We start from the raw sequence: 54,869 nt of genomic DNA on the forward strand, positions 1-54,869 counted from the left end.
TCCGCAACATGGGATCCATGAAGAAGATGCTCATGATGATGCCCGGGGCGCAGAACATCCGGCAGCAGCTTGAGCAGTTCGACGAGCGTGAGATCGACCGCGTTGAGGCGATCGTGCGGTCCATGACGCCGCATGAACGCGTCGCCCCGAAAATCATCAACGGTTCCCGCCGGGCCCGGATTGCCCGCGGTTCCGGTGTTCATGTCTCTGAGGTCAACGGCCTGCTGGAACGTTTTGCCCAGGCCCAGAAGATGATGAAGAAGATGGCTGCCGGCGGCGGCATGCCCGGGATGCCGGGGATGCCCGGCATGGGCGGCGGCGGGGCCCGCAAGGGCGCCAAAAGCGCACCCAAGAAGAAGGCCCGCTCCGGCAACCCGGCCAAGGCCGCGCAGGAACTCAAGGAGGCCCAGGCCCGCCGGGCCGAAGGCGCCAAGGCCCTCCCGACCGGTGCCTCGTTCGGCCAGCAGGGCGGCGACTTCGATCCCTCCCAGCTGAACCTGCCCAAGGGCTTCGACAAGTTCCTTGGCGGCGGCAAATAGGGCCTGCCGGCCGAGATGTCGCCAGCCCGTTGCCAGGCCGGTGCCATAAGGTGGGACCATGTACAAGCCGCGCGTAGTCTTCGTCCACGGCGCGGGCAGCTTCGGTGCTGCCGCGTGGCCGAAACAGCACGGAATGGCGCTGGACTACGACGCGCTGTTCCTGCGCCGCCATGGGTATGACCCCACCGCCGAGCCGCTGGAAACGGACTTCGCCGCCGACGCCGCCATCGTCCTTCGTGCGCTGGCCGACGACGGCCGCGGCAGGGCCGGCGGCCACGTCGTCGCCCACTCGCAGGGAGCCATCGCCGCGATGATGGCCGCCGTCGAACGCCCGGACCTGGTGCAGTCGCTGACCCTGGTGGAGCCGGCCTGCCTTTCGCTCACCGCGGAGCTCCCGGCGACGGCGGCGCACCGCGCCCTGATGCAGCCACTCTTCGAGGTCCGCCACCACCTGGGCGATGAGGATTTCCACCGCGAATTTGTCCGCCGGGTGTTCGCAGCCCACACACCGGCCCAGGCGACCCTCGGCGCCCCCAGCCCGGAAGACCAGCGGGAGGCGCGCCGCGTGCGCCTGCAGGCTCCGCCCTGGGAAGCCCCGCTGCAGATCGTCCCCGGCGTCCCCACCCTGGTCCTGACCGGCGGCTGGGAACCGCTCTATGAAGAGATCGCGGGCTACCTGCGGGAGACCGGCGCCGTTCACCGCACCGCGCCGGGAGGGCACCGGCCCCAGGATTCGGCGGAAGGAAACCGGGTCATCCGCGCGTTCATCGCCGACGTCGGCCGGCAGCAGCACTCCGAGGCGTCCTAGCAGCCTCCCTTAGCACCGGGCCGTAGCGCCCGGCTGTCCGGCACCCGGCTGTCCGGCACCCGGTCCGCGGTTTAGGCTTGAAGCCATGACCAGCACCATCGAGTTCAGCGGCCCCATCCTCACCGGCCCCGACTCGGAACGGCGCGGGCTCTGGTCGGTTGACGGCCTGCTGAGCTTCGACCGCCCGGCCGCCGCCCCGGACCTCGTGCTGGACGGCTGGGTTATGCCCGGGCTGGTCGACGCGCACTGCCACATCGGCCTCGGCCCCGGCGGGGATGTCCCGGAGCAGCTGGCGGAACAGCAGGCAATGACCGACCGCGACGCCGGCACCCTCCTCGTCCGCGACGCCGGCGCCGTCCACGACACCCGCTGGCTCGCCCAGCGCGCCGACATGCCCCGCATCATCCGCGCGGGCCGGCACATCGCGAGGACGCGGCGGTACCTCCGGGGCTTCGCCGTCGAGGTGGAACCCGATGGCCTGGTCGAGGCCGTGCGCAAGCAGGCCCGGGCCGGGGACGGCTGGGTCAAGCTCGTCGGGGACTGGATCGACCGCGACGCCGGCGACCTCGCGGCCAGCTTCCCGGCCGGGACGCTGAAAGACGCCGTCGCCGCCGCCCACGACGAAGGCGCCCGCGTCACGGCACACTGCTTCGCGGAGGACACGCTGGATGACATGCTCGACGCCGGGATCGACTGCATCGAGCACGCCACCGGCCTGCTCCCGCGGCACCTGCCGCGTTTCGTTGAACAGGGCGTTCCGATCGTCCCCACACTCATCAACATCGCCACGTTCCCGGACATCGCGGCGCAGGCTGCGGCCAAGTTCCCCCGGTACGCGGCGCACATGCGGTCCCTCTGGGAGCGCCGGGCAGAACGTGTGCTGGCAGCCTTCGAGGCCGGCGTCTCGATCTACGCCGGGACGGACGCCGGCAGCGTGATCCAGCACGGGCGCATCGTCGATGAGCTCCAGGCGCTGCACGCCGCCGGACTCCCGGCCGCAGCGGCACTCGACTCCGGCGCCTGGGCCGCCCGGACCTGGCTCGGGGCGGACGGGATCACCGACGGCGCCAGCGCCGACGTACTGGTCTGCGCCGGGGACCCGCGCCGCCACCTGGCCACCCTGCAGGACCTCCGGCACATCGTCCTGCGCGGAGAACTGGTCCGCCAGAACCAGCCCGCCCATTAGGAATAAATTGAAGCTTCAAGTAATTTGACTCTATGAGGGTCATCGACGGTCGGTGGCCACCGAAGCACCGGAGCGATCACATGACTGCAGAAACCAGCACCCGGGATCTTCTTCCCGCCGAACTCACCATGGGCACCGTGATGCTCAAGGTCGGCGACATGAAGCTCATGACGGACTATTACCAGCGCGCCCTGGGCCTTGATGTCGTGGCCGAGCAGGACGGCGGACTCTACCTCGGCCGCCGGCAGAAGCCGCTGGTCCACCTCGCGCCGGCGCCCGGGCTGAGCGTCCCATCCCGCGGCGAGGCCGGACTCTTCCACACGGCCCTGCTGTTCGGGGACCAGACCTCCCTCGCCGCCACCGTCGCCAGCGCGGCGCAGTACGAGCCGCAGTCCTTCAGCGGCAGCGCGGACCACCTGGTCAGCGAAGCCTTCTACTTCACCGATCCGGAGGGCAACGGCGTCGAGCTCTACTGGGACCGTCCCCGCGACGCCTGGTCCTGGGACGGCAAGAATGTGGTGATGGACAGCCTGGCCCTGCCGCCGCAGCGCTACCTCGAGCAGCACCTCACCGAGGAATCCGTGACCGGCCAGCGCGAGGCCGAGGCCGGCGTCGGGCATGTCCACCTGCAGGTCGGCGACGTCCAGTCCGCGCAGGACTTCTACGTCGGAACGCTCGGGTTCGAAAAGACGGCGGGCTGGCACGGACAGGCGCTCTTCGTCTCGGCCGGCGGCTACCACCACCACATGGCCATGAACGTCTGGAACAGCCGCGGTGCCGGCCCCCGCCGCGACACCCTGGGCCTCGGTGAGGTGCTGATTGAAGTGCCGGCGGGAGACGACGTCGGAGCCCTCGCCGACCGGCTCAGGACCGCCGGGGTCCAGTCCCACCACACCGGCGCCGAACTGCGCTTCGAGGACCCGTGGCGCAACCGCATCCGCGTCGCCGTTCGCTGAGTTCCCGCCGTCCCCGTCACCCACTGCCGCAGCCACCAGCCCCGCGCGGACACGTCCCGCGCCGGCGGCAGCGAATGGACATAGTGCCCATATGCCCATTGGCGCAGGTCAGTGGAGGCCATGTCCACCCGGCAGGGACGAGCCAGGCAGGGCGCGACGGGGTTTGAAGAGTACATCTCCGCCGTTCGCCGACAGCACGGTGGGGCATGTCCACCCTTCGCCGAAAGCACGGTGGGGCATGCCCACCCTTCGCCGAAAACACGGTGGGGCATGCCCACCCTTCGCCGAAAACACGGTGGGGCATGTCCACCGGTCGAGGCCAGCCATGGACATAGCGGCTATATGTCCATTGGTGGCGGTCAGGGGAGGGCATGTCCGGTCGGGACGTGGCCGGGCGCAAGCGGCTAGGCTGAAGCGACGCCAAGAAACAGCGGCCCCGCGCCGCCGGACAGCTAAGGACGAGCTCCATGGGATTCACCGAAGTCTTTGTTTCCACCCACGATGAAGCCCTCAAACGTGCTGCCGCCCTCGGCAGCGGGGCCGCCGCGGCCTCCGGGGCCGTCCGGATGGCGGACATCACCGACTTCGAAGTCGAGCGCCTCGGCGACCTGGCCGGCACTGCCGTCCACGCCTCCGGCGCCGACTACGAGCTCGCCATGGTGGATGTCGCCAGCGACTCCCTGCTCGGCGTGCCCCCGGCGATGGTCCGTGCCCTGGCCGAGCTGCTCAGCTATGAGACCGAGGGCGAGGGCAACGTCCTGGACGACGTCGCCGAAAGCTGGGCCGCCGAAGAGGACATGCCCTTTGGTGCAGAGCAGGCCGCCAGCTACGTCCGGCAGCTCGCCGAACTGGCCGCCGGGGTCGACCCGGCCAGCAAATCCGGCCTCTACGTCTGGACTTCCTGACCCGCATCAGCCTCCAAATCGACCGGTTGAGGGTGTCAAGTCGAATTCCTGCCGCTGATCTGGCACAATAAACAGGTACTCGATCTGCGTGGCCCCTCTCTCCGCGTCCGGATCCTGTCCTTTTAGAACCCCCTAGTACGGCCCGCCCCACGGGTGCAGAACGCCGGGCTCGACCCCGTTTCAGAAACAGGAGTGACCACAAAAGTGGCCGTAAAGATTCGCCTTAAGCGCTTTGGCAAGATGCGCGCACCGTACTACCGCATCGTCGTCATGGACGCACGCTCCAAGCGTGACGGCCGTGCCATCGAAGAGATCGGCAAGTACCACCCGACCGAAGAGCCCTCGTACATCGAGGTCGACGCGGACCGTGCCCAGTACTGGCTCGGCGTCGGCGCCCAGCCGTCCGAGCAGGTTGCCGCGATCCTCAAGATCACCGGTGACTGGCAGAAGTTCAAGGGTCTCCCGGGCCAGGAGGGCACCTTGAAGACCAAGGCTCCCAAGGCTGCCTTTGTTACCCCGGAAAAGGGTTCCGTGATCATCCCGGAAGCCATCACCAAGAAGGCCAAGAAGGACGATGCAGCCGAGGCTCCCGCCGACGCCGCAGCAGAGACCACCGAGGCTGAGTAACTTGCTGGCAGAAGCGCTCGAACACCTCGTCCGCGGGATCGTTGACAGTCCTGACGATGTCAAGGTCAGTGCGAAGAACAACCGCCGCGGGGACACCCTCGAAGTGCGCGTTCATCAGGACGACCTCGGACGGGTGATCGGACGTCAGGGCCGCACCGCACGTGCTTTGCGCACTGTGGTGGCAGCGCTGGCGGACGGCGAGCCGGTCAGGGTCGACGTAGTCGACACCGACCGCCGCCGGTAACGCTTCCAGCAAAACTTGTTTTGAGTCCGGCCCCTTCACCAGATAATGGTGGAGGGGCCGGACTGCTTTCTCCCGCAGCCCCACCAAACACCAACCCCGAACAGAGGAACAGATGCAGCTTCAGGTGGCACGAATCGGCAAGCCCCACGGCATCCGCGGCGAAGTGACCGTCCAGGTGCTCACCGATGCGCCCGGCGACCGCTTTATCCCGGGAACCCAGTTCGTGGTGGAGCCTGCCTCGGCGGGCCCGCTCACCATCCTCAGCGCCCGCTGGAACAAGGACATCCTGCTGCTCGCCTTCGAGGAGATCGAGACCCGCAACGAGGCGGAGACCGTCCGCGGAGCCAAGCTGTTCATCGAAACCGAGGAACTCGACGCCGATGACGACGACGAGGGCTGGTACGAGCACGAGCTCGAGGGCCTGGAGGTCCGCGTCGGTGACCAGGTGGTCGGCAAGGTTTCCGGTCTCCGCACCCTCCCGGTCCAGGACCTGCTCGTCGTCACCGCCACGGACGGCAAGGAAGTCCTGATCCCCTTCGTCGAGCAGATCGTCCCCGAGGTCAACGTCGGGGAAGGCTACATCCTGGTCACCCCGCCGCCTGGACTCTTCGAGGTCAACGTCGAGGATGAGGCCACGTCCGAAGGCCGCGCCGACGCCGGGGACAAGGCCTAGATGAGGGTCGACGTCGTCAGTATCTTCCCCGGGTACCTGGCGCCGCTGGAACTGTCGCTGATTGGCAAGGCGCGCCAGGACGGGCTGCTGGAGCTCAACGTCCACGATCTCCGGGACTTCACCACGGACCGTCACCGGACCGTCGATGACACTCCTTATGGCGGCGGCGCCGGCATGGTCATGAAACCCGAGCCGTGGGCCCGGGCCCTGGCTGCCGTCGCGGCGGACCGCCCCAGCGGCGCGGCCAAGCCGGTCCTGATTGTGCCGTCACCGGCGGGTGAGCGGTTCACCCAGGCCGCCGCCCAGGAACTCGCCGGGGAAGAGCGGCTGGTGTTTGCCTGCGGCCGCTACGAGGGCATCGATGAGCGCGTGATGGAATGGGCGGCCGGGCACTTTACGGTGCGCCCCATGAGCCTGGGCGACTACGTCCTCAACGGCGGCGAAGTGGCGGTGCTGGCGATGGTCGAGGCCATCGGGCGCCTGCTGCCCGGCGTCGTCGGCAACCCCGAGTCGCTCGTGGAGGAGTCTCACTCGGACGGCCTGCTGGAGTACCCCGTCTACACCAAGCCCTCCAGCTGGCGGGACCGCGAGGTCCCCGCGGTACTGCTGAGCGGCAACCACGGCAAGATCGCCCAGTGGCGCCGGCACGAGCAGTACCGACGCACCGCTGACCGCCGCCCGGACCTGCTGGAGCAGTTCGACGCCGCCAGGCTTCCCCGCGCGGACCGCACCGCCTTCGCGGACCTCGGCTACGACATCGTCGACGGCCGTCTCACGCGCCGCGCGGACTCCGGCGGGGATTCCGCCTGACCGGATTGGCTGGACGGCCCCGGATGTGGCAAAATTAGTCCTTGTGCCTGCTGGGTGCGAACCTGCCACAGGGGGAGCGTCACCAACAGTGCGGCACCCCGGCGCCGCCAACTCCTGACGGAGCCGGATTGACAAAAATTTTCGGCGGGAATTTCCGGGCCGCAATTGCACCCGGGCTTGGCCGCCGTGACCCCACGTGAAGGACCTGTGGCGTTCACCAGGAGTGAATCAATGCATATCCTCGATTCTGTAGACGCAGCCTCGCTGCGCACCGATGTTCCCGTCTTCCGCGCGGGTGACACCCTCAAGGTGCACGTGAACATCATCGAAGGCAAGAACTCCCGCGTCCAGGTCTTCCAGGGCTTCGTCCTGGGCCGCCACGGCGATGGCCTGCGCGAAACCTTCACCATCCGCAAGGTCTCCTTCGGTGTTGGCGTGGAGCGTACCTTCCCGGTGCACTCCCCGATCATCGAGAAGATCGAGCTCGTCTCCAAGGGTGACGTGCGCCGCGCGAAGCTGTACTACATGCGCGATCTGCGCGGCAAGGCTGCGAAGATCAAGGAAAAGCGCGACTTCCAGACCAAGAAGTAGTCCTTTCCGACTTCAACCACAGCCTTCCCCGCAGGCTTCCACCGCGGGTCCACGGACCGTGTCCGGCCAGCGCCGGAGCATCCGCAACAGCGCTGTTCAGTTGAGAAAAGCGTTAGAGGATACGGATCATGGAACACACAAAACGCCAGCCCAGGAAACTCGGCTGGCGTTTTGTGTTCCTTGCCGTGGTGCTCGCTGTGCTCATCAGCGGCCTGGTCCGCTCAATGTGGCTTGACGTCTACTACATCCCCTCCGCCTCGATGGAGCCGATGTTCCGCGAGGGGGACAGGATCCTCGTCTCGCGCACGGACTTCCGCGCCGAGCCGGTGGACCGCGGCGACATTGTTGTCTTCGACGGCCGGGGCTCCTTCGCCCCGCTGGACAGCGGCAACGGTCCGGTCCTGGACTTCCTCGGCGGCATCGGGCGCTGGGTCGGACTCGCCGGCGGCGACACCACCTACATCAAGCGCGTCATCGGGCTCCCCGGTGACCACGTGGTCTGCTGCGACGGCGGCGGCAGGCTCACAGTCAACGGCCAGCAAGTTGCGGAACCCTATCTCTTTAAGGGTGACGCCCCGAGCGAGCTGAAATTCAGCGTGATCGTGCCCGCCGGGCGGCTCTGGCTGATGGGGGACCACCGCGCACTGTCGGCCGACTCCCGCAGTCTTCTCGGCGCCCCCGGCGGAGGCATGGTGCCGCTGGACCGGGTGATCGGACGACCCGTCCAGATCATCTGGCCGATTGATAGATTTACAGCAGTAGGACGGCCCGCGGAGGCCGCCATGACAACAGCGAAGAACGGACAGTAAATGCCCGAGACCGGACCCCGGACTCCAGATCCGCAGGGGCAGGACCAGCCCCGGGTCGCCTCCTCAGCGGTCCCCGCCGCGGAGCACCCGGCCGTGCCTGACGTCCGCGCGGATCGTGGGTTCACAGGCGGTCCGGCCCACGCGGGAACCGCGTCGAAGCGTGCGCGCCGGGCGCAGGCCCGGGAGCGGCACAGCCCGCTGTTCCTCTGGGCGAAGGAAGTGGCCACCGTGGTGCTGGTCGCCATCGTGCTGTCGTTCCTGATCAAAACCTTCCTGTTCCGCGCGTTCTACATCCCCTCGGAGTCCATGGTCAACACCCTGGACGTGAACGACCGCATCTTTGTGAACCTCCTGGTCCCCGAGCCGTTCGCCCTGGAGCACGGCGACGTCGTTGTGTTCCGGGACACCCAGGGCTGGCTGGTTCCCATGGCGGAGAAGGAAACGGGCCCCTTCACCTGGGTACAGGACGGGCTGACGTTCATCGGCCTGCTGCCGGATAACTCGCAGCAGCACCTCGTTAAGCGCGTCGTGGGCCTGCCGGGGGACCACGTGGCCTGCTGCGACACCGGCGGCAGGGTCATGGTCAACGGCACATCCGTGGACGAGCCCTACATCAACCCCGCCGAAGTACCCCAGATCCGCGACTTCGACGTCGTGGTCCCCGAGGGGAAAGTCTGGGTCATGGGTGACAACCGGAACCATTCCGCCGATTCGCGCGCCCACACGGACAGCAACGGCGGCTTCGTTGACATCGCCGACATCGAGGGCAAGGCCGCCGTCATTGCCTGGCCGCTGAACCGCATCACCGCCCTCGACAACTACCCGGACGTCTTCCGCGACGTGCCTGACCCGGCCGGAAAGTAGCTGCTGATCGCATGTCCGAAGCCCCCACACTCGACTACGAACGGCGCTTCCGCAGCTCCGGCGCCCGGCTGCTGGCCGGCGTCGACGAGGTGGGCCGCGGCGCCCTCGCCGGTCCCGTCAGCGTGGGTATCGCCGTTGTGGACCTCCAGCAGCAGAAGCTGCTCGCCGATGTGCGGGACAGCAAGCTGCTCAAAGTGGCGCACCGCGAACGCCTGGTGCCGCTGGTCCGGAGCTGGAGTGTGGCGTCCGCCGTCGGGCATGCCTCAGCAAACGAGATCGACGCCCTCGGCATCGTCGCCGCGCTCCGGCTCGCCGGAACCCGCGCCTGGCTTGCGGTCCTGGCTGCCGGGGTGATCCCGGACGTCGTGCTGCTGGACGGCAGCCACAACTGGCTGTCGCCCGAAACCCAGCCGTCCCTGTTCGACGGCGGCCCCGCGGAGCCCGGCTGCGACGCGCCGGTGCACACGCTGGTCAAGGCCGACATGCAGTGCCTGAGCGTCGCCGCGGCCTCCATCCTGGCCAAGGTGGAGCGCGATGGCATGATGCGCGTTTTGCACCACGAACACCCCGCCTTCGGCTGGGACGAGAACAAGGGCTACGGCACCGCCACGCACAAGCAGGCGCTCCGCGCCGCCGGGCCCACGCCGTATCACCGCGTGAGCTGGAGGCTGCTCGCGGACTGACGACCGCACGGTTCCCCCGGACGGCGACAGGGCCAGGGGTGGCGCGGGACGGACTGTGGCGCACGGGGCTCGCCGGATGGTGCAAGATGGAACCATGAGTGCCGAGGACCTTGAAAACTATGAGACCGACATGGAGCTGCAGCTCTACCGCGAATACCGTGACGTTGTCGGGCTGTTCAGCTATGTGGTCGAGACCGAACGGCGTTTCTATCTGGCCAACCACGTTGACCTGCAGGCCCGCAGCGCCGACGGCGAGGTCTACTTCGATCTGACGCTGCAGGACGCCTGGGTCTGGGATGTCTACCGCTCCGCCCGCTTCGTCAAGAGCGTCCGCGTGATCACCTTCAAGGACGTCAACGTCGAAGAGCTCCCGCGCAGCGAGGAACTCGCCCTGCCCAAGGCCGGGGACCTTGGGCACTGATAGAGACGGCAGATGCGTTGCGCTGAAGAGACCACCGCGGCGTGCTACGACTCGATAGCGCCATTCATTGTCGACTGAGTCAGCTGGATGTTTAGTGTCCCCATGTTGACGATGGAGGTTTCCGCCGGGGATTGTTCAACGGCCCAGTCCAGTGCGTTTTGGTCCAGCATCCAGGAATCAGTTTCCTTGAGGAACGAAGATATGTAGCTCGCAGCATTGTGGGCGAACGTGCGTCCATTATCGGAGCGAGAAATATACACGTTGCCAGCCATGTACCGGCGCCACGGAGCAAGTACGTTGATTCCGGAGGAGGCGACGAGGGCAACGTCGAACTCAACAAGAGTTTCGTACGCTTGGAATATTGGCGAAGTGGGGTAGAGATCGACGTCCTGAATCCACACATCAGATCCGAACCTGTCCATGACTTGTTCTGCTACTAGGTATCGTGCGCAAGCAAAGTACGTGATGGGATTGCCCACTCCTGCGGGAAGTCGGGAAGACGACCAAGAAATGGTGGACGGCTTCGACGCTCGATGGCTGAAGCCATGGATGCTCTGCGCGAGCTCGCTAGCTTCTGAGATGAAATCCGATGCCTCGGACTCGGATGCAACAAGGTGGAAGTGAAGGTGGAGATCCGGTTCAGCCGCAGCGTAGAACAGGATGCGAGTCATGTAGCGGCGGAGAAATTCTACGTTTGCCGAGTAAAGGATTGTCCCCGCAGCAGTCTTGGAGATGTCGGTGCCATGCCAAGTAACGTCAACGCCACTGAACCCGGCACTTATTTCCGGGGTACCGTATGTCAGGCTGCCCATATCAAGGTACATGGACTTCACGAGGCCGCGCCCGGATGACAGCGCTGCGCGAAACTCTCCTAGTGCCGACGCCCTTCCTTCCAAAACGCTCAGGACCTGACCACGATGTAGCCGCGATGAAGTGCCCGGAATATTGAAGGCAACGGAGGTGTCGATGAGGTTGAGCAAGGCATTCCGCAGAGCTTCGGGGATCGAAGTGGAGGAGTCCAACGAGACGTGAGTTACCGACTTCTGAGTGGCGGCTCCGTGTCGCTCAAGCACCGAGTGCAACTCCGCTATCGCGGTGAGACTTGCCATCACATTGCCCGGTACCGAGTCTGAATAGGTGTTTCTCTCAGCGAAATGTTCGCAAAGGAGAGCCAATCGGCTGTTCGCAGGTATGTGCCGTACTCGCCGAAGGGTCCGAAGAACGTCGTTGACAATGCGGGTGATCCTGCTTCGCCACTCGGAGTCGCCAAAATACTCCCAGGTCATGAGAGTCTCCAACATGGCTAAGGCTTCCGCCCGGGTCGCCGGCTGAGTGGGCTGCCGTATCCATCGCTCAACTTGAGCCACATGCTTAAGGGTGTCCAAGCGCACGCGGGGTGTGATGGTGTTGGCCGCTCCAGTGGCTCCAATCTCGTCAACCCAGGCGACAGTTTGCTGCATCGGACCGGGCAATTCGTTGTCGGAAACCTCGAATTGGCTGCCAGTCTTCGCCTTGACAATCCGACTTTCCGAAGTCACGCGGTTCTTAAGTCGCAGCACATGCCGTTTATTGGTGTCTGGGGTTATGTGGGTCAAGTCCACTATTAGCACGTTGCTGCTTTCTGTCGGTCATGCGGATTTGGGATCGTCCAATGTGACACCGGAGCGGCAAGCCGGCTCAGTAAGAATTCGGGATCGGGGTGCTGGGTATATTTTCGGCAGCCCTCGACTGATTACTCGTCCGTCGCAAGCTTAGAGATACGTTTGCGTAGCCACAAATTACCTCGGCACTCCTGATCGCATCTGCGGTCGCGCCTGGGCCCCCGCTTGGAGCGCCGCTTACGCCGGTCACATCATCCATACCGGCGGATTGGGAATCCTTCAGCGCGGTCTCAGCTGTGCATCGTTCTTCGGAGATTTCCACATAGAGGATTTGCCTAGTGTGTCGTCTCCTCGCGGGAGCGCACTCTGGGTTCATGAGAGCTAAAGACGTGCTTGGCAGGCGCGGGGAGGAACTCGCGGCCGTTTACCTTAAGGCCCAGGGCATGCGGATCGTGGACCGCAACTGGCGGTGTCCCGAGGGTGAAATCGACATCGTGGCGCTCGACGGCGACATCCTGGTCATCGCCGAAGTCAAGACACGCAGGTCCCTCGAGTACGGGCATCCGTTCGAAGCCGTCGGTGCGGACAAGCTGGCCCGGCTTCACCGGCTGGCCTCCGCGTGGTGCCGTGGCCATGGGCTACGCGTGCCGCTGCGCCGGGTCGACGTTATCGCCGTGCTCGACGACGGCATCGGCGACCCCGCCGTGGAACACCTCAAAGGAGTCGGGTAGGTGGCACTCGGCCGGACCTACGCGGTAGCCCTTGTGGGCCTGAACGGCTACATCGTCGAGGTGGAGGCCGATATCGGCCAGACGCTGCCGGCCTTCATTATTCTGGGGCTTCCTGATGCTTCGCTCAACGAGGCCAAGGAACGGATCCGCTCGGCCGCCCAGAATTCCGGGATTCCACTGAGCCGCCGGAAGATCACGGCCAACCTCATCCCGGCGTCGTTGCCCAAACGCGGCTCCGGCTTCGATCTGGCCATTGCCATGGCAGCACTGCTGGCCTCCAACGATGTGCGGTCCACCGGCCGGACTGTCTTCATTGCCGAACTGGGCCTGGACGGCAGGCTCCGGCCCGTCCGCGGAGTCCTCCCCGCCGTCATGGCTGCGGTACGGTCGGGCTACGCCGACGTCGTCGTGGCGCAGGCCAACGCCGCTGAAGCCGGACTCGTCCCCGGCGCCCGCGTGCAGGGATACACCACGCTGGCCCGCCTGGCCTTCGATTTCGGCGCAGATCCGCGGGACCTGGCGCTCGACTTCGACCCCGCCCCTGACCTGGGCGAACCGGGGGACGGCACTGAGACGTTGCCCCTTTCGCCGCCGGACATGCGCGACGTCTCCGGGCAGGGGGACGCCCGGCGGGCACTGGAAGTCGCCGCCGCCGGCGCCCACCACTTGTTGCTGACAGGTCCTCCGGGCGCGGGAAAAACGATGCTGGCCGAACGGCTGCCCGGGCTCCTGCCGGACCTCGGTGACGCCGAGGCCATGGAAGTGACGGCCATCCATTCACTCTGCTCGCTGACCTCAACCTCGCTGCGGCTTGTGCGCAGGCCCCCGTACGAGAACCCGCATCACACGGCCACTCCGGCGGCCATCATCGGAGGCGGTTCAGGGCTGCCGAGGCCCGGGGCCGCATCCCGGGCGCATCGCGGGGTGCTGTTCCTCGACGAGGCCCCGGAATATGAGCGCCGGGTCCTGGATGCGCTCCGGCAGCCGCTGGAGAGCGGGGAGCTCGTGCTGCACAGGGCCGCAGGAACAGCGGCGTACCCTGCCCGCTTCCAGCTCGTGCTCGCGGCCAACCCGTGCCCCTGCGGCAGGGCCACGGGCAAGGGCATCGACTGCGTCTGCACCCCGACCATGCGCCGCCGGTATCTGGCCCGCCTGTCCGGGCCGTTGCTGGACAGGGTCGACATCCAGCTGCAGGTGGAGCGGGTGTCGCTGGCCGACTTTGGAGTACCCGGGGCAGAGGAGGACACCGCCACCATCGCGGCGCGCGTCCACGCCGCACGGACACGCCAGCTCAACCGGCTGCTTCCCTTCGGCATGGAAACCAACGCCCAGGTCCCGGTGCGCGTCCTCCGGGGTGCCCTGCGGCTCGGCGCCCCCACCACCCGAATTCTGGACCACGCCATGGAACGCGGCGTGCTGACGGCCCGCGGCTACGACCGCGTACTGCGCCTTGCCTGGACCGTGGCGGACCTGGCCCTGCGGGACGTCCCGGAGCCGGACGATGTGGGACTGGCCCTCAACCTGCGGCAGGCAGCCGCCGCCGCGTAGCAGAACGTTCCGCCGGCGCCGCGCGCGAGAGTGCGGCGCAATCCCTGGCCACCAGCCTGCGAAAGGACAACACCATGACAGAGAGCGAACGGACAGCCCGGGCGGCGTTGTCCCGGCTGTTCGAACCGCAGGACGCTGCCGGACTCGCACTCGTCCAAATCGCCGGAGCGGAGGAAGCGCTGAAGATTGCCACCGGTCAGCTGGCCGCAGGAGCGGAGCTGGAGCGGGAGATCTTCCGGCTGCTGGACGAGAACAGCTCGGGCAGCGGCTGGACGGGCCTGGCGACAGCCCTGCAGCGCTGGGCACCGCGGGTCCCTGATCTGGCGCCGGCCCGGGACCTTGCCACCGTGCAGCGGCTCGGAGGCCGCATGATCATCCCTTCGGACGAACTATGGCCCCGGCAGCTGGCCGACCTCGGACTCCAGGAACCGATCTGCCTGTGGTGGCGCGGCATCGAGCAGGAGCTGCCTGCACCCGCCAGATCCATTGCGCTTGTCGGCTCCAGGGACAGCACCTCCTATGGCGCCTCCGTCACCGGGGACCTCGCCTATTCGCTGGCGCAGCGGGGTTTCACGATCATCTCGGGCGGCGCCTACGGGATCGATGCGCACGCGCACCGGGCAGCTCTAGCCGGCGGTTCGTCGGGCACCCTGCCCACCATCGCCGTGATGGCTGGGGGAGTGGACCGTTTCTACCCCTCCGGCAATGAGGAGCTGCTGAGGACCGTCGCGAACCAAGGCGCGGTCCTGGCCGAGGTCCCGCCGGGTTCCGCGCCGACGCGGTACCGGTTCCTGCAGCGCAACCGGCTCATCGCTGCGCTGGCGTCCGTCACGGTCGTTGTGGAGGCCCGGTGGAGATCGGGCGCGCTGAACACGGCGCACCATGCGGAAACGCTGGGCCGGGCCGTCGGCGCTGTGCCTGGGTCGGTGCACAGCGCCAACTCCGCGGGTTGCCACCGGTTGCTCCGGGAAGGCGGGGCGGTGTGCGTCACCGATGCCGGGGAAGTCGCGGAGCTCGCCTCGCCCAGCGGCGAATCACTGCCCGAGGTCAAGACCGGCAGGGCGGCAGTCCAGGATGGGCTGGCCCTGGAGGACCTCATCTTGCTGGATGCCCTGCCGCTGCGGTCCACCACCTCGGTCGAAAAGCTCACCGCCGTCGCGGGCCTGTCCGCGAATTCGGTCCGCGCGGGCCTGGGCAGGCTCGGGCTGCTGGGTCTGGCCGAGTCGCACCGCGGCGGCTGGAAGCGGTCCGGCACGGCGGGCTGAACGGCAGCCGGCTTCCGTCGCCGTCGGGCGGCGGCAGGTCCCAGGCCGGCACCGGACCCGCGGCTCGCCGCCGGGCTCCTTGACCGCCGGGCGATTCCTGCGAGAGTAAGGGGGTGTCCACACCGCATATCCCCGCCGCACTGGCCACGGCCGCCCAGGGTTTCGGCCGCTACCTGGAGGCGGAACGCGGGCGTTCGGTCCACACGGTGCGAGCCTACCTCTCCGACGTCGGAAGCCTCCTTGAGTATGCGGACTCCGAAGGGGTGGAAGACCTCGCCGGGCTGGAACTCGGCACCCTGCGGCGCTGGCTCGGCGCGCAGAGCGAAGCCGGGATGTCCCGCGCCACGCTGGCCCGCCGCTCCGCCACGGCCAGGGCCTTCACCGCCTGGGCCATCCGCGAGGAACTGATCGAAACGGACCCCGCCCTGCGGCTGAAGGGGCCCAAGCGGGAGAAGTCCCTGCCCGGCGTGCTGCATCAGCAGCAGGTCCTCCGGCTCGTCGAAGGTGCGGAAACCGCGGCCGCCGAGGGCGGCCCCCTGCCGCTGCGGGACCGCGCGATGGTGGAGCTGCTGTACGCCACCGGGATCCGGGTCGGCGAGCTGGCCGGCCTCGACGTGGACGACCTCGATCCGGACCGCCGGACCCTGCGGGTGCTCGGCAAGGGCAACAAGGAACGCACGGTGCCCTATGGCCTGCCCGCGGCGCTCGCCGTGGACGACTGGCTGCGCCGGGGCCGGCCCGCCCTCGCCACAGACACCTCCGGCCCGGCACTTTTCCTCGGTGCCCGCGGCAGACGCGTGGACCAGCGGCAGGTCCGCAGTGTCGTCCACGATCTCTTGGAAGCCCTGGGGGACACCGCAGCCACCGGTCCGCACTCCCTGCGGCACTCCGCCGCCACGCACCTGCTCGACGGCGGGGCCGACCTCCGGGCTGTGCAGGAAATCCTGGGCCACAGCAGTCTGGCCACCACCCAGATCTACACCCATGTCTCCGTTGAGAGGCTCCGGCAGAGCTACCAGCAGGCCCATCCCCGGGCCTGAGCCCGGTGCTTCGCGCCGGGCCTGTCGCCGGAAACGGCCCCCGATGGCACGCGGCGCGGCGCGGCGGGAAAGACGCGCCGAATTACACTGGCGTAATGCGGAGGCGTACGGCAGAATGGGAGTCACGCCCGGCAACTTTCAAGTGTCGCTTGAAGCTCTTGAGCATCAAGTACCACCCAGGAACCGGGCAATAGCTTAATAGTCTGGCAAGGACCACCCGTCTCACGGCGGACCCGCGCAACAGACAGACATCCAGGCAGAGGTCGTTGGGGAAGACGTACCTACAGCTATGGAGGATGGAATGTCTGTTGCACTGACCCGCGGTGTGTTGTTCGTTCACTCGGCCCCAACTGCCCTGTGCCCCCACGTTGAGTGGGCCATAGGTTCTGTTGTGGACAAGCGGACGGACCTTGAGTGGACTGCTCAGCCGGCTGCGCCCGGAATGTTCCGGGCCGAGCTGTCGTGGACCGGAAACCCGGGCACGGGGGCTCAATTGGCGTCTGCCCTCCGGGGCTGGGCGCACCTGCGCTACGAGGTCACGGAAGAGCCCAGCCAGGGCGTGGACGGCGGCCGCTGGTCGCATACGCCGGAGCTGGGAATTTTCCACGCCGTCACGGACGTGCACGGCAACATCATGGTTTCCGAGGACCGCATCCGTTACGCCTACGAATCCGGCGCCGGCGACCCGTCGGCGGTCTACCATGAGCTCTCCCTGGCCCTCGGTGAGGCGTGGGACGAGGAACTCGAGCCCTTCCGGCACGCCGCCGAAGGCGCGCCGGTGCGGTGGCTCCACCAGGTCGGCTAGCCCGCCAGGCGGCTAGCCTGCCAGGTCGGCTAGCCCGCCAGGTCGGCAAGAACACTGGGTCTGCTGGACCGCAGGTCCCGCCGCAACCACCCTCCATAGCAGCGCCAAACGACGGATGGCGGCAATGTTCACAAGGAACATTGCCGCCATCGGTCATCCCGGCGTGCTGAGGGCAATTGGAGCTAGATGCTCCGCACCGCGATCACGGCGTTGTGGCCGCCAAAGCCGAAGGAGTTGCTCAGGGCCGCAATGCTGCCGGACGGCAGGTCACGGGCCGTCGTGACGACGTCGAGCGGGATCTCCGGATCCTGGTTTTCAAGGTTGATGGTCACCGGCACCTTGCGGTCGTAGATGGCCATGACGGTCAGTACGGCTTCCACCGCACCGGAGGCGCCCAGCAGGTGCCCCATCTGCGACTTCGTCGCCGAGACCGCGACGCTGTCCAGCTGCTTGCCCAGGGCGGCCTTCAGGGCCGCGTACTCGGGCTTGTCGCCGACCGGAGTGGAGGTGGCGTGCGCGTTGACATGCACCACGTCTTCCGGCTGGATCCGGCCGTCGAACATGGCAGCCTTCAGCGCCCGCGTGGCGCCGAGGCCCTGGGGGTCCGGGGCGGTGATGTGGTAGGCGTCGGCGGTGACCGAGGTGCCGGCCAGTTCGGCGTAGATCCGGGCGCCGCGGGCCAGGGCGTGCTCCTCGGCCTCCAGTACCAGGGCACCGGCGCCTTCGCCCATGACGAAGCCGTCGCGGCCAAGGTCGTAGGGGCGCGAGGCGTGCTCGGGATCGTCGTTGCGGCGCGAGAGTGCCTGCATGGAGGCGAACGCGGCGATCGGCATCGGGTGGATGGCGGCTTCGGCGCCGCCGCAGACGACGACGTCGGCCTTGCCGGAGCGGATCAGGTCCAGGCCCATGTGAACGGCCTCGGTGCCGGACGCGCAGGCGGACACGGGGGTGTGGGCACCGGCGCGGGCGCCCAGGTCAAGGCTGACCGCCGCAGCCGGGCCGTTGGGCATCAGCATGGGCACGGTCATGGGCAGGACGCGGCGGGGGCCCTTTTCGCGCAGCGTGTCCCAGGCGTCCAGGAGGGTCCAGACGCCGCCGATGCCGGTGGCGAAGGCCACGGCCAGACGGTCGTGGTCCACCTCGGTGATGCCGGCGTCGGCCCAGGCCTCGCGGGAGGCGACAACGGCGAACTGCGTGGACGGGTCCATGCGCTTGGCTTCGACCCGGCTCAGGACCTCGGTCGCGGGGGTGGAAGCGCGGGCGGCAAAGTGGACGGGCAGTTCGTACTTGGCCACCCAATCGTCCTCGAGCGTATGAGCTCCGGAGACGCCCTTCAGCGCGTTCTTCCACATTGTGGGGACATCGCCGCCGATGGGTGTGGTGGCACCCAGACCGGTAATGACTACTTTGCGTGCCATGGGATCACTCTCTGTCGGTGCGCCTGCCGTACCGGGACTTGGGAAAGGTTGCCGGGGCCTGCGTTAGAAAAATTTAGGTGGTGCGCTGGATGGTGCCGCAAATGGCGCGGTCCGGGGGTGCTGTTGCGCCCCCGGACCGGCCGGGACCGATATTAGGCCTGTGCGCTGGAGATGAAGCTGACGGCGTCGCCGACGGTCTTGAGGTTCTTGACCTCTTCGTCCGGGATGCGCACGCCGAACTTCTCTTCGGCGTTGACGACGATCGTCATCATCGAGATGGAGTCGATATCCAGGTCGTCGGTGAAGGACTTGTCCATTTCGACGGCCTCGGTGGCCAGGCCGGTCTCTTCGTTGACGATTTCAGCCAGGCCGGCCAGGATCTCTTCGTTGCTAGCCATGATGGCTCCTTTACTTGTTATTGCCGTGGGCAGCCGGTGTGCCGGCAGCTTCGGGCGGAAATGGCTCAAACCGAGGGTTCGGTTTGCTGTGGGATTTAAAGCTGGGGAAAGACGGAAAAGCCGCGAACGCCTACGGAAGCACGATCACCTGGGCACCGTAGACCAGTCCGGCACCGAAGCCGATCTGCAGTGCAAGCCCGCCGCTGAGCTGCGGGTTTTCCTGCAGCAGGCGGTGGGTGGCGAGGGGGATGGACGCTGCGGAGGTGTTGCCGGCGTCGGCGATGTCCCGCGCAACGATGACGGTCTCCGGCAGTTTCAGCTTCTTGGCCATGTCATCGATGATCCGCATGTTCGCCTGGTGCGGGATGAAGGCCGCGAGGTCATCGGCGCTGATGCCGGCGGCGTCCAGCGCCTGCTGGGCCACCTTGGCCATCTCCCAGACCGCCCAGCGGAACACCGTCTGGCCGTCCTGGCGCAGTGTCGGCCAGAGTGCGGCATCGGTGACGGCAGCTTCCTCCGCGCTCAGGGCACCGGGCTGCCTGCCCGCCGTGGCGAGCTCGCGGAGGTCCAGCATGGAGCCGGTCATGCCGATCGCGTTCCATTTGCTGCCGTCCGAGCCCCACACCGACGGGCCGATGCCCGGGGTGTCGGAGGGGCCGATCACGACGGCGCCCGCGCCGTCGCCAAGGAGGAAAGAGATGGTGCGCTCGGTGTTGTCGATGACGTCCGAGAGCTTTTCGGCTCCGACCACCAGGACGTAGTTGGCCGCGCCGGAGCGGACAAGCGCGTCGGCCTGGGCGATGCCGTAGCAGTACCCGGCGCACGCGGCGGAGATGTCAAAGGCCGGCGCCGGCGTCGCGCCGAGACGGTCGGCGAGGCTCGCGGCGGCGGATGGCGTCGCGTAGGGGTGCGTCACGGTGGAGACAATGACGGCGCCGAGCTGGGAGGCCTCGATGCCGGCCTTCTGCAGGGCCTCGCGGGCAGCGCCCTCGGCCATGTCGATCACGCTGATGTCGGCGGGGGCGCGGTGGCGGGTGATGATGCCGGTGCGCTGGCGGATCCACTCGTCGGAGGAGTCGATCCACTGGCAGACGTCATCGTTGGTGACGATCACGGTGGGCCGGTATGCGCCGACCCCCATGATTCGGGTGTTCTCGTGCAGGGGGGCCTGCTTCAACGTGGGCACGCTCATGCCTGTCCTTCCAGTTCTGCGAATAGGGCCAGGGCGGCGGACAGGTCATCCGGGGTCTTGACGGTCACGGTCTTTACCCCAGGCATGCCGCGCTTGGCGAGCCCGGCAAGCGTCCCGGCCGGAGCCAGTTCAATCACGCCGGTCACGCCGCGTTTCACGAGCGATTCCATGCAGAGGTCCCAGCGGACCGGGCGGGACACCTGGGCGATCAGGCTCTCGACGGCGGCGGCACCATCGGTGACTTCCGCGCCGTCGAAGTTGGAGAGCAGGGGGACCTGCGGGTTCCGCGGGTGCAGCGTGGGCAGGAGGGCCTGCAGCGCCGCGACGGCGGGGGACATGTGCCGGGTGTGGAACGCACCGGCCACCTTCAGCGGGATGACCCGCGCTTTGGCCGGAGGGTCCTCCGCAAGGGCCCGGAGCTGGTCCAGGGTCCCGGCCGCGACGGTCTGGCCGGCGCCGTTGACGTTGGCTGCCGTGGCACCGCAGGCCTCGATAGCGGCCAGGACCTCGGCCGGGTCGCCGCCGACCACGGCGCTCATGCCGGTCGGGGTGGCCGCGGCGGCAGCCGCCATGCTGTTGGCGCGTTCACGGACGAAGGCCATGGCTTCGTTTTCCGTCAGTACACCGGCCAGGGCGGAGGCCGTGATTTCGCCGACGGAGTGGCCGGCGAGGATGACCGGCAGGGTGCCGAGCTCGACGTCGAACAGGGACGACGCGGCCACCAGTCCGGCCGCCACGATCAGTGGCTGCGCAACCGCGGTGTCCTTGATGGTCTCCTCATTGGAGGTCGTTCCGTGGGCGGTGAGGTCGATGCCTGCAATTTCGCTGAGGGAGGCCAGGTGGCCTGCGACGGGAGGCAGTTCCAGCCAGGGGGCGAGAAAACCAGGGGTCTGGGAGCCCTGTCCAGGGCAGACGATTGCAAGCACGTATCCAGCTTTCCAAACTACGGCGAGATTATCGGTGCATTCATGCACCAAGCTCACAGGGTCACTTTGTAGGAAGTCTACAACTTCTCAGGGGCTATTCCGCGTCGGCTGCCGTTCTGTGGCGGGCTTCGGCGGTGCCGCAAGCCGGCCGACGACGAGGGCTGTCTGGAGCACAAAGGCCTCCCGCGGCAACAACGGATCCCAGCCCGTGACGTCACAGACGCGCTTGAGCCGGTAGCGCACGGTGTTGGCATGGACGAAGAGTTCGCGGGCCGTGGCCTCGAGCGAATGGCCCAGTTCGAGGTAGGTGCCGAGGGTCTCCACCAGGCCGTTCGAGGCCGCGAGCAGGGGCCGGTAGATGTTCTTGACGAGGGAGCGCCGGGCGGCGTCGTCACCGGAGATCACCCGCTCCGGAAGGAGGTCATCGGCCGCGACCGGGCGCGGCGCGGCGGGCCAGGCACGGGCGGCGGTCAGCCCGGCGAACGCGGACTGGGCGGAGCCGCTGGCCTCCAGCAGGGAACCCGCTTCGGCGCCGTAGACCACCGGGCCCGGGGCGAAGAGCTCGGCCAGCTTCAGGTAGGCGGTTTCACGGTCGTGGAGCCCGCCGAGGATAAGGATGAGCCGGTCGCCCTGGATCCCGACGAGGGCGTCTTCGGCGAACCGCCCGGCCGTGCGGCGCAGATCGCTGACGTAGCTGGCGTTCGGTTCCGACGGCGAATTGCCGACCATGACGGTGAAGCGCTCCTGCGCCTTCCACCCCAGGGCGGCAATCCGGGACCGCAGGGCATCGGTGTTTTCGCCGCGCAGGATGGCGTCCACAATGAGCGCCTCCAGCCGGGTGTCCCATGAACCGCGGGTTTCGGCAGCGCGGGCGTAGACGTCGGCGGCGGCGAAGGCCACCTCCCGGGAGTAGCGCAACACGGCCTCGCGCAGTGCGCCCTGGTCCGCCTGCGGAGCGATCACGGGCACCTGGTCCTCCACCACTTCCACGACGATCCGGATCAGCTGGAGAGCCTTTTGCAGGCTGATGGAGCGGGTGAGCTCGGTCGGGGCGGTGCCGAAAACGTCGGACAGGATCCACGACGGCGAGCTGGGGCGCTCGTACCAGCTGACGAAGGCGGCGATGCCGTTCTGGGCCACCAGGCCCAGGGCCGAGCGCTCGTCAGAGTTCAGCCGGCCGTACCACGGCAGGGATTTCTCGAGCTGGCGCAGCGTCGTCGTGGAGAGCTGGCCGACGCTCGCCCGTAGTTTCTTGAGCGTCTCAACCTTTTCCGCAGGCATCGCCCTCGAGGTGGGCTTGCGTTTTGCGGGAGTGGTGATCGGCTCGGCCATGCATCGAGCATACGGGGCCTGCCGCCCCAGCTCCATTTGTGCAAAGGCTACAAGACGCTTTGTGCTGGATCACAATGCTGGATCACACTGCGGCCCTGGGGCCCTGGGGCCCTGCGGCCATGGTCCGTGCGGCGCCGCGGGCGGACCGGCGTCCGGCACCGGAACTGCCGCAGGGATTAATCGCCGACGGCGGCCCCCGCCACTCGGTGGGGACCGCCGTCGTATTCGCCGGGATGACTCTAGGAGTCGCCGCCCGCGTTGCCGGTGGTGCCGGCGTTGACGTTGTGCAGGCGGTACTTCTCGATCGCCTGGGCCGGGGCCTGGGCATCCACCTCGCCGCGGCGGGCCAGCATCTGCAGCGAACGGACAACCACGGAGTGGATGTCGTTCTTGAAGAAGCGGCGCGCTGCGGCGCGGGTGTCGGAGAAACCGAAGCCGTCAGCACCGAGCGAGGCGAACTCGTTCGGCAGGAACTGGCGGATCTGGTCCGGGACAGCCTTCATGTAGTCGGTGACGGCCACGATCGGACCGGTCGCGCCGGCGAGCTGCTCGGTGACGAACGGGACACGGGCAGGCTGTCCGGGGTTGAGGAACGCCTCTTCCTCAGCCGCCATGGCGTCGCGGCGCAGCTCGGTCCAGGACGTCACGGACCAGACGTCGGCGGAGACGCCCCAGTCCTCGGCGAGGACCCGCTGGGCTTCGAGGGCCCAGGGGACGGACACACCGGAGGCAAGGATCTGCGTGCGCGGGCCGTCAATCTTGGCCGGCGCCAGCAGGTAGATGCCCTTAATGATGCCCTCGACGTCCAGTTCCGCCGGTGCCGGCGGCTGGGAAATCGGCTCGTTGTAGACGGTGATGTAGTACATCACGTTCCGCGACGGGTCGTTATCCGCCAGGCCCGGACCATACATGCGGTTGAGGCCGTCACGCATGATGACGCCGATCTCATAGCCGTAGGCCGGGTCGTACGTGACGACCGCCGGGTTGGTTGCAGCCAGGATCGGGGAGTGCCCGTCGGCGTGCTGCAGGCCCTCGCCGGTCAGGGTGGTGCGGCCGGCGGTGGCGCCGATGATGAACCCGCGGGTCATCTGGTCCGCGGCGGCCCAGAAGGAATCTCCCGTGCGCTGGAAACCGAACATCGAGTAGAAGACATAGATCGGGATCAGCGGTTCGCCGTGCGTGGAGTAGGACGTGCCCGCGGCGGTGAACGCCGCCACCGAACCGGCCTCGTTGATGCCGGCGTGCACGATCTGGCCGGAGATGGACTCCTTGTAGGCCAGGACGAGCTCGCGGTCCACGGACAGGTAGTTCTGGCCGTTGGGATTGTAGATCTTCGCCGTCGGGAAGAACGCGTCCATGCCGAAGGTGCGGGCCTCGTCCGGGATGATCGGAACGATCCGCTGCCCGAATTCCTTGTCCCGCATGAGGTCCTTGAGCAGGCGCACGAAGGCCATGGTGGTGGCCGCCAACTGCTTGCCGGACCCGCGGTTCGCCACCTCGTAGACCTTGTCGCCCGGGAGGGTGACGTCGGTGTGCTTGGAGCGGCGTTCGGGGACGAAGCCGCCGAGGGCGCGGCGGCGTTCCATGAGGTACTGGATCTCGGGGGAGTCCATGCCGGGGTGGTAGTACGGGGGCCGGTAGAGGTCCGCTTCGAGCTGGTCGTCGGTGATGGGGATGCGCAGGTGGTCGCGGAAAGCTTTCAGGTCCGCGAGGGTGAGCTTCTTCATCTGGTGCGTGGCGTTGCGGCCCTCGAAGTGGGTGCCCAGGCCGTAGCCCTTGACCGTGTGGGCCAGGATGACGGTGGGTTTGCCCTTGAACTCGGTCGCGGCCTTGTACGCGGCGTAGACCTTGTTGTAGTCGTGGCCGCCGCGCTTGAGGTTCCAGATCTGGTCGTCCGTGAGGTCCTGGACCATTTCCTTGGTCTGCGGGGTCTGCCCGAAGAAGTGCTCGCGGACGAACGCGCCGGACTCTGCCTTGTAGGTCTGGTAGTCCCCGTCGACGGTTTCGTTCATGATCTTCACGAGCGAGCCGTCTTCGTCCTTGGCCAGCAGGTCATCCCATTCCCGGCCCCAGACGACCTTGATGACGTTCCAGCCCGCGCCGCGGAAGAACGCCTCGAGTTCCTGCATGATCTTGCCGTTGCCGCGCACGGGCCCGTCAAGGCGCTGGAGGTTGCAGTTGATCACGAAGTTGAGGTTGTCCAGCTTGTCGTTCGCGGCGAGCTGGAGCAGGCCGCGGGACTCGGGCTCGTCCATTTCCCCGTCGCCCAAAAACGCCCAGACCTGCTGGTCGGAGGTGTCCTTGATGCCGCGGTTCTGCAGGTACCGGTTGGACTGGGCCTGGTAGATCGCGTTCATCGGCCCGATGCCCATCGAGACCGTGGGGAACTCCCAGAACTGAGGCATCAGCCGCGGGTGCGGGTAGGAGGAGAGGGCATGGCCTTCCTTGGACTTCTCCTGCCGGAACCCGTCCAGATCCTCCTCGGTCAGCCGGCCCTCCATGAAGGCCCGGGCGTACATGCCAGGGGAGGCATGGCCCTGGAAAAAGACCTGGTCCCCGCCGCCGGCGTGGTCCTTGCCGCGGAAGAAGTGGTTGAACCCGACCTCATACAGGGTCGCGGCCCCGGCATAGGTCGAGATGTGCCCGCCGACGCCGATATCGGCCCGCTGCGCCCGGTGCACCATGACCGCCGCGTTCCACCGCAGCCACGCCCGGTACTTCCGCTCGATCTCCTCGTCCCCGGGGAACTCCGCTTCCTGGTCCACCGGGATCGTGTTCACGTAGTCCGTGGTCGTGACCATCGGAACGCCCACGGACTGTGCGCCGGCCCGCTGGAGCAGGCTGCGCATTATGTACTGGGCACGCTCGGTGCCCTGATCCTGAATCAGCGTATCCAGGGACTCCAGCCACTCGGCGGTCTCTTCCGGATCACGATCAGGCAGCTGGTTAGTCAACCCGCTGAGGATATGGGAGGTCTCTTCTCCTGCAGCCACGTCCAACCTCTCTTTGAGCGCATTCATCGGCGCCCTCAGCTCCGGCAGGGTGACTGCCTGGCGTGAACGCGACGTGTGCGACGTATCGGTTACAACTGCCCGGTCATGTGCGCCGGGCAAGGTCCAATCACAACTATGCCCGCCTGCGTCAGCGGGGTGTTCGCCCTCGCGGGCGTAGTCGTCATCAGCCACTCTAGCTGTGACCGCTCGGGGATGCGTAGCGCCCGCATGGGGGTCCGGTCGTATTTGACCGGCATACTGGTTGTGTGACGATGTGCCGCCCGGCGGTGCTCGGATCGCCGTGTGTGACGCAGAATATGGCGGATCGCGGGGCCAACAGCTTGAAGCGCAGGCGCAAAGGGTGTTGGCTTGGAGTAATGGAAATCACTAGAGCTATTGAAAACACCAAGCATAGGAGCAACACGTGAGCGAGGCCGACGCCGCCACTTCGGTAAATGTGGCGGAAAAACTGGGTTTCAAAACCGGAGACCTGATTCAGGAATTCGGTTATGACGATGACGTCGACTTCGATCTGCGCGACGACATCGAAGATCTCACCGGTTCGGAACTCTTCGATGAGGACGACCACGAGGTAGTCGATGCCGTGATTCTTTGGTGGCGGACCGGGGACGGTGACCTCGTGGATACCCTGGTCGACTCGCTGACCACGCTGGCTGAGGGCGGCGTCATCTGGGTGCTGACCCCCAAATCCGGCCGGGTGGGCTACGTCTCGCCCGCCGATATCCAGGATGCCGCACCCACCGCGGGCCTGCACTACACCACCTCTGCGGGCGTCTCCAAGGACTGGAGCGCCACCCGGGTCACGCGGAAGAACAAGTGACCCCAGCCGCAGCGGTTCGCATGATCGCGGACCAGGCAGTCGGCACGCACACCGTCCCCGTCGCCGGCGCGGCCGCCCCGGACTTCGAACTGCTGAACCAGTACGGCGAACCCGTCAGGCTCTCCGAACTCCGGGGACGCAACGTTGCCCTCGTGTTCTTCCCGTTCGCCTTCTCCGGCATCTGCACGGGGGAGCTGTGTGAAATCCGGGACAACCTGGCGCTGTTCGAGGATGCCGAGGCCGTCGTGCTGGGCATCTCAGTGGACAGCAAGTTCGCCCAGCGGGCCTACGCGGACAAGGAAGGCTACACCTTCGACCTGCTGGCCGACTTCTGGCCGCATGGGGCCGTCGCCGAACAATACGGGGTGTTCGATCCCGGAAGCGGGATGGCAAAGCGCGGAACCTTCATCATCGACGCGAGCGGCATCGTGCGTTACGTGGTGGTGAACCCCCGCGGTCAGGCCCGGGAGTTCGCCGGCTACCGCGCCGCCCTGGCGGGACTCGCAGGCTGACGCGGTGAGGACGCGGCGGCCCGGGATCGGCATGACTGGCTTTGCCAGCCTGCCCCCGGTCCCCGCCGCGGAGCCGGCCCGCGACGAACGTGAGGTCCTGCAGGAAATCCGCGGCATTCTGGCCGGGGAACGGTTCGCGCTGCTGACCGGCGCCGGCCTGAGCACCGACTCCGGCATCCCCGACTACCGCGGACCGGGCGCTGCGCCCCGGGCGCCCATGACCTACCAGGAATTCATCGGCGAGCCGGAGAACCGCCGCCGCTACTGGGCCCGCAACCACATCGGCTGGTCCCACCTGCGCCGGGCCGATCCCAACGACGGCCACACCGCCGTCGCCCGGCTGGAGCACCGCGGGCTGCTGACCGGGCTCATCACCCAGAACGTGGACCGGCTGCACCAGGATGCCGGCAGCGTCAACGTGGTGGACCTTCACGGCCGTTTCGACCAGGTGGTCTGCCTCGCCTGCCACCGGCGGTACAGCCGGACGCTGCTGGCGGGGGTGCTGACGGAGCTCAACCCCGGCTTCCTGGAACGGGCCCTGGCCGCCGGTGTGGTTGAGATGGCTCCGGACGCCGACGCCACGGTCGAGGACGAGGACCTGATTGGGAGTTTTATCGTCGCCCACTGCCCGGCCTGCGGCGGCACCCTCAAGCCCGATTTCGTCTACTTCGGTGAGAACGTGCCCAAAGACCGGGTGGAACGCTCCTACGCCATGGTGGATGAGGCCAGCGCCCTCCTGGTGGCTGGCTCCTCGCTGACGGTGATGAGCGGCCTGCGGTTTGCCCGTCACGCGGCCAAGCACGGAAAGCCCGTGGTGATCATCAACCGGGGCCAGACCCGCGGGGACGAGCTCGCCACGATCAAGCTCAACGCCGGCGTCAGTGCAGCCCTCACCTGGCTCGCCGACGAGCTCCCGCAGCTCTGAGCCGCTCGGGGCCGTTGCGGGACCGCTCGGGTCGATTGGCGCTCCGCCGGGTTCATCCGGTACAGTAACTGTTCGTTGGTTGAAGCGCGGAAGCGCGGAAACCGCGGTTTGGGTCTTTAGCTCAGCTGGTAGAGCGCCACGTTTACACCGTGGATGTCATCGGTTCGATCCCGGTAGGACCCACCAAGTTACGCAGCCCCGCCGTTCTGCAAATCCCCCGGAACAGCGGGGTTTTTGCGTGATCCCGGGCGTGTCGGGTTCCGCAGTTTTGTTGACCACTCATCCGTAAGGATCTGCAGAATTACAGTCACATCAAGGGGCCCGCGGGGGCTCACCCTCCCTAAAACCTCCCTAGGATCTAGGTAGGGAGGAAGCCCGGTAGCCTGTTGACCCACGGACACCCCGCAAGCCCTCAGGGCACCGCCAGTATTCTTCGATGTCCCATTCGGAGTCGGTGACGGGGCGGACGTTGCCCGCGGGGATCCAGGCCCAGTGTGCGTGGTGCTCGTCGTCTTGCCAGGACACCAGAATGTGGGAGGGATTCCACCGCTCGGCGACGGCGTAGACGTCCACTGTGCCGGCTACCAGGGGAAGTGTGGTCATGGCCTTCGGGTACTGGCCATACGTCCACGAGTGGGCATCCTCGGGGGTGTGGCCAGAGTCGGGGCGTAGGTACTCGTAGTTAGTCCCGTCAAGGGTGAAGGATGCCATGGCTAGTTGTGGACGCGTAGCGGCTGGGATATCGATGCCGCGTAGACACTCGATCCTCTCTTGTTCAGGTGGATGCTGTCGCTCGTGGCGTATGTGGGGTCAAGTCCCGTCCCTCCGCTGGCTGTCAGCGCCTTTGCCGGGTCGAACACCATGACCGCGTTGCCGAGTTGTTCGGTCATTAGGATTTCGTTCCAGGCTCGACGAGTTGCGCCGATTGCATCGGAATCGTCCACATTGGGGACGACGGTAGCCAGATAAATGTTTGAGCTTGTAGCCGCTGTGATGGTTGGGTAGACTGCCGCGAACTTGGCGCGGAGCTCGTCCGTCGTCGTGGTCTCGGAGATGTCGTTCTTGCCGAGGGCGAACAGCATCGCGTCAGGCTTGTCGAGCCCCGCCCATTTTGTGTACTTGACCGTCTTGGGCCAAAGCCACGAACTCATTGCCGACCCGGACTGGACGTACATCAACGGGATGTACCCGTTGGCGCGCCCATGTAGGGCTGGGGGCGACTGATATACGGGCAGCTCGTTGCCCACTCCCGCGCTGTGCGACTCCCCAACGTGGGCAATGATCGGCGCTGCGGTCGTGATTTCCAGCCACACGTCCAGGGGAGAGGACCCCACGATGTACTGTGTTGCGTTCTGCTCCGATACGTCCGCGGGGGTCTCGTTCGTCCATCCTCCGCCTGCGCCCGCGCAGTTGGTCTGGTCCGCGCAGGTGTAGGCGTAGGACAAGAGGTAATCCGCCCCGGCTTTGATCGGGATGTTGAGGCCGCTGATCTTGTATTCGGACCCGTCCGACGGGGTGGATGCCGCACCAGCCAGCAGTATCGGGGCGGCGGTGAAATTGCCCGTCAGGACTCCGGTGGCGTCTTGTGCATGGGCGCCCCAGCACACACCGACAAAGGCGAGTGAGCCGGTGAAGGCGACCCCTGTCCGGTCCCTGTAATTACGGAAGTGGATGTCGGTAATCGTTGCGTCCGCTCCCAGCTTCACAGGTAAGCGGACCTGGACGGCAGTCCGCGTGTCCGTGTCACTCCCGGCTGAAAGGGTGAGCGCGACGGCCGTCTTCCGGAATGTTTTGTTGACCTCCCTCATCCGCTATGCCTGTTTGTCCTGCCTGCTACACACGTGCCTAGACCTCGTCACGATAGGGCGCAGGGGCGGGCGGCTCTTCCTCAAACGCATCGTGCACAGCGAAGATTCTGGACGCCACTTGATAGCCGGCCGCGGGCCACTTCTCCATACTGTCGGTGAGCTGCTTCCGCAGGCCGGCCGGGATGAGTCGGCTGACGGTTTCGTCCATACTCTCTCGGCGTGCCCGTCTTGGATCGTGAAGGACGTGTAGAGGCCCACCTCTGGGTCCACTCCTTCCAGGACTTCCGGACCAACAGGTGCCCTTGGGATCAGAAGATCCGGTCCTACCTTGGCGATACCGGATATGCCCGAGACCCCGCCCGCCGAGCGGTGGAGTCGATCGACGTCGGGATAAACTACTGCGAACCACCCTGCGCTGGTCTCATAAGCATGCGACGCAAGGCCCATCTCAGCGAGAGACTCCAGTCCGTCCATTAGGACCTCTGAGAGGGTCCCTAGTTCGGCGCTTACGATGCAGAAGTCCAGATAGGGGGCGGGCAGCGTTTGGAACTTCAGCATCTCTGGTAACTCCTGGGTGTAGTTGTCACGGGACCTCCATGTTCTCATTCAAGGTTTGGCGCAGGAAATGCGCGCCCGAGGCGCGCCCCGCCGCTCGGAATACTCGTGCACAGGAAGGAATCCGGGCAGTCTTTCGGCCCGCCGGATTGACCGGAGATTCTCCGGGCGCAAGTATTCGTAGGTAGTCCCGTCCAGGCGCCGGCCGCGCCAAGGATGAGGTGGGTCGGGCGAGATCTGCACCCAGTCCGTTCCGGACGGTGCGTTGATGAACTCCGTCTGACCTGCCCGGGCTCAAGGGTTTCCGTGTTGCCCTGATACCAGAGGACGTTGTCCCAGCGTGATCGGCTGATCGCCGGAAGGTCGTAACTGGCCTCTACCGAGGATCGTGCGCCCAGCAAAGAATCAGCCCATGACAGGGACCTGATGTCGTCCAAAGTCGTGATGGTCTGCGCGCTGCCCTTTCCCCGGAGTCCGACGGAAGGCGCCCAATTGAACACACCCAACTCGTCGATCCACATTGCGGAGAGCGTGGCCTTGCTGATTTTGTCGAGAATGTCCCGGCAGGTTGTTGGTTGGATGGCTGGGCTGGCGTCCATCAGCCCCCGGTGGGAGAGGTTGTCCATCCGCTAGCGGGCACCGGGCACGTGCTGGGTGTAGAGGTTCTCCGTGGACGAGGCTGTGTGGGCGGCATGGAAACCAGCCACCCGGGAGGACGAGTCCGCCGTGATGATGATCCGATCCAGGACCGCACCCGTCGGGTTAGCAGCCGAACCGGTCGCGGGCGCCCCGGTGTTCGTGCGGAGCGTCCACACGCCGGCCTTCACCAGCAAGAAGACACTGACCGCCGCGCCCAACACGAGGGAGCAGACATCGACGCCGTTGAGCCGGGCCACGACAGTGCGCGATCCGGCCACGGCGAGTTCCACGTTGTCCGTCGCCCCGTAGTAGGCCTTCAAGGTCGTGTTTCCATTGTGGTCCGGGGCCACGATCATGCCGAAGCGCACGGCCTCCGTCATCGGGTAGGCCAGTGCCGGCGCGTAAACGTTCTGAACATCCGCGATAGACACGCCGTGAGGCTCGTTGTACGTGGCGCACCACGGCCCTCCGTCCACGCCACCGACCAGGCCCGAGAGCATCGAGCCCCTCTCCGGCCCCATCGAAGACTGTGCCGGCACTGAGAGGATCTGCCGCGTCTCCACCGGCGGCGTCGCATGGAACCCGGCGGTCCGGAGTGCCCGGTCCACAAAGTACAGGTGAGTCAAACCGGCGGCGCGGTATTCCGCTTCACCACGCAACCGGGGCGGCATCAGCCGCATCAGCGGTTCGTGGCTGAATCGGGCACTGAGCCGGTCAGAGTAGTCAATGATCGTCGACCGCGCTGCTTCCCCGACGGTGCCGCTGTTCTCATCAATGACGCCCGTGAACTGCACCCACTCGGTGACGCCGTCCGAGGAGTAAATCGTGACCGGGTCTCCCTTCGCCGGGAGCCACCCAGCACCTGCGTTCCACGGGTTCGTCGCCGTGTCCGTGACGTCGGGGCCTTCCGACCAGACAATGGTGCCGGTCGCCTGCTGAATCCCGGAGGCGGCGACAACCTGCTCCGGGAGCTCGCCGATAAGGTCCCGGCTCGTGGACCAGCTCGCGTGCTCTCGCTGAACGCCGGCAACGACAACCCGGGAAGTGAAAGCCTGGACGTCGCTGCCCGCCAGTGAACCTGCCTGCATAGCTACCCTACTTCTGTGATTGTGAAGCCCATGTCGGCGGTGCGTAGCCCCAGCGGATCGGTGGAAATCATCTTCAGATCACGCGAGACGGCGTGAATTACGGACTTCGGGCAGCCCTGGCCGTCCGCCCATTCGAGCAGCTGGTCCGTCCAGGTCAGTGCGGGCCGGGCTCCCTGTGCCGCGTTCGTTGCCCGCACTTGCGCGCCGGTAGCGTTCGCCGGCGGTGTGGCAGTGACTGATACGCGCGTGGCCACGCCCGCGACGCCGGACCCGGGCGAGGACGAGAAGCTGATGAACGCGCCCGTCGAGTCGACCCAGCGGATCTGAACACCGGCCCCGGCGCCCACCACCCATGCTGACGCCGTGACCTTCTGCCCCGGGATGACCGGGGCCTCCTGCGCTCCGAAAAGGAACGCCGTGGAGGGTGCAGGGTTCGTGTATGAACGCCCGGCCCAGCCGTCCGCGCCGAGGTTCAGCGGCCCCGTCGCGGTGACGCCCGCGGGCAGCGTGGACGGGGCGCAGGTTCCCTGCTCCGGCGTCAGCATGTTCGTGACCTGGGCGTCTACGGAAACCCAGACGAACGGGCCGCGGCCCCACTCGCCGTTGACCAACGACACCGTGGATGTCATCGGTTCGATCCCGGTAGGACCCACAGCAAATTACCCCGTCATGGCAGCCCGAGAAGCCCATGGCGGGGTTTTTGGTTGCTTCTGGAGTTGGGACACAGCTGTCTGCGGGGCGGTCGCAGAGCGCATTCGCGATGATGCCGTCAGCCGCGGGTCCGCCGCAGCGCTGCGGAAATTGTCGGAGCCCCACCCTACCGTTGCGGGCATGGAACACGTCATGGTGAAATCGGGCCCGGATGGAAGGCCCCACGCGGTAGTGCGCGCGGGCCGCGAATGGATCGTCGGCGCGGAGCCCGTCCGCTGGTTCGAGCGGGTGAGCTGGTGGGAGGCGGAGCGGCGGATGCCCAAGGGACTGAGCCGGGTCGACGTCGAGGTCTGGCAGGTCCAGGCGAGACTGGGCCGCAATCCGGGTTCTGCCCTCACCACGATGGAAATCATCCGTGACGGCCTGGGCGGCGGCTGGCGGCTCCGGGAGGCGATCGCGGACGCGGCGTAGACGCTGCATAAACCCGGTATATCCGTATGTCCCTGCATCGCATACCGGAAGTGCCGTGGCATTGGAAAAGCCTTCCACCGCGACTATTGGGGGATGCCGCGGTGGAAGGCTCGTGTATGAATATACCGTGAATAACGGGAAATGTGAAACAGGCCGCGCGGTTCTGAGCTGCGGAAATGCCTATTCGATGGCGTAACTGGCGGCTATTTCCCGGCCTGGCCTGATGCCGGACTGGCCGCGGACGAGGTCCTCACGGGGGATGAGGCAGAGGCCATCGCGGCGGTGGAGGCAGGCGTTGTCATCGAGTCCTCCGGCAGCCGTCACGGGCTGGCGTCCGCGGTGAAGGGTGCCGCCCGGGGCGGAAAGGTGGTGATGGTGGGGCTCCTTCGAGGTGGCCCGGAACGCAGCCGTTTCCGGCAAAGTGCTGCTGGACTTCCGGGGGAGCTAGGGCCGCTGGACCGGGACGAACACCCTGGGCTGGTCCTTCCATTCGGGTTCCATCTCCGAAATGGTCTCCCGCATGATCCGGTCCGAGGCCTGCCGGGCCGCTGCCGGGTTACCGGCGGCGATCGCCTCCGCCACGTCCACGTGCCACTGCAGCGCCGTGTCGCGCGGGTGGTCCGGCATCAGGCCGTGCACCGTGCGGCCGGTCAGCGTCTCCGCCACCTGGCCCACCATGTTCGCGAACATCTCGTTCCCGGAGCCGGTCAGCAGCAGGGAATGGAAGTGGATGTCCAGCTCCAGGAACCGCGGCACGTCCCCGGCCTGGCCGGCGTCGCGCATGGCGTGCGAAACCTCCACGAGTTCGCGGCGGATCTCCTCCGGGGCGTTGGTGGCGGCCAGCTCGGCGGCCACCGGTTCGACAGCGGTGCGCAGCTCCGCGAGGGAGCGCAGCTGCGCGCCGCGGCCTTCGCCGGCGAGGCGCCAGCGGATCACCTGGGGATCGAAGGGGTTCCAGCGGTTGGCCGGCAGCACCCGGATGCCCACCCGTTTGGTGGTTTCGACCAGTCCGAGCGACTGAAGCACCCGCACCGCCTCGCGGACCACCGAACGGGAGACTTTGAGTTCGTCTTCGAGGTGCTCGGCCAGCATGATGTGGCCGGGCGGGAGCTCGCCCGCGACGATGCGGGTGCCGAGGTGCTCGATCGCGCGGTGGTGGAGGGACGTTGACATAGTCGTAAGCATAGTGGGACCGACGCGGATCCAGCCCCCGTTCCGGCCCGGACGGGCGCAAGCAGGCCGGAAATCATAGACTGTCTGTGACGCGCCATATTCCGCCACGTGGGCACGGCTTTCCAGCAACCGGCGGAAATACATATGGTTTATTGACAGCCACGGATCCCAAAAAGACAGTCCGCCGCATGCGCGGGACGAACTGCACCTGTTGCACAGAAATGAATTGGAGTTTTGATGTCAGCACACATCGGTGTCACCGGCCTTGCGGTGATGGGGGCCAACCTCGCCCGCAACCTGGCCCGGAACGGCTTCACCGTTGCCCTGCACAACCGGTCCGTCGAGAAGACCGACGCCCTGCTGGCCAAGCACGGCACGGACGGCGACTTTGTCCGCACGGAGACCCTGCAGGAGCTCGTCGACTCCCTGGAGAAGCCGCGCCGGGTGCTGATCATGGTCAAGGCCGGCAAACCGGTTGACTCCGTGATCGAACAGCTCGAGCCGCTACTGGAACCGGGCGACATCATTATCGACGCCGGCAACTCCCACTATGAGGACACGCGCCGCCGCGAGGCAGCGCTTGCCAAGAAGGACCTGCACTTTGTCGGCATCGGCGTCTCCGGCGGCGAGGAAGGTGCCCTTAACGGCCCCTCGATCATGCCTGGCGGCTCGAAGGAGTCCTACGACGCCCTGGGTCCGCTGCTGGAAAAGATCGCCGCCCACGTCGACGGCAAGCCCTGCTGCGCCTGGATCGGCACGGACGGCGCCGGACACTTCGTCAAGATGGTCCACAACGGCATCGAATACGCTGACATGCAGGTCATCGGCGAAGCCTTCGACCTGCTGCGCTCCGGCGCCGGCATCGAACCGGCCGAGCAGGCCAGGATCTTCGCAGAGTGGAACAAAGGCGACCTTGCCTCCTTCCTGATCGAAATCTCCGCCGAGGTCCTTGGTCACGTGGACGCGAAGACCGGCAAGCCGTTCGTCGACGTCGTCGTGGACGCCGCGGGCCAGAAGGGCACCGGCCGCTGGACCGTCATCTCCGCACTCGAACTGGGCTCCCCGACGTCGGGGATCGCCGAATCGGTCTTCGCCCGGGCGCTGTCCTCCCAGTCGGAGCAGCGCAAGCTGGCCCAGGAACTTCTCGCCGGCGGCGAGGCCGACGTCGAGATCCCCGAGAGCTTCGTCGAGGATGTCCGGCAGGCGCTCTACGCCTCCAAGCTGGTTTCCTACGCCCAGGGGCTGGACATGCTCACCTCGGCCGCCAAGGAATACGGCTGGGACCTGAAGCTGGACGAGATCGCCTCGCTGTGGCGCGGCGGCTGCATCATCCGCGCCGAACTGCTCAAGGAGATCACCAAGGCCTACGCCGCGGCGGAGAAGCCCGCGAACCTGCTGTTCGCCCCGGCCTTCACCCAGGCGATCGCCGACGTCCTCCCGGCCTGGCGCCGGGTGGTCTCGACCGCGGTCCAGCTCGGCATCCCGGTGCCGGTGTTCTCCTCCTCGCTGGCCTACTACGACGGCCTGCGCCGCAAACGCCTGCCGGCCGCCGTGATCCAGGGCCAGCGCGACCTCTTCGGCGCGCACACCTACGGCCGCATCGACGCCGAAGGTACCTTCCACACCCTCTGGGGCGAGGACAAGTCTGAAATCGAGGCAGTGGACACCCACTAGCCCGCGACTGACGCCGGCGGCCGGTGCTCCCCGTTACTCTGGGAGCACCGGCCGTTCGCGTTTCCCCGGGATCCGTCCCGGCCGTCACGCAATGTGAGTCCAGCCGACCGTTCCCGCCAGCGTCCCAGGAGTGCAGCAGATGACCCAACCCGTAGCATTTGTCACCGGTGCCTCCACCGGAATCGGTTATGAGACCGCGTGGAAGCTCGCGGCCCGCGGGTTCACCGTCTACGCTGGAGCACGCCGGGTCGCGAAGATGGAGCCCCTCACGGCCCACGGGGTGACGGTTGTGGCGCTGGACGTCACCAGCGAGGAATCCATGACAGCCGCCGTCGAACAGGTGATTGCCGCCCACGGCCGGGTCGACGTCCTGGTCAACAACGCCGGCTACGGCTCCTACGGCTCGCTGGAGGAAGTGGAGCTGGCCGAGGGGCGGCGGCAGTTCGACGTCAACCTCTTCGGACTGGCGCGGATGACCCAGCTGGTGCTCCCCGGAATGCGGGCCGCGGGGCGGGGGAGGATCATCAACGTGTCCTCGATCGGCGGACAGATGTATGAGCCGCTGGGTGCCTGGTACCACGCGACAAAGTTCGCCGTCGAGGGCCTGAGCGATTCCCTGCGGATCGAGCTCAAGCCGCACGGTATCGACGTGTCCATCATCGAGCCGTCCGGAACCGCCTCGGAATGGGGCGCGATCTCCGGCGACAGCCTGCTGGCCACATCCGGCCGCGGGCCCTACATGGACCAGGCGAAGGTGGTGGCCGCGGCATTGGCGTCCACCGTCGGCTCCAGCATGTCCACGCCCCCGGACGTCATTGCCGACGCCATCGTCCACGCCGCGACGTCCCCGAAACCCAAGACGCGCTATCCGGTGGGCAAGGGCGCGCGGGCCATCCTGCTGCTGCGGCGGCTGCTGCCGGACAAGGCCTTCGACGTCGTCATCTGGAACATCTACAAGCGGTTCCCCGCGTAGCGTCCGCCGGGTGCGGGGCGCCGGGTGCCGGCTTCGGCCGGAGCCCCTTAGATCCGGTATTCGATCAGGTATTCGGCCGGGTCGACGGCGGGCTTGGTCTCCCGCTGTGCGTCCCGGTGCCGCCACGTGGCCGGCACGCCCGTCAGGATCGACTCTGCCGGCGCGTCCTTGACCACCACGGCGTTGGCGCCCACGGCGCTGTCCCGGCCGATAGTGATGGGACCCAGGATCTTGGCTCCGGCGCCAATCACGACCCGGTCCTCGAGGGTGGGGTGGCGCTTGACCTTGGCCAGGGAACGGCCGCCGAGGGTCACGCCGTGGTAGATCATGACGTCTTCGCCGATTTCGGCGGTCTCGCCGATGACAACGCCCATGCCGTGGTCGATGAAGAAACGGCGGCCGATGGTGGCGCCGGGGTGGATCTCGATCCCGGTGCCGAACCTGGCCAGCTGGGAGATCAGCCGGGCCGGGAAGCGCAGCGCCGGATTCTGCCACAGCCGGTGCGTCAGGCGGTGCGCCCAGATCGCGTGCAGGCCGGGGTAGGCAAAGAAGTTCTCGAAAGAACCCCGGGCCGCCGGGTCGTGCGACCGGGCGGCCTCGAGGTCTTCCTTCAGTCTTGCGAAAAAGCTCACAAAGACCTTTCTACGAAATCTTGGAACGGGGCTGGACTCAGCCGCGGATGTCGTCGTACAGCACGGTGGAGATGTACCGCTCACCGAAGTCGCAGACAATGGCAACAATCAGCTTACCGGCGTTCTCCGGGCGCTTGGCGAGTTCCAGGGCCGCCCAGACGATCGCGCCGGAGGAGATGCCGCCGAGGATGCCTTCCTTGACGCCGAGTTCGCGGGCCACGCGGACCGAGTCCTCGAGGGTGGCGTCGATGACCTCGTCATAGACGTTGGTGTCCAGGATCTCCGGGATGAAGTTCGCGCCAAGGCCCTGGATTTTGTGCGGGCCCGGTGCGCCGCCGTTGAGGATGGCGGAGTCCTTCGGCTCGACGGCGATGATCTGGACCTCGGGCTTGCGCTCCTTGAGCACCTGCCCGACGCCGGTGACGGTTCCGCCGGTGCCGACGCCGGCGACGAAGATGTCCACCTTCCCGTCGGTGTCGGACCAGATTTCCTCGGCCGTGGTCTGGCGGTGGACCTCGGGGTTGGCCTCGTTGGCGAACTGCTGGGCCCAGATCGAGTTCTCCGTGTTGGCGACGATCTCCTGGGCCTTTTCCACGGCGCCCCGCATGCCCTCGGAACCGGGAGTGAGGACGATCTCGGCACCGTAGGCGCGCAGCATGACACGCCGTTCGGTGGACATGGTCTCCGGCATCGTCAGGATGACCTTGTAGCCGCGGGCCGCGCCCACCATGGCCAGGGCAATGCCGGTGTTGCCGGACGTGCCTTCGACGATGGTGCCGCCGGGCTTGAGGGCACCGGACTTTTCCGCGGCGTCGACGATCGCGACACCGATGCGGTCCTTGACGCTGTTGGCCGGGTTGTAGAACTCCAGCTTGACGGCCACGGTGGCGTCAAGGCCTTCGGTCAGCCGGTTGAGCCGGACCAGCGGGGTGCCGCCGACCAACTGGGTAACATCGTCATAGATCCGTGCCATGGGTGTCTGCGCCTGTCTGTTGAAGAGGGAATACTGAGGTCAGCCTAACGAGGGCCCGCGGGCCCTAGCTAAGCATTAAGCCATGCAGAGTAATATTTCCTGGCCTTGGCCAGCTTCGGATTGATGATCACCTGGCAGTAGCCCTGCTCCGGGAACTTGCCGTAGTAGTCCTGGTGGATTTCCTCCGCCCGGTGGAACACCGGCAGCCGGCTGACCTGCGTGACGATCGGATGGGCCCAGAGCGGCTGGTTCCGTTCGATCGCGTCCTCGAAGAGGATCTTCTCCTCGGTCGTCTCATAGAACATCGAGGAGCGGTACTGGGTTCCGACGTCGTAGCCCTGGCGGTTGGGCGTGGTGGGGTCGTGGAGAACGAAGAACATGTCCAGGACGACCTCCGCGGGCACGACCTCCTCATCGAACGTCACCGCCACCACCTCGGCATGGCCGGTGGTTCCGGAGCAGACGGCGTAGTAGTCGGGGTTGCGGTCATGGCCTCCGGTGTAGCCCGAAACGACGGCGCTGACACCCTTGGTTTTCTGGTAAACGGCGTCGAGGCACCAGAAGCAGCCTCCGCCGAGGACAAAAGTTCTCATACCCTCTTCAATGGTTGAAGGGCCCCGATGATTCCCGGCGTCTGCGGCGGAGGCCGGCCGATAGGGTAAAAATGGGGGTATGGAACGTGTAAACACCGATGTTTCAGTTGGCCCTTCCGAAGGAAACGACGCCACCGGCAGCGGATCCGGGGAAACACCCGCGACGCCCACCCTGGGCATGATCCTGCTGGCCGTCGAGGAGCTCTGGCCCGAATCGCTGGCGGAGGACTGGGACGAGGTGGGCCTCGTGGCCGGCCGCCCCTCCGCCGGGGTGAGCAGGATCCTCTTCGCCGTCGATCCCACCCTTGAGGTGATCGAGGAGGCCATCGACTTCGGCGCGGAACTGCTGATCACCCACCATCCGCTGCTGCTCAAGGGTGTCACCTCGGTCGCGGCGACCACCGCCAAGGGCCGGGCCGTGCACCGCCTGATTGAGTCCGGGACCGGCCTGCTGACGGTGCACACCAACGGTGATTCCGCCGTCGGCGGCGTTTCGGATGTCCTGGCCGACGCGCTCGGCCTGCAGAACGTGGCCCCGCTGACCCCGGCCGCGAACGGGCTGCCGGAGGAAGGCATCGGCCGGGTCGGTGACCTTGAGGAGGTTCTGACCCTGGGCGATTTTGCCGCCCGCGTCTTCGGCATCCTCCCGGCGGTCGCCGGCGGGGTGCGCGTGTCCGGGGACCGGGACGGGCTGGTCCGCCGGGTGGCGGTCTGCGGCGGCGCCGGGGATTCGCTCTTCGGAGAGGTCCGGGCAAGTAACGCCGACGTCTACCTGACCGCGGATCTGCGGCACCATCCGGCGTCGGAAGCCCGGGAGGAAGCCGTCAACGACCGGCCGTACCTGATCGATGTTTCCCACTTCGCCAGCGAGTGGCTGTGGCTGCCGGCCGCGGCGCAGGCGCTGGGCAATGTGCTGAGCGACCAGGGGCACGACGTCGAGATCCGGGTCAGCACCACCAACAGCGATCCGTGGGACTTCATTCTGACTCCGGGCGGGGACTAGAGTCTAGGGAGCGCCGAATAGGTGCCCGGCTCCTGCCGGCAGGGAACAAGCGGAGGTAAATAGTGGCCAAGGCAGCACCGGCGGAACAGTTGAAGTTGCTCGAATTGCAGGGACTTGATGCGAAACTCAAATCCTTGTCCAACCGCCGCCGAAGCCTTGAAAGCGACTCCCGGATCACCGATCTCGAAGCAGCCCTCGGCGTGGCCAACGGCGAACTGGGCGCCGCGAAGGTGGCGCTCCACGACGCCGAACTTGAGCTCAAGCGCGCCGAGGCGGACGTCGAGCAGGTCGCCTCCCGGATTGACCGCGACGAGGCGAAGCTCAACAGCGGCACCGGGCTCTCCAAAGACCTTGTGGCCCTGCAGCGCGACCTGGTGTCCCTGAACAAGCGCCGCTCCGACCTTGAGGACGTTGAGCTGGAAGTCCTGGAGCGGCTGGATTCGCTCCGCCTGCGCCAGGCCAGCCAACAGCAGATTGTTGACGACATCCAGGGCTCCTTCGGTTCCATCCGCGCTGAACTGGACGAGCAGCTCGCGGAGATCGCCGTCGAGGCCACCGTGGTGCGCGGCAAGCGCGCCGAATTCGCCGAGGGGATGGATGCCGGCCTGCTGGCGATCTACGAGAAGACGCTGGCCCGGCGCGGTGTCGGTGCGGCCCGCCTCTTCCACGGGACCTCCGAGGGTTCGGGCATGCAGCTGAGCCCCGGTGACCTTGCCGAAATCAAGGCCGCGGCCGAGGACGACGTCGTGTTCTGCCCGGATTCCGGCTGCATCCTGGTCCGCTCCGCCGAGTGGGCCTGAGCACCCACCCGCCCCGCAGCTCTGGCCATCTTCTTGAGCTGTCAGAACGGCCGGAATTGTCAGCTAGTTAGTTAGTTAGTTAGTTAGTCAGTCAGTTGGGCAGGAGCAGGTTGAGGGTGTGCGGCTTCCGGGCCGTGCCCTCGACCAGTTCGGCGCTCCACTTCTCGGCAGCCGCCTGCTGCAGCTGGGCCGGGGTCCGCGGGGCCTTGCCCGGGCGGGTCAACAGGTGCCGGGCGAGTTCGCCCCGGGTGTGCTTCGCAAAATGGCTTACCACCTTGCGGACGCCGTTGACCTGGGTAAACACGTGGACGGCGACGGTCTGAGCCGGCGGGGGAGCCCACGCGGCGGCGTAGGTGCTGGAGCGGCAGTCCACCAGCAGTTCGCCCTCCGTGGCGGCCGCGAGGGCGGCATTGAGTTGCGGCTTCCAGAAGGACGCCAGGCGTCCGACGTCGGGCAGCGCGGTCCCCATCGACAGCCGGTAGGCAGGCACCCGATCGCCGAAGCGGATGGCACCCCAGAGCGCGGAAATGACCAGCACGCAGGCGTCCGCCTTCCTCCGCTGGGCGGGCGTCAGCGAGTTGTAGTCCAGCGCGTCGTACAGCACCCCGGAGTAGACCTGGTGGGCAGGCGCCGCCGGCTCGGCGTGCAGCCGGGTATTGCGCTCGACGTCGGCCCGCAGCGAGGCGCCGACGCCCAGGAGCGCCAGGGCGTCCTCGTGGGCGCTGACCGTCCCGAGACCCTCCAGCACCTTGGCCCGGTAGGTGTTCAGGCCGGGGAAACTCAGGGTAGTCCAGTCGACGGCGTTGCCCACCGTGGCGGGGGTCTTGCCCTCGGAGGGCGGCAGCAGAATCAGCACCGTTCAATCCTAGCGGCGGCCCGTTACCGGGATGGCACCGCCGGGGGGCCCCTGCCGGACCCCGCAGACCAGGCGTCCAGGGCGGGCTCAGCCGAGGTGGCGACCGAGGAAGGACAACACCTCGGGCAGGATGGAACGCCAGTAGCTGTCGCCATGGACGCCGGGCTGGAAGCCGCCCTCGACGGCGCCCGGGAGTCCCGCCCGGTAGTCGCGTACCGTGGCAAAGAGGTCGTCTCCGGTGCCGCAGTCGATCCGCTTGGGCAGCGCCGCCAGGCGGGGCCGGAGCGCGAACACGTCGTGGGCTGCGAAGTCGGCCGGACTGTCGAAGGCGGTGTCCATGCGTGAGTCGTAGTTCTCCCAGACCGCCGGGCTCATGGCCGCCACGGCCCGGACCCCGGGCAGTTGGCCCTGTGACGCGAGCAGGAGGGCGCCGAAGCCGCCCATCGAGAGGCCGAAGAGGCCGATCCTGCCGAGGTCGCAGCCCCGCCCGCCGAGGAACGGAACGAATTCCTGCACCAGCATTGACTGGGTGTCGCTGCCGTCGGCGCGTGGGTGCCACCAGGTGTTCCCGCCGTCCACTGCGGCAATGGCAAAGGGTGCGCCCCCGGCATCGAGGTGCCGCTGGAGGGCCTCGTGGGCCGCCAGTCCATCCAGCAAAGCGGTGTGGTTACCGCCGAGTCCGTGCAGGAAGACTGCCACCGGAAGTTCGGGCTGCCTTCCGCCGGGCGGCATGTCAGGCGCCGCCAGGGACCAGCGGCTAACGACTCGGGGACGGAAGGCCGACACGAATGAGCCGGTGCTGGTCCGGACCGTCCACGGGGCGGCGGGGGCCGGCGGCACCGCCGACGTAGGTCCGGCGGGCGAGGCGTGGGACGGGCCCGGCACGGGCGGGACCTGTGACGTGGCGGTGGACGCGGCGCCGCCGGTGCAGGCCGCGAGCGCTGAGGCGCCAAGCCCGATTCCTGCCAGCTCCAGCAGCCGGCGCCGACCCAGGACGGAATCCTCCATTCCCCGATCATAGGCCAGACGGCCGGACGTGTCCCCGGGCGGGTCCGCCCTGGCCGTAGAATGGACTGCGGATGGGTTGACCAGGCGGCCGCGCGTCACGCAAGTGGCTCGAGGAACGTCCGGGCTCCGCAGGGCAGGGTGGTGGGTAACGCCCACTCGGGGTAACCCGCAGGCCAGTGCCACAGAGAACAGACCGCCTGCCGGCGGCGCGTGCGTGCACGGGCCGCAGGGCAGGTAAGGGTGAAACGGTGGTGTAAGAGACCACCAGCTTCCCGGGTGACCGGGAAGGCTAGGTAAACCCCACCCGGAGCAAGGCCAGACAGGGCACGTTTGAGGGCTGCTCGCCCGAGTGTCCGGGTAGGCTGCTGGAGGGCGTCGGCAACGGCGTTCGTAGATGGATGGCCGCTACTCCCGCGCCGGCAACGGCGCGGGAACACAGAACCCGGCGTATCGGTCAACCCATCCATTCACTCCGCAGGGATTCCCTGCCACCGTTTCCGCTGCCGAGAGTCTCCTGCCTGCGCCGAAACGGCTTGACCCGAACGCTTGACATCATCCGGGCGTGAACAGAGACTGCAGTGAACGTCTCAAGCAACGGTGAAGTCAGTGAATGCTTAGGAGCCAGGGTGCCGGACGATGCAGCATACGACTATGTGATAGCCGGGGGCGGCAGCAGCGGCAGCGTCCTTGCCGGCAGGCTCAGCGAAGACCCCTCACTCCGCGTCCTTCTGCTCGAGGCGGGCAGATCCGACCGCCACCCGCTCATCCACGTCCCGGCCGGCTTCCCGAAGCTGAAGGGCGGGCCGTACCAATGGGACTATGCGAGCGTTCCGCAAAAGCACAGCAACGGCCGACGCATCCCCCTCGCCCAGGGCCGCGTACTCGGCGGCGGGGGGTCCATCAACTCCCAGGTCTTCACGCGCGGCGTGGCCGAAGACTATGACAGCTGGGTCACGGATTACGGCTGCGAGGGCTGGTCCGCGGACGAGGTGAATAAGTACTTTGTCCGCTCGGAGTCCAACACCCGGCTCTCGGCACCGCACCACGGGACCGAGGGTCCGCTCGGAGTCTCCGACCTGCTGCGTCCGCACAAGCTCTCCGCGGCCTTCGTCAAGGCGGGCCAGGAGTTCGGGCTGCCCTACAACAGCGACTTCAACGGCGCCCAGCAGTACGGCGTCGGCTTCTACCAGACCACCACGAAGAATGGCCGCCGGTGCAGCGCGGCCGTCGCCTACCTCCGACCCGCCCGCAAGCGGCGGAACCTCACGGTCCGCGCCAACGTTACCGTCTCCAAAGTGATCATCAGCAACGGCAGGGCCGTCGGAATCCAGGCGATCGAAGGCGGACGCGTGCGAACCTACAGCGCCAACCGCGAGGTGATTGTCTCGGCCGGCGCCTTCGGTTCGCCCAAGCTTCTGCAGCTGTCGGGCATCGGCGACCCGGAGGATCTTGCCGCTGCCGGCATCGAGACCGTCCACGCCCTGTCGGGTGTCGGCAAGAACCTGCATGACCACTGTGACGTCGACATCGTCTACGAACTTACGGATTACCAAAGCCTGGACCGGCTCAACCAGGTGCGCCCTGCCACCGTCCTGGCCGGGGTCGAATACCTCGCTTTCCGCTCGGGTCCTTTCGCTTCCACGCTGGTCGAGGCCGGTGGCTTCAGCTACGCGAACAAAGACGAAAAGACCCCAGACCTGCAGTTCCACTTCCTGCCGGCCGCTCGGGGGGGAACTGGCGCCATGGCCTTGAAACCCGGATTTGGGGCCACGGTGAACTCCTACTTCCTGCGGCCCCGAAGCCGGGGAACCGTCCGGCCCGTGTCTTCTGATCCCGGCAAGGCACCGCTGATCGATCCAAACTATCTCGCCGACGATTATGACCTGGAGATGGCCATCGCCGGGGTTCAGCAGAGCCGCGAGATCATGAAGCAGTCGTCGATGGCGGCGCTCACCAAGGCGGAGCACATCGGCGATGGCAGCCGGGTGGAAACCCGCGACGAGTACGTGAGTTTCGTGCGCTCCTTCGGGCGGACTTCCTACCACCCGGTCGGTACCTGCTCCATGGGAACCACCGATGAGTCCGTCGTCTCGCCTCGGTTGAAGGTCCACGGACTCGAGGGACTGCGCGTCGTTGACTCTTCGATCATGCCCCGGCTCGTGAGTGCCAACACGCAGGCGCCCACCATCATGATTGCGGAGAAGGCCGTTGACCTAATTCTCCAGGACGTCCGGTAGAGGGCTAAAGACCCAACTGCTTTGCCAGCTCCCATGGCGTGTCGGTGAAGACGCCATCCGCGCCTTCGGCCCGCAGCCTCGCCGCGGTTGTTTCGTCGTTGACGGTATAGGGCCAGACGGTCAGCCCGGAGTCCTTGAGGCTGCGCAGGTAGCCTGAGCTGATGTCCTTGTGCGGGCCGACGTGACCGATGCCGCTGGAGCTGATCGACGCCGGATCGGGTTCCTCCCCGTCCCGCAGGAGATACAGCACCTGCAGCCCGGACCGGGCCAGGGCCTGGGCCGCGGGGAAGCTGAACGTCTGCACCACCACTTTGTCCTGGATGCCGCGCTGCAGGATGGTCTCCGCGAAGGCGGCCGGATCGATGGCGGGGTCCTTCAGCTCGGGGACCAGGACGTTCCGCCCGCCGTACAGATCCAGCATGGCTTCCCACGTCGTCGGACTGCCCTCGGCCCCGCCCAGCGGGTGCCTGATGCGGGCCGCCGCCCACTGCTCCACAGTGATGCCGGCAGGGCTGCCGCTGACCCCGGACATGGTCCGCTCGGCGGCGTTGTCGTGCAGCGGAACGAGTGTCCCGTCCCGGAGCTGCCGCAGATCCGTTTCGATCGGGAACGCCGTCTTGCCCACGGCCTCGAAGGCTTCCGCGGAGGACTCGGGGTAGACCAGCGCTCCGCCGCGATGCGCCACCAAGGTAAACGTCGCCGCTGGGCCAGGGCTTGACGACGCCGGGCCGGCTGGCGCCGCCGCTGCGGCGCAACCGGTGCACAGCACGACGCCCAGCAGGAGAGCCCCAACCTTCAACATCGCCCCAGCGTAGCTGGCCCCCCGGCATTGTGAGTCATTTCACGCACCACCGGGGACCGGACCGTGCCGGGCCGCCGGTAGACTGGATGGTGAACGTAGAAGTTCTGCCGCCGGGTCTGCGTTCGCAGCCGGCGTTTTTCTTTGCTCGACACAGGCGCCCGGGGTGGATCGAATCCCTGCCGGCGCCGGGTTTCCGGACATCCTCCGGCAGCCGACATCCGCATACGACGCCGTATGTGGTGGATTCTAGGAAGGTATTTCTGTGAGCCAGACGTCAGATTCTTGTCTTGATACGTGGATGGGCCGGGAGGCGCTCGCCGAGGCCATGATCCCGGTGATCGGCCGGCTGTACCGCGAAAACAACGTGGTCACGTCCATCCACGGCCGCAGCCTGATCAATAAGTCCACCATGAACATCCTCAAGGCCCACCGTTTCGCCCGCCGGATGAGCAAGGAAGAGTTGCGTCTCGAAGAGACCGCCCCGCTGCTGGACGCCCTGACCAAACTGGAGCTCGGCGCCGCAGCCATCGACATTGCGCGCCTCACCGAGAAATACCGCGTCGAGGGCAACGGCGCCACCCTGGACGAGTTCCTCCGCAAGGAACTTGCCGCGGTTGTCGGCAAGCGCGGCGGCGATGACCGCACCAGCACCGACGTGGTGCTCTACGGCTTCGGACGCATCGGCCGGCTCCTGGCCCGCCTCCTGATCGAAAAGGCCGGCGGCGGGCATGGCCTGCGCCTGCGCGCCATCGTGGTCCGCCGCGGGTCGGACAACGACCTCACCAAGCGCGCCAGCCTGCTGCGCCGCGACTCGGTCCACGGCTCGTTCGAAGGCACCATCAAGGTGGACCTCGAGAACGACACCATCACCGCCAACGGCGTCCAGATCCAGGTCATCTACTCGGACAACCCCGCGACGGTTGACTACACCGCCTACGGCATCCACAACGCCCTCCTCGTCGACAACACGGGACGCTGGCGTGACGCCGAGGGCCTGTCCCAGCACCTGTTGAGCAAGGGCGTGTCCCGTGTGCTGCTCACCGCCCCGGGCAAGGGCGACATCAAGAACATCGTGCACGGCATCAACCACGGCACCATCGCCGACGCGGACAAGATCGTCTCCGCGGCCTCCTGCACCACCAACGCCATCACCCCGGTGCTCAAGGCGATCAACGACCGCTACGGCGTCGTGCACGGCCACGTCGAGACGGTCCACTCCTTCACCAACGACCAGAACCTGATCGACAATTTCCACAAGGGCGACCGACGCGGCCGCTCCGCCGCGCTGAACATGGTCATCACCGAGACCGGTGCCGCCAAGGCTGTAGCCAAGGCCCTGCCGGAACTGCTGGGCAAACTCACCGGCAGCTCCATCCGCGTCCCCACCCCCGACGTGTCTCTGGCCATCCTGAACCTGAGCCTGGAAAACGGCGCCACCAAGGACGAGGTCAACGACTACCTGCGGGAAATGTCGCTGCACTCGGAACTGCGGAAGCAGGTCGACTACATCGATTCGCCCGAGGTTGTCTCCACGGACTTCGTCGGCTCGCGCCGCGCAGGGATCGTGGACGGGCTGGCCACCATCTCCAACGACAAGAACCTTGTGCTCTACGTCTGGTACGACAACGAGTTCGGCTACAGCTGCCAGGTGGTCCGCGTGATGGAGGAGATGGCCGGCGTGAACCCGCCGTCGTTCCCCGCCAAGGACGCAGCCGCAACCCTGGAGGCAGCCGGCCTGCCCGTCGAGGTCACGGCCTGACGCCACCTCCTTGAACCCGTTCCGCCTTTCCCGGCCGGTTCCTCTGGAATCGGCCGGGAAAGGGCACCACAATGGTGCAATGGAACAGAACTCGGCTGTGGAGCACGAAACCACTCTGGAACACGCCCTGGACGTTGCGCGGCGGAACGCCAAGGAAGCTAAACGGCTTCTCGACGATGCCCGTGCCAAACATGCGGCCGGTGACGTCGACGAGACACGGGTCCGGCAACTCGAATCCCTCCTGGCCCTCGCCAATGAAGACCTGGTGCGCGTGACCCGGGAGAACTAGCTGGGCGCCTGTCCTCCACACTGTGGACAACGCCTCCGGCGGCGGGGGACGGGCCTAGGCTTCGAGGGTGGAAGGAATTCGGTCCGCCCCGGGACGCACCGGACCCGGACTCCCTGCCCGGGGGCCGGCTTGACTCTCACCTGGCCGGAATTCCGGCGGGAACGACGGCGGTCCCGCCAGGCGTGGGCCCTGCTGGCCGCCGCGGCACTCGCCGTCCTCGCGGGTTTCGGCTGGTTCTTCACCGCCGGGCAGTTTGCCGCGGCCGAGCCGCCCACGGACGGACCCCGCGAGGCGCCGGTGCTGGCGGCCGGCTGGATGAGCACTGTCCCTGCGGTGCGGCCCGTGCCCCGGGGCCCGGCCGCGGCGCTGCTGGACACGCTCCCGGTCAAGGGCCGGGCGGGCCGGGACAACTACGACCGCAGCGCCTTCGGCCAGGCCTGGCTGGACGTGGACCGCAACGGCTGCGACACGCGCAACGACATCCTCCGCCGCGATCTTGCGGGCGCCGAGTTCGACGAAAATTCCGTCTGCAAGGTGGCGACTGGAACCTTGCGGGAACCGTACACCGGCCGCCGGCTCATGTTCCGCAGGGGAGCCGGGAGCAGCAAGGCGGTGCAGATCGATCATGTGGTCGCGCTCGGGGATGCCTGGCAAAAGGGTGCCCAGCAGTTGACCGCCGCACAACGGACGTCCCTGGCCAACGACCCGCTGAACCTAATCGCCGTCGACGGCCCGGCCAACCAGGACAAAAGCGCCTCCGACGCCGCCACCTGGCTTCCCCCGAACAAGGCCTTCCGCTGCCACTACGTCGCCCGGCAGATCTCCGTCAAGGCCGCGTACCGGTTGTGGGTCACGCCGGCGGAAAAGGACGCGATGCAGCGGATCCTCGCTACCTGCCCCGGGCAGCAGACGGTTGTTGCGGCTGCCCATTAGATTCCAGCCGGGAGCACCCACGGGAGCGGGATTCCGCACGCGCTCGGATGCCCAGGAGCATACGGCGGGACATGATAAAGTCGCCGGCATCCATCAGCGCCGCCCAAACGAGCGCCGCCGGCGTCGTCCGCACCCGGAACCGGACCCGGTGCAACAGGCGGCACCGGCCGGCACCGGACGCAACCAGCACAAAGGCGGCGGTTACCGTGCCGTTCCGCTCCCGGTAGGCGAACACGATCGACCGGCCCGGATCGATCGAGTCCACCCGGAAACCGACGGGCGAACCGGCGGTCAGGCGGGCAGTGTCACCCTCCTTGAGGCGCCGGTCAGGGCGGATTTCGGTGGCGCTGGGCACGCCGCCGACAAGGGATCCGTGTCCGCTTAGATGACGAGTCTGACGGGGCCGGCGGTCTCCGGGCCGCCGCAGGCCTCGCTGCCGCCCACCCGGGTCCAGCCCGGTTCCACGTCGCGCCGGGCCAGGACGGTGCCGTCTGCGGAGTACGCCCTGACGGTCACCGTCTTCGGGGACCGCATCATGAGGCTGATCTGCCAGGTCCGGTCATCGACCCTCGCCGCCGTGAAGGGACTGTAGCCGGGCACGGACCGGGACGGCGCAGCGGTGACCGCCAGGGTGGTGTCCGGGGTTTCCGGGGCGGGCCCGGCGCCCGGAGTGACGGAGGCCTCGGGAGCACGTGCCGGGCCATCCGCGCGGACCGAGCAGACGCCTTCCGCGCAGAACTCCACCAGGCTGACCTTCTCCACGCTGCCATCCATGGTCACGGTGAGGGTATTGAACCAGGCAATGGCAGGGCAGACGTTTGGTACGGAGCCGGAACAGCCCGCGGTGGCCACCGCCAGCAGCAGCACGGCAGCCAGCCTGGCCGGTCCCGTCGTCACTCTCCGGTGCCCCCGTCCGGGGCCTGCGCGGTGAGTTGCGCCTCCAGCCGTTCGACGTCCTCACGGCGGCAGAGTTCCGTGGCCACGGTCGTCACCGTGGCGCTTCCGGCGGCGACGGCGGCCCGGAGCGCCTCCTTCAGGGTGCGGCCCTGCGCCAGGCGGAGCACGAAGGCGGCGAGGAAGCTGTCGCCGGCTCCGACGGTGCTGCTCACCTTCACCCGGGGCACGGCCATCCGCAGGGTCCCGGACTTCGAGGCGAGCACGGCGCCTTGGCCGCCCAGGGTGAGGGCGACATGTTCCGCCGAGCCGTCCGCGACCAGCGCCGCGGCCGCCGCGACCTGGCTTTCATCGCTCTCGAGCGTCGTTCCGAAGTGCAGCCCGAGCTCCCGTCGGCTGGGCTTGACCAGGAAGACGCCTTCGGCGAGGGCTTCGGCCAGGGCCGGCCCGGAGGCGTCCACAATGCAGCGCGCTTCCTGCTGCCGCGCCAGCCTGGCCACCCGGGCGTAGAAGTCCTCCGGGACGCCCGGCGGCAGGCTTCCGCTGGCCACGACATACCCGCCCGCGGGAATCGAATCCGCCACGAGCGCCAGGCACAAACGCCACTCGGGCTCACTCAATTCGGGGCCCTGCAGGACGAAGCGGAACTGCTTGCCCGTCGTCGTTTCATCGACCGTGAAGTCCTGGCGGGTGCTTCCCTGGATCGGCACGGCCAGGGTGGGGACACGTTCGGCTTCGATGAGCCGGCGGTACGCCTCTCCGGTGGGTCCTCCGGCGGTGTAGAGGGCCAGGGTCCGGCCGCCGAGGCGCTGGACCACCCGGGACACGTTCACGCCGCCGCCGCCCGGGTCGAGGCGGCTGGTGCCGCAACGCAGCTTGTGGCCGCTGATGACCTGCTCCGTGGTGGTGCTGACATCCAGGGCGGGGTTTACGGTGAGCGTGAGGATGGGCTGCATCGGCGTCAAGCGGGGGGCGTCCATGGCCCAAGCATAGGAGCATGAGGTTGCTGGTGTCCCCGGCGGGATGTCCCCTTGTGCCGCAGTCACCCGCTCGGCGAGAATGGGCGCGGCAGGACCGGCGACACGGAAGTACGCCGCAACGAATGGAACGGGAACCATGGCAGATGGCAAGGACGGCGCCGGCAAGTCCGGCTCCGGCAAGGATAAATCTGGCCGAAAGGGCGCCAAAGGGCGTGCCTCGAAGCGCCCGGGGCGGTTGCCCCTGAGCGTTTATGAGGCCGAACTCTTCCGGCTCCAGGCCGAGCTCGTCGCGCTGCAGGAATGGGTCCGCAGCACGGGGGCGCGGGTGCTGGTCATCTTTGAGGGACGCGACGCCGCCGGCAAGGGCAGCGCGATCAAACGGCTGACGGAGTACCTGAATCCGCGCGTCGCGCGCATCGTGGCACTGCCGGCCCCGACCGACCGGCAGCGGGGTGAATGGTATTTCCAGCGCTATGTGCAGCATCTGCCCGCCGCGGGAGAGATCGTCCTGATGGACCGCTCCTGGTACAACCGGGCCGGCGTCGAACATGTGATGGGATTCTGCACTCCGGCGGACCACAAGCGTTTTATGGCCCAGTGCCCGGTCTTTGAACGCCTCCTGGTCCAGGACGGCATCCTGATGTTCAAATACTGGTTTTCGATCAGCCACGCGGAACAGGAACGGCGCTTCAAGTCCCGGCTGGATGATCCGATGCGGCAGTGGAAACTCTCCCCGATGGACCGGGAAGCGATCCTCCGCTGGGAAGACTATTCCCGGGCCAAAGACGACATGTTCATGCAGACAGATACTGCCGAATCGCCCTGGTACGTGGTCGAGGCGGAGGACAAGCGCCGGGCCCGGATCAACATGATCGCCCATCTGCTCTCCAGCATTGACTACACCGAAGTCCGGACGGAGCAGGTGACGTTGCCGGAAAGGCCCAAGGCCGTCAACTACACGCGACCGCCGCGGGAGTTGTTCCGGTACGTTCCGGATCACGCCTCGATCCTGCTGAAAGGCGGCGAGGACTAGCCCGTCGGGCAGGAATTTTCCCCCCGGACCGTGCCGCCCGCGCTCCGGGACGGGTAGGGTACCGGCATGGACATCATCCTGGTTCCCGGATTCTGGTTGGACGCCTCGTCATGGGAGGAGGTGACGCCGCCGCTAGCCGCCGCCGGGCATCAGGTCCACCCGATGACCCTGCCCGGGCTGGAATCGGTCGACGCGCCGCGCGCCGGCATTGGCCTGCGCACCCACATCGAGGCCATCGTGGCGACAATTGACGCGTTTGATGCCCCGGTGGTCCTGGTCGGCCATTCGGGTGGGGGTGCCATTATTCACGGCGCCGTCGACGCCCGCCCGGACCGGGTCGTCCGGGCGATCTACGTTGACAGCGGTCCGCTCGGCGAGGGCGGCGTCATCAACGACGAGCTCCCGGAGGACGGCGACGACGTCCCGCTCCCGCCCTGGGAACTGTTCGAGGATGAAGACCTCGCCGACCTCACCGAGGAGCTGCGGGCCATGTTCCGCGCCCGCGCCGTCCCGCAGCCGAAGGGCGTGGCCCAGGACCGGCAGAGGCTGCACGACGAGGCCCGATTCGAGGTTCCGGCCACCGTCATCGCCTGCGAGTTCCCGTCCGCCATGCTGATCGAGATGATCGCGGCCGGGCACCCGTACGTGGCCGAGCTCGGGCGCGTCCGCGACGTCGACTACGTGGACCTTCCCACCGGGCACTGGCCCCAGTTCACCAGGCCGGCCGAACTGGGTGCGGCGATCCTGGCGGCCGTCGACCGGGAGAAGTAGCAAAAAAGAAGTAGGCGGGGCCCTAGTGCCCGAAGGGGTCCGGGTCCACGCCGGGCATCCACGTCAGCCCGGGCACGCCCCAGCCGCTCTTCCTGGCCTGTTTCGTAGCCTTGCGGGCATAGCGGTCAATCAGCCGGTTGACGTAGAGCTTGCCGTCCAGGTGGTCGTATTCGTGCTGGATCACCCGGGCAAACCAGCCCGTCGCCTCGAAATCGACCGGCTTGCCGTCCCCGTCGAAGCCCTGCACGCGGGCCCACTCCGCGCGCTTGAGCGGATACTGCCCGCCGGGGAAGGACAGGCAGCCTTCCTCTTCCTCGTCCGGATCCGGCAGCGCCCCGGAAATCTTGGAGAGGGTGAGCACCGGGTTGACGACGGCGCCGGAGGGCGGGGCACCGTCGTCGTTGTCGTATTTGTAGATGAACAGCCGTTTGCCCACCCCGACCTGGGGCGCGGCGAGACCGACGCCGTTGGCGGCGTCGTTGGTCTCGAACATGTCGGCGATCAGGGTCCGGAGCTCGTCGTCGAAGACTTCAACCTCGGCGGCCCGGCGGTGCAGCACGGGCTCGCCCCAGATCGTGATGGGCAGAACGGTCATGTCAGTAAAGTTCCTCTGGTGCTGTGGTGAACGGCGGGTCAGTCGGCGATGGTGCGGCCGACGACGTCGCGCATGATTTCGTTGGTGCCGCCGAAGATGGTCAGCAGCCGGGCCGCCAGGAAGGCCTGCGCCACGGGGTATTCCAGGATGTAGCCGTAGCCGCCGTGCAGCTGGAGGCAGCGGTCGGTGACGGACTTGGCGCGCTCGGACGCCCACAACTTGGCGCGGGCGGCGGAGGCGGCGTCGAGCTCTCCGGCGTTGAAGGCCCGGATAGCCTGGTCCACATAGGTTTCGGTGACCTCGACCTCGGTGAGGATGTCGGCGAGTTCGAAACGGCTGTTCTGGAAGTCAATGATCCGCTCCCCGAAGGCGTTGCGGTCCTTCGTGTAGCTGACGGTCTCCTCGTAGATGGCGCGGACGACGGCGGAGCTCGCCACAGCGATCGCGAGCCGGCCCTGCGGGAGCTGCTCCGCGGCGTACTGCAGGCCTTTGCCCTCCTCGCCGACGAGGTCCGCGTGCGGAACCCGGACGTCGTCGAAGAACAGTTCCGCGGTGTCCGAGGCCTTGAGGCCCATCTTGTCCAGCTGCTTGCCGGTGTTGTAGCCCTCGCCCTTGCCGACCATGAACATGGAGAAGGAGCTGTGGTTCCCGCGCCCGGTGCTGCCGTCGGTGCGGGCCAGGACCAGGGAGGCGTCGCCGGAGATGCCGTTGCCGATGAAGGTCTTCTGGCCGCTGATCAGCCAGTCGTCGCCGTCGCGCACCGCCTTGGTGCGGATGCCGCGGAGATCCGAACCCGCGCCGGGCTCGGTCCAGGCGACCGAGGTGACTGTCTCGCCCGAGACCATGCCGGGAAGCCATCGGCCCTTGAGGTCCTCGGAGCCGTAGGCCAGCAGGTGGGGGAGGACCATGTCATCGTGCAGGTGGAAGGCCAGGCCCACCGCGAGGTGGTTGCTCCTGGCGAATTCCTCGTCCAGCACGGCGCGGAAGCGGTAGTCGTTCATGCCCAGGCCGCCGAACTCCTCCGGAACGGCCAGGCCTAGCAGGCCCTGCTCGCCGGCCGACGTCCACAGGTCCCGGGACATCATGTGGTCCTGGTCCCACTGGGCGTAGTGCGGCGCCACGGCGCGCGTGTTGAACTCGGCAGCCATCTCACGGAACATCTCGTGGTCTTCTTCGAAAAGCGTGCGCTTCACTGTGGTTCCTTCCGTTCACGGTTCCATGGACAGACAACAAAGGCCGCACCGGATATCCGGTACGGCCTTCGTCTAAGGTCGGACAATTACTGCCGTCCTTCATGAGGGTGAGCGACGGGGGTTGAACCCGCGACCTCCTGGACCACAACCAGGCGCTCTGCCAACTGAGCTACGCCCACCATGTGCCCCGCCACGCCAACCGGTGAACCGGCTGGCTGAAAAGGCAACGACAAATAGCTTACCTGCTCTTCGGGGCTACTTTTGCCACTTTCCGGTTTTTTACCAAAATTTTCCGCAAACGTGGCGCAGATTACTCCGGCGGCCGGCCCCGGGGCCGGCCGCGGGGTGAGCTGAGAGGTCAGCGCAGGCGCTACAGCGCGGGCGTCCCGGAAGACGCCTCGGCGGCTGCCGGTTCCTCCGCCACGCCCATGACTTTCCTGGCGATCCGCTGCGCCGTGGCACTGTCCGGGCCCGGTGCGGGGACGAAAACGGCCTCCCGGTAGTACCGTAGCTCGTCGATGGAGTCCTGGATGTCGCCGAGGGCCCGGTGGCCGCCGAGCTTGGCGGGGGACTGGAAGTAGGCCCGCGCGTACCAGCGGCGGGACAGTTCTTTGATGGTGCTCACGTCGATGACCCGGTAGTGCAGGTGCTCCACGAGGTCCGGCATGTCACGGACCAGGAAGACACGGTCGGTCCCCACCGAGTTGCCGCCCAGCGGGGCCTTCTTGGGTTCCGGCACCCACTTCTGGATGTAGTCCAGGACGATGGTCTGGGCCTCCGCCATGGTCTTGCCGTGGGGGAGTTCCGCCAGCAGCCCGGAGCGGGTGTGCATGTCGCGGACGA

At 67.1% G+C, this 54,869-nt stretch carries 57 protein-coding genes, 2 tRNA genes, 1 other RNA gene and 1 pseudogene (2 of these 61 cut by a window edge); 36 read left to right on the forward strand and 25 right to left on the reverse strand.

What is annotated here, in order from left to right:
- The 14 genes from ffh to ACZYZ3_RS05465 all read left to right on the forward strand — a co-directional run.
- Positions 1-539, forward strand: partial view of a signal recognition particle protein gene (gene ffh / locus ACZYZ3_RS05400; protein WP_463962811.1) — the 3' portion only. It extends 1,048 nt beyond the left edge of the window; 539 of the gene's 1,587 nt are visible here — the last part of the coding sequence; the start codon falls outside the window, past its left edge; it ends in the stop codon at positions 537-539.
- Between the two features lie 58 nt (positions 540-597).
- Positions 598-1,347 (forward strand): alpha/beta fold hydrolase, encoded by a 750-nt coding sequence (locus ACZYZ3_RS05405; RefSeq protein WP_463962812.1) that lies wholly within the window; start codon positions 598-600, stop codon positions 1,345-1,347.
- 85 nt (positions 1,348-1,432) lie between these two features.
- Entirely contained in the window at positions 1,433-2,533 is a 1,101-nt protein-coding gene (locus ACZYZ3_RS05410; RefSeq protein ID WP_463962813.1) for an amidohydrolase family protein, read from the forward strand.
- Positions 2,534-2,613: 80 nt separating this feature from the next.
- The gene (locus tag ACZYZ3_RS05415; protein WP_463962814.1) at positions 2,614-3,489 is read left to right on the forward strand and encodes a VOC family protein; all 876 of its coding nucleotides are present in this window, start codon (positions 2,614-2,616) and stop codon (positions 3,487-3,489) included.
- A 467-nt stretch (positions 3,490-3,956) separates the two neighbouring features.
- Complete coding sequence (locus ACZYZ3_RS05420) at positions 3,957-4,394, forward strand: hypothetical protein (RefSeq protein WP_463962815.1); 438 nt, start codon at positions 3,957-3,959, stop codon at positions 4,392-4,394.
- 204 nt (positions 4,395-4,598) lie between these two features.
- On the forward strand, positions 4,599-5,021 hold the full coding sequence (gene rpsP / locus ACZYZ3_RS05425) for a 30S ribosomal protein S16 (RefSeq protein ID WP_463962816.1): 423 nt from the start codon (positions 4,599-4,601) through the stop codon (positions 5,019-5,021).
- Between the two features lies 1 nt (position 5,022).
- A complete protein-coding gene (locus tag ACZYZ3_RS05430; protein ID WP_224046810.1) occupies positions 5,023-5,265 on the forward strand; it encodes an RNA-binding protein in 243 nt (80 codons plus the stop codon).
- 112 nt (positions 5,266-5,377) lie between these two features.
- Complete coding sequence (gene rimM / locus ACZYZ3_RS05435) at positions 5,378-5,938, forward strand: ribosome maturation factor RimM (RefSeq protein ID WP_463962817.1); 561 nt, start codon at positions 5,378-5,380, stop codon at positions 5,936-5,938.
- Positions 5,939-6,748, forward strand: coding sequence for a tRNA (guanosine(37)-N1)-methyltransferase TrmD (trmD, locus tag ACZYZ3_RS05440; RefSeq protein WP_463962818.1), 810 nt, complete (start codon positions 5,939-5,941; stop codon positions 6,746-6,748).
- 231 nt (positions 6,749-6,979) lie between these two features.
- Positions 6,980-7,339: a 50S ribosomal protein L19 gene (gene rplS, locus ACZYZ3_RS05445; protein WP_463873931.1), complete on the forward strand. Its 360-nt coding sequence runs from the start codon at positions 6,980-6,982 to the stop codon at positions 7,337-7,339.
- 128 nt (positions 7,340-7,467) lie between these two features.
- Positions 7,468-8,148 carry a signal peptidase I gene (gene lepB, locus ACZYZ3_RS05450; RefSeq protein WP_463962819.1) on the forward strand — a complete coding sequence of 227 codons (681 nt, stop codon included), beginning with the start codon at positions 7,468-7,470 and terminating at the stop codon, positions 8,146-8,148.
- Positions 8,149-9,012: a signal peptidase I gene (gene lepB, locus ACZYZ3_RS05455; RefSeq protein WP_463962820.1), complete on the forward strand. Its 864-nt coding sequence runs from the start codon at positions 8,149-8,151 to the stop codon at positions 9,010-9,012.
- 11 nt (positions 9,013-9,023) lie between these two features.
- Positions 9,024-9,695: a ribonuclease HII gene (rnhB, locus tag ACZYZ3_RS05460; RefSeq protein WP_463962821.1), complete on the forward strand. Its 672-nt coding sequence runs from the start codon at positions 9,024-9,026 to the stop codon at positions 9,693-9,695.
- A 94-nt stretch (positions 9,696-9,789) separates the two neighbouring features.
- Positions 9,790-10,116, forward strand: a complete 327-nt coding sequence (locus ACZYZ3_RS05465) for a DUF2469 domain-containing protein (protein ID WP_463962822.1) — start codon at positions 9,790-9,792, stop codon at positions 10,114-10,116.
- 44 nt (positions 10,117-10,160) lie between these two features.
- Here the strand turns inward: ACZYZ3_RS05465 and ACZYZ3_RS05470 are convergent, their stop codons facing one another.
- Positions 10,161-11,717 carry a hypothetical protein gene (locus ACZYZ3_RS05470; RefSeq protein ID WP_463962823.1) on the reverse strand — a complete coding sequence of 519 codons (1,557 nt, stop codon included), beginning with the start codon at positions 11,715-11,717 and terminating at the stop codon, positions 10,161-10,163.
- A 374-nt stretch (positions 11,718-12,091) separates the two neighbouring features.
- Between ACZYZ3_RS05470 and ACZYZ3_RS05475 the strand changes: the two genes are divergently transcribed.
- The 5 genes from ACZYZ3_RS05475 to ACZYZ3_RS05495 all read left to right on the forward strand — a co-directional run bounded on the left by ACZYZ3_RS05475 (position 12,092) and on the right by ACZYZ3_RS05495 (position 17,106).
- The gene (locus tag ACZYZ3_RS05475; protein WP_463962824.1) at positions 12,092-12,448 is read left to right on the forward strand and encodes a YraN family protein; all 357 of its coding nucleotides are present in this window, start codon (positions 12,092-12,094) and stop codon (positions 12,446-12,448) included.
- A complete protein-coding gene (locus tag ACZYZ3_RS05480) occupies positions 12,449-13,996 on the forward strand; it encodes a YifB family Mg chelatase-like AAA ATPase (RefSeq protein WP_463962825.1) in 1,548 nt (515 codons plus the stop codon).
- 74 nt (positions 13,997-14,070) lie between these two features.
- The gene (gene dprA / locus ACZYZ3_RS05485) at positions 14,071-15,261 is read left to right on the forward strand and encodes a DNA-processing protein DprA (RefSeq protein WP_463962826.1); all 1,191 of its coding nucleotides are present in this window, start codon (positions 14,071-14,073) and stop codon (positions 15,259-15,261) included.
- A gap of 113 nt (positions 15,262-15,374) precedes the next feature.
- Positions 15,375-16,301, forward strand: coding sequence for a tyrosine recombinase XerC (locus tag ACZYZ3_RS05490; RefSeq protein ID WP_463962827.1), 927 nt, complete (start codon positions 15,375-15,377; stop codon positions 16,299-16,301).
- A gap of 301 nt (positions 16,302-16,602) precedes the next feature.
- Entirely contained in the window at positions 16,603-17,106 is a 504-nt protein-coding gene (locus tag ACZYZ3_RS05495) for a DUF3145 domain-containing protein (protein WP_056426723.1), read from the forward strand.
- Between the two features lie 182 nt (positions 17,107-17,288).
- Here the strand turns inward: ACZYZ3_RS05495 and fabF are convergent, their stop codons facing one another.
- The 6 genes from fabF to aceE all read right to left on the reverse strand — a co-directional run bounded on the left by fabF (position 17,289) and on the right by aceE (position 25,392).
- Positions 17,289-18,524 (reverse strand): beta-ketoacyl-ACP synthase II, encoded by a 1,236-nt coding sequence (fabF, locus tag ACZYZ3_RS05500; protein WP_463962828.1) that lies wholly within the window; start codon positions 18,522-18,524, stop codon positions 17,289-17,291.
- A gap of 152 nt (positions 18,525-18,676) precedes the next feature.
- A complete protein-coding gene (locus tag ACZYZ3_RS05505) occupies positions 18,677-18,922 on the reverse strand; it encodes an acyl carrier protein (RefSeq protein WP_463962829.1) in 246 nt (81 codons plus the stop codon).
- Positions 18,923-19,052: 130 nt separating this feature from the next.
- Positions 19,053-20,114, reverse strand: a complete 1,062-nt coding sequence (locus tag ACZYZ3_RS05510; protein WP_463962830.1) for a beta-ketoacyl-ACP synthase III — start codon at positions 20,112-20,114, stop codon at positions 19,053-19,055.
- Positions 20,111-21,040 (reverse strand): ACP S-malonyltransferase, encoded by a 930-nt coding sequence (locus ACZYZ3_RS05515; protein ID WP_463962831.1) that lies wholly within the window; start codon positions 21,038-21,040, stop codon positions 20,111-20,113. The genes ACZYZ3_RS05510 and ACZYZ3_RS05515 overlap by 4 nt, the downstream gene beginning before the upstream one ends.
- Before the next feature lie 87 nt (positions 21,041-21,127).
- Positions 21,128-22,372 carry a PucR family transcriptional regulator gene (locus ACZYZ3_RS05520; protein ID WP_463962832.1) on the reverse strand — a complete coding sequence of 415 codons (1,245 nt, stop codon included), beginning with the start codon at positions 22,370-22,372 and terminating at the stop codon, positions 21,128-21,130.
- Between the two features lie 239 nt (positions 22,373-22,611).
- Positions 22,612-25,392, reverse strand: coding sequence for a pyruvate dehydrogenase (acetyl-transferring), homodimeric type (aceE, locus tag ACZYZ3_RS05525; RefSeq protein ID WP_463962833.1), 2,781 nt, complete (start codon positions 25,390-25,392; stop codon positions 22,612-22,614).
- A 397-nt stretch (positions 25,393-25,789) separates the two neighbouring features.
- Here aceE and ACZYZ3_RS05530 point away from each other — a divergent pair, with 397 nt between their 5' ends.
- The 4 genes from ACZYZ3_RS05530 (at position 25,790) to ACZYZ3_RS05545 (ending at position 27,829) form a co-directional block, all read left to right on the forward strand.
- A complete protein-coding gene (locus tag ACZYZ3_RS05530) occupies positions 25,790-26,206 on the forward strand; it encodes a DUF3052 domain-containing protein (RefSeq protein ID WP_459317609.1) in 417 nt (138 codons plus the stop codon).
- 20 nt (positions 26,207-26,226) lie between these two features.
- Positions 26,227-26,718 carry a peroxiredoxin gene (locus ACZYZ3_RS05535; RefSeq protein WP_463962996.1) on the forward strand — a complete coding sequence of 164 codons (492 nt, stop codon included), beginning with the start codon at positions 26,227-26,229 and terminating at the stop codon, positions 26,716-26,718.
- A gap of 31 nt (positions 26,719-26,749) precedes the next feature.
- Positions 26,750-27,643 (forward strand): NAD-dependent protein deacetylase, encoded by an 894-nt coding sequence (locus tag ACZYZ3_RS05540; protein WP_463962834.1) that lies wholly within the window; start codon positions 26,750-26,752, stop codon positions 27,641-27,643.
- Positions 27,644-27,753: 110 nt separating this feature from the next.
- Positions 27,754-27,829: transfer RNA gene (locus ACZYZ3_RS05545), tRNA-Val, on the forward strand.
- A 165-nt stretch (positions 27,830-27,994) separates the two neighbouring features.
- On the opposite strand, the gene ACZYZ3_RS05550 is transcribed toward ACZYZ3_RS05545, so the two are convergent.
- The 5 genes from ACZYZ3_RS05550 to ACZYZ3_RS05570 all read right to left on the reverse strand — a co-directional run bounded on the left by ACZYZ3_RS05550 (position 27,995) and on the right by ACZYZ3_RS05570 (position 32,362).
- On the reverse strand, positions 27,995-28,354 hold the full coding sequence (locus ACZYZ3_RS05550) for a hypothetical protein (protein ID WP_463962835.1): 360 nt from the start codon (positions 28,352-28,354) through the stop codon (positions 27,995-27,997).
- A 2-nt stretch (positions 28,355-28,356) separates the two neighbouring features.
- Positions 28,357-29,451: an SGNH/GDSL hydrolase family protein gene (locus tag ACZYZ3_RS05555; RefSeq protein ID WP_463962836.1), complete on the reverse strand. Its 1,095-nt coding sequence runs from the start codon at positions 29,449-29,451 to the stop codon at positions 28,357-28,359.
- A 37-nt stretch (positions 29,452-29,488) separates the two neighbouring features.
- A complete protein-coding gene (locus ACZYZ3_RS05560) occupies positions 29,489-29,659 on the reverse strand; it encodes a hypothetical protein (RefSeq protein WP_463962837.1) in 171 nt (56 codons plus the stop codon).
- Between the two features lie 976 nt (positions 29,660-30,635).
- Entirely contained in the window at positions 30,636-31,733 is a 1,098-nt protein-coding gene (locus ACZYZ3_RS05565) for a hypothetical protein (RefSeq protein WP_463962838.1), read from the reverse strand.
- Between the two features lie 2 nt (positions 31,734-31,735).
- Positions 31,736-32,362 carry a hypothetical protein gene (locus ACZYZ3_RS05570; RefSeq protein WP_463962839.1) on the reverse strand — a complete coding sequence of 209 codons (627 nt, stop codon included), beginning with the start codon at positions 32,360-32,362 and terminating at the stop codon, positions 31,736-31,738.
- 202 nt (positions 32,363-32,564) lie between these two features.
- On the opposite strand from ACZYZ3_RS05570, the gene ACZYZ3_RS05575 reads away from it, so the two are divergent.
- Both ACZYZ3_RS05575 and ACZYZ3_RS05580 read left to right on the forward strand, forming a co-directional pair.
- The gene (locus ACZYZ3_RS05575; RefSeq protein WP_463962840.1) at positions 32,565-32,855 is read left to right on the forward strand and encodes a hypothetical protein; all 291 of its coding nucleotides are present in this window, start codon (positions 32,565-32,567) and stop codon (positions 32,853-32,855) included.
- 231 nt (positions 32,856-33,086) lie between these two features.
- Positions 33,087-33,257 (forward strand): annotated as a pseudogene (locus ACZYZ3_RS05580) (L-idonate 5-dehydrogenase); the annotation flags it as partial.
- A gap of 42 nt (positions 33,258-33,299) precedes the next feature.
- Here the strand turns inward: ACZYZ3_RS05580 and ACZYZ3_RS05585 are convergent.
- Positions 33,300-34,028 (reverse strand): FadR/GntR family transcriptional regulator, encoded by a 729-nt coding sequence (locus ACZYZ3_RS05585; protein WP_463962841.1) that lies wholly within the window; start codon positions 34,026-34,028, stop codon positions 33,300-33,302.
- 237 nt (positions 34,029-34,265) lie between these two features.
- Between ACZYZ3_RS05585 and gnd the strand changes: the two genes are divergently transcribed.
- Positions 34,266-35,702: an NADP-dependent phosphogluconate dehydrogenase gene (gene gnd, locus ACZYZ3_RS05590; protein ID WP_463962842.1), complete on the forward strand. Its 1,437-nt coding sequence runs from the start codon at positions 34,266-34,268 to the stop codon at positions 35,700-35,702.
- A 139-nt stretch (positions 35,703-35,841) separates the two neighbouring features.
- On the forward strand, positions 35,842-36,675 hold the full coding sequence (locus ACZYZ3_RS05595) for an oxidoreductase (protein ID WP_463962843.1): 834 nt from the start codon (positions 35,842-35,844) through the stop codon (positions 36,673-36,675).
- A 47-nt stretch (positions 36,676-36,722) separates the two neighbouring features.
- Here the strand turns inward: ACZYZ3_RS05595 and epsC are convergent, their stop codons facing one another.
- From epsC to msrA, 3 genes are all read right to left on the reverse strand, one after another.
- Entirely contained in the window at positions 36,723-37,307 is a 585-nt protein-coding gene (gene epsC, locus ACZYZ3_RS05600) for a serine O-acetyltransferase EpsC (protein WP_463962844.1), read from the reverse strand.
- Between the two features lie 37 nt (positions 37,308-37,344).
- Positions 37,345-38,280: a cysteine synthase A gene (gene cysK / locus ACZYZ3_RS05605; RefSeq protein WP_463962845.1), complete on the reverse strand. Its 936-nt coding sequence runs from the start codon at positions 38,278-38,280 to the stop codon at positions 37,345-37,347.
- Between the two features lie 68 nt (positions 38,281-38,348).
- Positions 38,349-38,873, reverse strand: a complete 525-nt coding sequence (msrA, locus tag ACZYZ3_RS05610; RefSeq protein ID WP_463962846.1) for a peptide-methionine (S)-S-oxide reductase MsrA — start codon at positions 38,871-38,873, stop codon at positions 38,349-38,351.
- 79 nt (positions 38,874-38,952) lie between these two features.
- Here msrA and ACZYZ3_RS05615 point away from each other — a divergent pair, with 79 nt between their 5' ends.
- Positions 38,953-39,876 (forward strand): Nif3-like dinuclear metal center hexameric protein, encoded by a 924-nt coding sequence (locus ACZYZ3_RS05615; RefSeq protein ID WP_463962847.1) that lies wholly within the window; start codon positions 38,953-38,955, stop codon positions 39,874-39,876.
- A gap of 62 nt (positions 39,877-39,938) precedes the next feature.
- Positions 39,939-40,676, forward strand: a complete 738-nt coding sequence (locus ACZYZ3_RS05620; RefSeq protein ID WP_463962848.1) for a zinc ribbon domain-containing protein — start codon at positions 39,939-39,941, stop codon at positions 40,674-40,676.
- Between the two features lie 91 nt (positions 40,677-40,767).
- Here ACZYZ3_RS05620 and ACZYZ3_RS05625 read toward each other — a convergent pair whose 3' ends face one another.
- Positions 40,768-41,532, reverse strand: a complete 765-nt coding sequence (locus ACZYZ3_RS05625) for a YaaA family protein (protein ID WP_463962849.1) — start codon at positions 41,530-41,532, stop codon at positions 40,768-40,770.
- A gap of 87 nt (positions 41,533-41,619) precedes the next feature.
- A complete protein-coding gene (locus tag ACZYZ3_RS05630; protein WP_463962850.1) occupies positions 41,620-42,540 on the reverse strand; it encodes an alpha/beta hydrolase in 921 nt (306 codons plus the stop codon).
- Between the two features lie 72 nt (positions 42,541-42,612).
- Here ACZYZ3_RS05630 and rnpB point away from each other — a divergent pair.
- Positions 42,613-43,006, forward strand: an RNA gene (rnpB, locus tag ACZYZ3_RS05635) — RNase P RNA component class A.
- A gap of 160 nt (positions 43,007-43,166) precedes the next feature.
- Positions 43,167-44,777 carry a GMC family oxidoreductase gene (locus ACZYZ3_RS05640; protein ID WP_463962851.1) on the forward strand — a complete coding sequence of 537 codons (1,611 nt, stop codon included), beginning with the start codon at positions 43,167-43,169 and terminating at the stop codon, positions 44,775-44,777.
- A gap of 4 nt (positions 44,778-44,781) precedes the next feature.
- Here the strand turns inward: ACZYZ3_RS05640 and ACZYZ3_RS05645 are convergent, their stop codons facing one another.
- On the reverse strand, positions 44,782-45,579 hold the full coding sequence (locus tag ACZYZ3_RS05645; RefSeq protein WP_463962852.1) for a glycerophosphodiester phosphodiesterase: 798 nt from the start codon (positions 45,577-45,579) through the stop codon (positions 44,782-44,784).
- Positions 45,580-45,841: 262 nt separating this feature from the next.
- Between ACZYZ3_RS05645 and ACZYZ3_RS05650 the strand changes: the two genes are divergently transcribed.
- From ACZYZ3_RS05650 to ACZYZ3_RS05660, 3 genes are all read left to right on the forward strand, one after another.
- On the forward strand, positions 45,842-47,338 hold the full coding sequence (locus ACZYZ3_RS05650) for a glyceraldehyde-3-phosphate dehydrogenase (protein ID WP_463962853.1): 1,497 nt from the start codon (positions 45,842-45,844) through the stop codon (positions 47,336-47,338).
- 79 nt (positions 47,339-47,417) lie between these two features.
- Complete coding sequence (locus ACZYZ3_RS05655; protein ID WP_463962854.1) at positions 47,418-47,627, forward strand: hypothetical protein; 210 nt, start codon at positions 47,418-47,420, stop codon at positions 47,625-47,627.
- 129 nt (positions 47,628-47,756) lie between these two features.
- Entirely contained in the window at positions 47,757-48,560 is an 804-nt protein-coding gene (locus ACZYZ3_RS05660; RefSeq protein WP_463962855.1) for an HNH endonuclease family protein, read from the forward strand.
- 381 nt (positions 48,561-48,941) lie between these two features.
- On the opposite strand, the gene ACZYZ3_RS05665 is transcribed toward ACZYZ3_RS05660, so the two are convergent.
- Together ACZYZ3_RS05665 and ACZYZ3_RS05670 are read right to left on the reverse strand one after the other, a co-directional pair.
- The gene (locus ACZYZ3_RS05665; RefSeq protein WP_463962856.1) at positions 48,942-49,457 is read right to left on the reverse strand and encodes a hypothetical protein; all 516 of its coding nucleotides are present in this window, start codon (positions 49,455-49,457) and stop codon (positions 48,942-48,944) included.
- Positions 49,454-50,434: a 1-phosphofructokinase family hexose kinase gene (locus tag ACZYZ3_RS05670; protein ID WP_463962857.1), complete on the reverse strand. Its 981-nt coding sequence runs from the start codon at positions 50,432-50,434 to the stop codon at positions 49,454-49,456. The genes ACZYZ3_RS05665 and ACZYZ3_RS05670 overlap by 4 nt, the downstream gene beginning before the upstream one ends.
- A gap of 136 nt (positions 50,435-50,570) precedes the next feature.
- Here ACZYZ3_RS05670 and ppk2 point away from each other — a divergent pair, with 136 nt between their 5' ends.
- Together ppk2 and ACZYZ3_RS05680 are read left to right on the forward strand one after the other, a co-directional pair.
- Complete coding sequence (gene ppk2 / locus ACZYZ3_RS05675; protein WP_463962858.1) at positions 50,571-51,467, forward strand: polyphosphate kinase 2; 897 nt, start codon at positions 50,571-50,573, stop codon at positions 51,465-51,467.
- A gap of 66 nt (positions 51,468-51,533) precedes the next feature.
- Positions 51,534-52,238 (forward strand): alpha/beta fold hydrolase, encoded by a 705-nt coding sequence (locus ACZYZ3_RS05680; protein WP_463962859.1) that lies wholly within the window; start codon positions 51,534-51,536, stop codon positions 52,236-52,238.
- A 22-nt stretch (positions 52,239-52,260) separates the two neighbouring features.
- On the opposite strand, the gene def is transcribed toward ACZYZ3_RS05680, so the two are convergent.
- The 4 genes from def to orn all read right to left on the reverse strand — a co-directional run.
- Positions 52,261-52,833: a peptide deformylase gene (def, locus tag ACZYZ3_RS05685; protein WP_463962860.1), complete on the reverse strand. Its 573-nt coding sequence runs from the start codon at positions 52,831-52,833 to the stop codon at positions 52,261-52,263.
- 38 nt (positions 52,834-52,871) lie between these two features.
- Entirely contained in the window at positions 52,872-54,026 is a 1,155-nt protein-coding gene (locus tag ACZYZ3_RS05690; protein WP_463962861.1) for an acyl-CoA dehydrogenase family protein, read from the reverse strand.
- A gap of 106 nt (positions 54,027-54,132) precedes the next feature.
- A tRNA-His gene (locus ACZYZ3_RS05695) sits at positions 54,133-54,205 on the reverse strand.
- Positions 54,206-54,396: 191 nt separating this feature from the next.
- Positions 54,397-54,869, reverse strand: the 3' portion of a protein-coding gene (orn, locus tag ACZYZ3_RS05700) for an oligoribonuclease (RefSeq protein ID WP_463962862.1). It continues 181 nt past the right edge of the window; 473 of the gene's 654 nt are visible here — the last part of the coding sequence; its start codon lies beyond the right edge, outside the window; its stop codon occupies positions 54,397-54,399.

It is taken from the genome of Pseudarthrobacter linnaei (genome assembly GCF_055412825.1).

What these genes read in the sequence shown, in the direction of transcription:
- rimM (WP_463962817.1), top strand. Translation starts at nt 5,378, where the DNA reads ATGCAGCTTCAGGTGGCACGAATCGGCAAGCCCCACGGCATCCGCGGC.
- ACZYZ3_RS05540 (WP_463962834.1), top strand. Translation starts at nt 26,750, where the DNA reads ATGACTGGCTTTGCCAGCCTGCCCCCGGTCCCCGCCGCGGAGCCGGCC.
- ACZYZ3_RS05410 (WP_463962813.1), top strand. Translation starts at nt 1,433, where the DNA reads ATGACCAGCACCATCGAGTTCAGCGGCCCCATCCTCACCGGCCCCGAC.
- ACZYZ3_RS05415 (WP_463962814.1), top strand. Translation starts at nt 2,614, where the DNA reads ATGACTGCAGAAACCAGCACCCGGGATCTTCTTCCCGCCGAACTCACC.
- rnhB (WP_463962821.1), top strand. Translation starts at nt 9,024, where the DNA reads ATGTCCGAAGCCCCCACACTCGACTACGAACGGCGCTTCCGCAGCTCC.
- lepB (WP_463962819.1), top strand. Translation starts at nt 7,468, where the DNA reads ATGGAACACACAAAACGCCAGCCCAGGAAACTCGGCTGGCGTTTTGTG.
- def (WP_463962860.1), bottom strand. Translation starts at nt 52,833, where the DNA reads ATGACCGTTCTGCCCATCACGATCTGGGGCGAGCCCGTGCTGCACCGC.
- ACZYZ3_RS05405 (WP_463962812.1), top strand. Translation starts at nt 598, where the DNA reads ATGTACAAGCCGCGCGTAGTCTTCGTCCACGGCGCGGGCAGCTTCGGT.
- ACZYZ3_RS05645 (WP_463962852.1), bottom strand. Translation starts at nt 45,579, where the DNA reads ATGTTGAAGGTTGGGGCTCTCCTGCTGGGCGTCGTGCTGTGCACCGGT.
- ACZYZ3_RS05575 (WP_463962840.1), top strand. Translation starts at nt 32,565, where the DNA reads ATGGAACACGTCATGGTGAAATCGGGCCCGGATGGAAGGCCCCACGCG.
- ppk2 (WP_463962858.1), top strand. Translation starts at nt 50,571, where the DNA reads ATGGCAGATGGCAAGGACGGCGCCGGCAAGTCCGGCTCCGGCAAGGAT.
- ACZYZ3_RS05465 (WP_463962822.1), top strand. Translation starts at nt 9,790, where the DNA reads ATGAGTGCCGAGGACCTTGAAAACTATGAGACCGACATGGAGCTGCAG.
- ACZYZ3_RS05670 (WP_463962857.1), bottom strand. Translation starts at nt 50,434, where the DNA reads ATGGACGCCCCCCGCTTGACGCCGATGCAGCCCATCCTCACGCTCACC.
- cysK (WP_463962845.1), bottom strand. Translation starts at nt 38,280, where the DNA reads ATGGCACGGATCTATGACGATGTTACCCAGTTGGTCGGCGGCACCCCG.
- ACZYZ3_RS05560 (WP_463962837.1), bottom strand. Translation starts at nt 29,659, where the DNA reads ATGGACGAAACCGTCAGCCGACTCATCCCGGCCGGCCTGCGGAAGCAG.
- ACZYZ3_RS05655 (WP_463962854.1), top strand. Translation starts at nt 47,418, where the DNA reads ATGGAACAGAACTCGGCTGTGGAGCACGAAACCACTCTGGAACACGCC.
- ACZYZ3_RS05420 (WP_463962815.1), top strand. Translation starts at nt 3,957, where the DNA reads ATGGGATTCACCGAAGTCTTTGTTTCCACCCACGATGAAGCCCTCAAA.
- ACZYZ3_RS05680 (WP_463962859.1), top strand. Translation starts at nt 51,534, where the DNA reads ATGGACATCATCCTGGTTCCCGGATTCTGGTTGGACGCCTCGTCATGG.
- lepB (WP_463962820.1), top strand. Translation starts at nt 8,149, where the DNA reads ATGCCCGAGACCGGACCCCGGACTCCAGATCCGCAGGGGCAGGACCAG.
- ACZYZ3_RS05520 (WP_463962832.1), bottom strand. Translation starts at nt 22,372, where the DNA reads ATGGCCGAGCCGATCACCACTCCCGCAAAACGCAAGCCCACCTCGAGG.
- ACZYZ3_RS05505 (WP_463962829.1), bottom strand. Translation starts at nt 18,922, where the DNA reads ATGGCTAGCAACGAAGAGATCCTGGCCGGCCTGGCTGAAATCGTCAAC.
- trmD (WP_463962818.1), top strand. Translation starts at nt 5,939, where the DNA reads ATGAGGGTCGACGTCGTCAGTATCTTCCCCGGGTACCTGGCGCCGCTG.
- ACZYZ3_RS05615 (WP_463962847.1), top strand. Translation starts at nt 38,953, where the DNA reads ATGGAACGTGTAAACACCGATGTTTCAGTTGGCCCTTCCGAAGGAAAC.
- aceE (WP_463962833.1), bottom strand. Translation starts at nt 25,392, where the DNA reads ATGAATGCGCTCAAAGAGAGGTTGGACGTGGCTGCAGGAGAAGAGACC.
- ACZYZ3_RS05495 (WP_056426723.1), top strand. Translation starts at nt 16,603, where the DNA reads ATGTCTGTTGCACTGACCCGCGGTGTGTTGTTCGTTCACTCGGCCCCA.
- fabF (WP_463962828.1), bottom strand. Translation starts at nt 18,524, where the DNA reads ATGGCACGCAAAGTAGTCATTACCGGTCTGGGTGCCACCACACCCATC.
- dprA (WP_463962826.1), top strand. Translation starts at nt 14,071, where the DNA reads ATGACAGAGAGCGAACGGACAGCCCGGGCGGCGTTGTCCCGGCTGTTC.
- ACZYZ3_RS05630 (WP_463962850.1), bottom strand. Translation starts at nt 42,540, where the DNA reads ATGGAGGATTCCGTCCTGGGTCGGCGCCGGCTGCTGGAGCTGGCAGGA.
- ACZYZ3_RS05535 (WP_463962996.1), top strand. Translation starts at nt 26,227, where the DNA reads ATGATCGCGGACCAGGCAGTCGGCACGCACACCGTCCCCGTCGCCGGC.
- ACZYZ3_RS05585 (WP_463962841.1), bottom strand. Translation starts at nt 34,028, where the DNA reads ATGTCAACGTCCCTCCACCACCGCGCGATCGAGCACCTCGGCACCCGC.
- ACZYZ3_RS05475 (WP_463962824.1), top strand. Translation starts at nt 12,092, where the DNA reads ATGAGAGCTAAAGACGTGCTTGGCAGGCGCGGGGAGGAACTCGCGGCC.
- gnd (WP_463962842.1), top strand. Translation starts at nt 34,266, where the DNA reads ATGTCAGCACACATCGGTGTCACCGGCCTTGCGGTGATGGGGGCCAAC.
- msrA (WP_463962846.1), bottom strand. Translation starts at nt 38,873, where the DNA reads ATGAGAACTTTTGTCCTCGGCGGAGGCTGCTTCTGGTGCCTCGACGCC.
- ACZYZ3_RS05510 (WP_463962830.1), bottom strand. Translation starts at nt 20,114, where the DNA reads ATGAGCGTGCCCACGTTGAAGCAGGCCCCCCTGCACGAGAACACCCGA.
- ACZYZ3_RS05595 (WP_463962843.1), top strand. Translation starts at nt 35,842, where the DNA reads ATGACCCAACCCGTAGCATTTGTCACCGGTGCCTCCACCGGAATCGGT.
- rplS (WP_463873931.1), top strand. Translation starts at nt 6,980, where the DNA reads ATGCATATCCTCGATTCTGTAGACGCAGCCTCGCTGCGCACCGATGTT.
- ACZYZ3_RS05555 (WP_463962836.1), bottom strand. Translation starts at nt 29,451, where the DNA reads ATGAGGGAGGTCAACAAAACATTCCGGAAGACGGCCGTCGCGCTCACC.
- ACZYZ3_RS05565 (WP_463962838.1), bottom strand. Translation starts at nt 31,733, where the DNA reads ATGCAGGCAGGTTCACTGGCGGGCAGCGACGTCCAGGCTTTCACTTCC.
- ACZYZ3_RS05550 (WP_463962835.1), bottom strand. Translation starts at nt 28,354, where the DNA reads ATGGCATCCTTCACCCTTGACGGGACTAACTACGAGTACCTACGCCCC.
- ACZYZ3_RS05570 (WP_463962839.1), bottom strand. Translation starts at nt 32,362, where the DNA reads ATGACATCCACGGTGTCGTTGGTCAACGGCGAGTGGGGCCGCGGCCCG.